Origin of the sequence: Nonomuraea harbinensis (assembly GCF_019396385.1) — a bacterium.
GTDB classification, from domain to species: Bacteria; Actinomycetota; Actinomycetes; order Streptosporangiales; family Streptosporangiaceae; genus Nonomuraea; species Nonomuraea ferruginea.
In genome coordinates this window covers 1-57,671 of record NZ_JAHKRN010000046.1, presented here as the reverse complement: position 1 = coordinate 57,671, position 57,671 = coordinate 1, and the positions used below count along the sequence as shown (strand labels likewise).

Below are 57,671 nucleotides of genomic sequence, written 5' to 3'. Positions count from 1 at the left end.
GCGGCACCACCCAGTATCCGGTGACGGCCAAGGAGGTGCGCGAGGTGAAGTTCGGCACCGTCGTGCTGCGGCCCGGCTACCTGATCGCCGACGTCGACGCGTTCCTGGCGGGCATCGCCGACGTGCTGGAACAGCGCGCCTGACCGTACGCGTCAGGCGTTCACAGACGCAGCCCCGACTCCAGGTGGGCCAGCGCCCTGTCGATCTCTTCGGGACCGTCCATGGCGGGGGTGTGCGCCCACTGCGTCCACACCATCGCCACCACCCCGAAGACGGCGCCGACGGCGTTGCGGACCCCGGGGTCGTCGGCGGCGCGGCCGGCCCGGTCGGCCACGGCCGCGCAGACCTCGCGGATCAGCCCCGGGCTCCTGCGCAGGTTGGCCACCACCAGTTCGGGCACGGTGGCCGCGAACACCTCCCGGGCGTGACCGGCGGCGATCTCCTCTTCGGACAGGGCGGCGAACGCCGCGCGGAACGCGCCGCGCAGCACGGGGACCGGCTGGCCGGGCGGCTGGACCGCCAGCGCCTCGACGAGCGGCGGGAACCGGTCGAGCGTGACCAGGTCCTCCTTCGACGGGAAGTAGCGGAAGAAGGTGGCGGGGGAGATCTCGGCCGCCTCGGCGATCTGCTCGACGGTGGTGGCGTGGTAGCCGCGCTCGCGGAAGAGCCGGAACGCCTCCCGCAGGATCGCCTCCCGGGTCTTCGCCTTCTTGCGCTCGCGCAGTCCGCCGTCAGCCATGCGAAAAATCTTACCGTACGCGCAAATGATGGTTTACTCTCAACTGAGAGGCTACTTTCATATTTGTCCGGGAGGCGTCATGGGTGATGACATCAACGGCCTGCACCACGTCGGCCACATCGTGCGGGACCTGGGCGAGGCGATGGAGAGATACCGGCAGCTCGGCTTCGCCGTAGGAACGCCCGCCTACCCCGTCCTCCAGGGTCTTTCCGGCGGTGCGGCAGAGCCGGTCGGCGTGGCCAACGCGCACGTGTACTTCCCCGGTGACTTCGTCGAGCTCGTGGCCGTCGTCGACGCCGGCCGGATGCCGGGAGCGGCCCGGCCGATCCCGCTGCGGGTGCCCGACGACAAGCTGGCGGGACTGGCGGCCGCCGTCCGCGCCACCGCCGCGAACATCGTGACCTTCCTCGACCGGTTCCAGGGCGTCCACATCGTGATCGCGGACACCTCCGACATCGACGGCCTCGCGGCGCGGTTGACCGCCGCCGGCGTCGGTCACGGCGGCGTCCACGCCATCCAGCGTCCCGTCGAGACCCCCACGGGGATCACGATGGAGCCCGCGCGCTACGTCGAGATCTCCGCCCCCGGCCTGCCGGGCAGCGTGCCGGAGGGGCGCATCGGCTTCGCCCAGAACGCGCCGGTCGCCGTCCCCGACCGGCATCCCGCCCACCCCAACGGCGCGACCGGGCTGATCGGATGCGTCCTGTGCGTCGACGACCAGGCACTCCCCGACCTGACACACCGCTACAGCACCTACTTCGGCCGGCCCTGGGATGACTTCAGGCAAACGGCGGGTGCCCCCGGCGGGACGCGCGGCGACCTCGGGCCAGTGGTGGGTGACCTCGGCGGGGCGCGTGATGACCTCGGCCGAGCGGCGGGTGGCCTGGTGGTGCGGTTCCGTCGGGCGGGTGTGACGGTTGTGGGGGCGTCGGCGCTGGATGGGCTGCTGCCGGGCGAGCGGCCGGCCGGGCTGCCCGGGTTCGTCGCCTACGCGGTGTCCGTGCGAGACCTCGACGCCACGGAAAGGCTTCTGCGCGGCAACGGCGTTCCCGTGGTCGGGAGCGGGCCCGGGGAGGTGTTCGTGCCCGCCGACGCCGCGCTGGGCGTCGCGGTCGTCTTCCGTCAGGACGGCTGACGAATGTCAGACCCGGGCCCGGCCCTCGCTGAAGTCCTCCCGGTTCAGGAGGGCCACGATCACCGAGGCCACCGGTGAGGCCAGGAAGGCGCCGGCGATGCCGAAGAGCAGGCTGCCGACCGCGATCGCGATGAGGATCACCGCCCCTGGCAGGTCCAGCGCCTTGCCGTAGATCTGGGGCGCCAGCACGTGCCCCTCGATCTGCTGCACCAGCACCGTGACCCCGACCACGATGAGCGCGATCAGCCAGCCCTTGGCCACGAACGCCACCACCGCCGCCAGCAGCCCGGCCGTGAACGCCCCGACGATCGGCAGGAACGCGCCCACCCAGGTCAGCACCGCCAGCGGCACCGCGATCGGCACCCCGAGTATCCACAGCGCGGTCCCGATGAAGAGCGCGTCCACCGCCCCCACGATGGCGACCCCGCGGATGTAACGGCCGATGACGCCGAACGCCACCGGCCCGGCCTCGCGCAGCCGCTGCCTGGCCCGGGCCGGGAACAGGCCGGTCAGCCAGTGGAACAGCCGGTCGCCGCCGTGCACGAAGTAGATGCCCAGGATGACCGCCAGCACGGCCCCCACGATGATCTCGGTCGCGGTGCGCACCCCGGCCACCGCGCCGGTGGTGATCTGCTGCTGGCGCTGCTCCACCCACCGCCTGCCCTGGGCGACGAGGTCCCCGAAGTCCAGGCCGAAGTTGGCGGCCAGCGCGTGCAACTGCTCCAGGACCGTGCCCACGCTGGCGCGCAGCTCGGCCAGGCCGCTGACGGTGGTCGGCACCAGCAGCGCGAACAGCCCTCCCGCCAGCAGCAGGCCGCCCACGAACGTGATCACGGTGGCGAGCGACCTGCCCAGGCCACGCCGCATCAGCCAGCGCGCGGGCGGCGCCAGCAGCGCGGCGACGAACAGTCCCACGATGATCGACAGGACCACCGTGCCCACGTGGGTCAGGCAGTAGAGCACCACGGCGGCGATGCCCACCCAGCCCAGTGCGCGCCAAGGGTCCATCGTCGCCTCCCCCGAGATCAGGCCCGGACAGTGGCCTTCCCTCGGGGCGGTGGCGGCAACCCTGCTGGTCAGCCCGCTGGCGGGGTCAGCCGGCGGTGCTGGTCGCGCTTCGCGGTCTCGTACGCGGTCCTGGCCTCGCGGCCCGTGCCGGTGCTGGAGACCTCCGCGACCGGGACGTCCCACCAGGCCTCGGACGACGGGCTGTCGATCGCCGGGTCGGCGCGCACGTACACGACGGTCACGCCGCGGGACGCGCGGGCCGTGTCGAGCGCCTTGCGCAGCTCGGCCAGGGAGCTTGGGCGCAGCACGGTCGCGCCCAGGCTGGCCGCGTTCGCCGCGAGGTCGACCGGGAGCGGCCCGCCGTCGTAGCGGCCCTCGCCCCGGTAGCGGTACGCGGTGCCGAGCCGTTCGGCGCCGACGCTCTCCGAGAGGCGGCCGATGGAGGCGAAGCCGGAGTTGTCGACCAGCACCACGGTCAGCTTGACGCCCTCCGCGACGGCCGTGACCAGCTCCTGGGCCATCATCAGGTACGAGCCGTCGCCGACCATGACGAAGACCTCGCGCTCCGGGGCGGCCAGCTTGACCCCGAGCCCGCCGGCGATCTCGTAGCCCATGCACGAGTAGCCGTACTCGACGTGGTAGCTCCCCGGCCCGCTGGGCCGCCAGAGCTTGTGCAGGTCGCCGGGCATGGACCCGGCCGCGCAGATGACCACGCCGTCGTCGCCCGCCGCCGCGTTCACCGCGCCGATGATGGCGGGCTGCGGCAGCGGGTCGCCGTCGAGCGCGTACGCCGCGTCGACGGCGGAGTCCCAGGCCCGCGACAGGCCGGCGGCGCGGGACCGGTAGTCCTCGCCGGTGGCCCAGCCCGAGCACGCCGCCGCCAGGTCCGCGAGCCCTTCGCGGGCGTCGGCGACGAGTTGCAGCCCGGACATCTTGGCGGCGTCGAAGCCGGTGACGTTCAGGTTGACGAACCGGGCCTCCGGCGCGAACAGCGAGTGGGAGGCCGTGGTGAAGTCGCTGTAGCGGGTGCCGACGCCGATGATCAGGTCGGCCTCGCGGGCCAGCGCGTTGGCGGCCGTGGTGCCGGTCGCGCCGATCGCGCCCATCGCCATCGGGTGGCCGTGCGGCAGCGCGCCCTTGCCCGCCTGGGTCTCGGCGACCGGGACGCCGAACGTCTCGGCGAAGGCCCGCAGCTCGCCGGTGGCCTCGCTGTAGATCACGCCGCCGCCGGCCACGATCAGCGGCCGGGACGCGGCCTTGACCAGCTCGGCGGCCCCGGCCAGCGCGGACCGTTCGGGGCGCGGCCTGGGGATGTGCCAGACGCGCCGGGCGAACAGCTCCTCCGGCCAGTCGGCGGCCTCCGCCTGCACGTCCTGCGGCAGCGACAGCGTCACCGCGCCCGTCTCGGCCGGGTCGGCGAGCACCCGCATGGCCGCCAGCAGCGCCGCCGGGAGCTGCTCCGGCCGGTTGACCCGGTCCCAGAAGCGGGAGACCGGCTTGAAGCAGTCGTTGACGGAGACGTCGTAGGAGCGCGGGTCCTCCAGCTCCTGCAGCACCGGGCTCGCCACCCGGGTGGCGAAGATGTCGCCGGGCAGCAGCAGCACGGGCAGCCGGTTGATGGTCGCGGCGGCCGCGCCGGTGACCATGTTGGTCGCGCCGGGGCCGATCGAGGTGGTGCAGGCCAGCGTCGACAGCCGGTTGGCGGCCCGCGCGTACGCGGCGGCGGTGTGCACCATGGCCTGCTCGTTGCGGCTCAGATAGTAGGGCAGGCCGGGGCCGGAGGTGGCCAGCGCCTGGCCGATGCCGGCCACGTTGCCGTGGCCGAAGATGCCGAAGACGCCGCCGAACATCCGGTGCTCGACGCCGTCGCGCTCGGTGTGCTGGGCGGCGAGGAAGCGCACCACCGCCTGGGCCACCGTCAATGTCACCGGCAGCTTCACGAGGTCCTCCCGAAGGGCAGCCGGGGGTCGATGTCCTGGCCGTCCCAGGTGGCGCGGATCCAGGCGTGGCGGGGGTCGTCGCAGAACGCCATGGACCGCTCACCGGCGGGGCCGGCCAGCACGTTCAGGTAGTAGAGGTCGTAGCCGGGCGCGGCCATGGACGGGCCGTGGTAGCCGTACGGCACCAGCACCACGTCGCCGGAGCCCACCTCGGCCAGGGTGTCGATCTGCCCCCGCTCGGAGGAGTAGACGCGCTGGTAGCCGAGCCCCTGATCGGCCACCTCGAAGTAGTAGATCTCCTCCAGCACGGCCTCGCCGGGGTTCGCCGTGTCGTGCTTGTGCGGCGGGTAGGACGACCAGTTGCCGCCGGGGGTGAGCACCTCGACGGCGACGAGCTTGTCGCAGGCGAGGACGCCGGGCGCGGCGAAGTTGTTCACCTGGCGGCTGGCCTGGCCGGCGCCGCGCAGCTCCACCGGCACCGCCGAGGCGGGCACGTGGCGCGGCTCCAGGCGGCGGGTGGCACGCGCGGACGGCAGCGCGATCCGGCCCGTACCGGCCAGCGTCACATGCTCAGAAATCGGGATATAGGCGAAATCGGAGGGCCCGGCGAACACCGAAGGCCGCCCGGCCAGCTCGAAGACCCGCGAGCCGTCCGCCCCGACCGTCACCGTGCAGGAGCCCGACAGCGGCAGGACGATCATCTCCTCCTCGCCGGTGTCGAACGACACGGGAGCCCCGGCCAGGTCCACCACCCGCAGGCCCGAATAGTCCCAACCGGCCAGCGACGGCGTGATCTCCACGGCCCAGGGCCCGTTCGCGGCCTTGCCGTACGGAAGAAATGTCATGATCCAGCCTCTCGAACCAGTGCGGCGGCGCCGTCCACGGCGGTGGCGACGTCATCGTCCGGAGGGTAGAGCAGGGCGCGGCCGACGACGAGCCCCCGCACGCCCGGCAGGCGCAGCGCGCGCCCCCAGTCCGCGAAGGCGGCCGCCGCGTCCGGCGGGTCGCCGCCGAGCAGCAGCGCCGGCAGCGTGGTGGCGGCCATGACCCGCTCCATCTCGGCCACCGCCGGGATCTTCAGCCAGGTGTAGGCGGAGGTGACGCCGAGCGCCTGGGCCACGCTGATGGCGCGGATCACCGCGTCGGGGGACAGGTCGTTGCGGACCGCCCCGGTCTCGGTGCGCGTCGTCCAGAACGGCTCCACCATCGCCACGAGCCGCCTCCTGGCCAGATCGGTGACGGCGCGGGCGCACGACTCCAGGGTGGTGACGCTGGCGGGGTCGGACGGGTCGATGCGGCACAGCATCTTGCCGCCGTCGAGCCGCATCTCGTCGATGGCGGCGGCGTCGTAGCCGGTGAACCGGTCGTCCAGCTCGAACACCGAGCCCTGCAGGCCGCCCCTGTTCATCGAGCCGAAGGCCAGCTTGCCCTCCAGCGCGCCGAGCAGCAGCAGGTCCTCCAGCACGTCGGGGGAGGCCAGGATGCCGTCGACGCCGGGCCGGGCCAGCGCCACCCGCAGCCGGTCGAGCAGGTCGGTCCGGCTGGCCATGGCCAGCGGCCGGTCGCGCACGGCCAGCGCGCCGCGCGCCGGGTGGTCGGCCGCGACGATCAGCAGCCGCCCGCCCTCGCCCGGCAGCTCACGCCGCTGACGGCGGGCCGCGGCCTGCGCGATCGCCCCGGGCCTGGTGGCGCGGATGTGGGTGAGCTCCTCGTACCGCGTCGTTCTGGGCAGCGTGACGTCGCTCAAGGACGCACCTCGCTCTGCGGGCCGGGAGCGGCCTCTCCGGCGGTGGTCGCGGGCCGGCCCTCCAGCAGGGCCAGCACCTCGCCGGTGGTCGGCATGGCCTCCGCGCAGGCCAGCCGCGCCGCCACGTGGGCGCCCGCCGCGTTGGCGAAGCGCACCGTACGCTCCAGCGACCAGCCGCGCACCAGCCCGAGGCAGACCGCGCCGCCGAAGGCGTCGCCCGCGCCCAGTCCGTTGACCACCTCGACCTGGACCGGCTCGGCCACCACGTGCTCTTTCCCGCTGCGGGCCAGCACCCCGTCGGGGCCCATCTTCACGATCGCCACCTCCATCCCGGCGTCGAGCAGCGCCTGCGCCGCAGCCTCCGGGTCGCGGGTGCCGACGGCGATCTCGACCTCGTCGAGGTTGCCCACGGCCACGTTCGCGTGCGGGAGCGCGCGCCGGTATTCGCGCTCGGCCGCCTCGCGCGACTCCCACAGCATCGGGCGGTAGTCCAGGTCGAACACGGTCCACCCGGACGGCGCGGTCCGGGCCGCCAGCGCGGCGGCGTGCGCCGAGCGGCTGGGCTCCTGGCTCAGCCCGGTCCCGGTGAACCAGAAGACTGGCGTCCGGCGGATCGCGTCCAGGTCGAGCGACTCGGGGGTGATCCGCAGGTCAGGCGGATGCTCGCCCCGGTAGAAGTAGATCGGGAAGTGGTCGGGCGGGAAGATCTCGCAGAACGTGACCGGCGTGGGCGGCCCCTCGACCGTCCCCACGAAGACGTCGTCGACACCGAATCCGCGGATCGCCTGCCGTACCCACTCCCCGAAGGGGTCGGCGCCCACGGCGGTCACCACGGCGGGGCGCAGGCCGTGACGCGCCGCGGCGACCGCGACGTTCGTCGGGCTGCCGCCGAGGAACTTGCCGAAGGACTCGACGTGAACCAAGCTCACGCCGGTCTGCAGCGGATAGATGTCGACGCCGCAGCGTCCCATCGTGATCAGGTCGAACAACGCACCTCCAGAGCTGGAGCTTCCGGCAGACACTATGGCATATTGTCATGACATACGGATGTCCGCTATGTTTCTCAACTGTGCCCCGTGCCGAATTCCGAAGGGCCCCGTGGGCACGCTCCCCGGAATCAGCCAGGACTTTTACGTCATATGCACGTCATGACATATTGGCCCTGACTTCCTCCCTTATGGACGTGTCGGAGGGTTTGCAGAATGGTGCGGAACAGGTCGATGGGTGTGGTCGCGGTGCTCGCCGCGTCCGCGCTGGGACTGGCCGCGTGCGGCCAGTCGTCCGGTGATGGCGGCGAAGGCGGCGCCATCGAGTTGACGATCGCCCAGAACGCCATCGCCGGAGGCAAGAACGCGGCGGCGGCCGACCACATCGCCAGCTGGGTGATCCCCAAGTTCGAGGAGGCCCAGAAGGCCAAGGGCAAGGACGTCACGGTCAAGTTCGTTCCCAGCGGCGTCGACGACGAGCAGTACAAGACCAAGCTCTCCCTCGACCTGAAGTCAGGCAAGGGCGCCGACGTGATCGACATCGACGGCATCTGGGCCGGGGAGTTCGCCGAGGCGGGCTACATCAAGCCGCTGGCGGAGGTCGCCGGGCCGGAGGCCGAGAGCTGGGAGGGCTGGCAGCAGATCCCGGAGGCCGTCCAGGGCCTGGCCACCTACAACGGCAAGAAGTACGCCCTGCCCGTCGGCACCGACGGCCGCGTGCTCTACTTCAACAAGACGCTCTTCCAGAAGGCCGGGCTGCCCGCCGACTGGCAGCCGGTGAGCTGGCAGGAGGTCCTCGACGCGGGCGAGAAGCTCAAGTCGTCCGGCGTCCCGGTGCCGATCCAGATCAACGCCGGCACCGCCATGGGCGAGGCCACCACGATGCAGGGCGTGCTCCCGCTGCTGGCGGGCGCCGGCGGCGAGGTGCAGGTGGACGGCAAGTGGACCGGCGCGGCGCAGCCGCTGAAGGACGTGCTCGGCCTCTACCAGAAGGTCTACGGCGGCAGCGGCCTCGGTGACCCGAAGCTCCAGCAGGAGGCCAAGGGCCGCGACAAGTCGTTCCAGCAGTTCGCCGAGGGCAAGGTCGGCATCCTCCTGGAGGGCGACTACTTCTGGCGCGGCGTGGTCAACCCCAAGACCGGCGTCGCCCCGATGGCCGACCGCGAGGAGGTCGTCGGCTACGCCAAGATCCCGGCGATCGAGCCCGGCAAGGGCATCCGCGGCCAGGACTTCGTGAGCATGTCCGGCGGCGCGCTGCGGACGCTCAACCCGAACAGCAAGCACCCGAAGGAAGCCTTCGAGCTGCTGGCCTTCACGCTGTCGGCGGACGCGCTGAAGGAGGAGACCAAGGACGGCAACGTGCGCATCACCCCGCGCACCGACGTCAACAAGGAGATCCTGGCCGGCGAGCCGCTGCTGACCTACATCTCCGACGAGGTGCTCCCGCTGACGGCCTACCGGCCGCCGGTGGCCGTCTACCCGCAGGTGTCGGTCGCGCTCCAGGAGGCCACGCCCGCCGTCGCCGGCGGCACGGCCGCCGACCAGGCGCCCGCCGACTACCAGAAGAAGCTCGAAGGAATCGTCGGTGGCGCAGCAAACGTCGCCTCCTGACACGAAGGCCCTCGACGAGTCGCCCGCCCGCGGCTACAGCTCCGACGCCGCGGGCCTGGGCAGGCTGCGGGCGGGGGCCTTCGTGGCGCCCGCCCTGGCGCTCATCGCGGTCTTCCTGGTCTTCCCGGCGCTCTGGGTCATCTACCTGGGGCTGATGAACTACCGGCTGACCGGGATCGCCGCGGCCGAGCCGCAGTTCGTCGGCCTGGACAACTACCTCAAGGCGCTGTCGGACCCGGGGTTCTGGAACTCCACCGTGCTGACCTTCCAGTTCGTGCTGGGGTCGGCCGTCATCGGGCAGGTGGTGCTCGGCTTCACCCTGGCCTGGCTGATGCGCAACCGCCGCGGCACGCTGAAGAGCGTCGTCGAGGGCGTGGTCATCCTGGCCTGGATCCTGCCGAGCGCGGTCGTGGCGTTCCTGTGGGTGGCGCTGCTCGACCGTGACAGCGGCACGCTCAACGCGCTGCTCGGCATCCCGGGCTTCGCCTGGCTGCTCGACTATCCGATGCTGTCGATCATCCTCTTCAACACCTGGCGCGGCACCGCGTTCTCGATGATGCTCTACGGCGCCGCGCTAGGGAACGTGCCGCCCTCCCACCTGGAGAGCGCCAGGCTGGCCGGGGCGTCCGGCTGGCAGCAGCTGCGTGACGTGGTCTTCCCGCACATCCGCGGGCACATCCTGACCAACCTGCTGCTGATCAGCCTGTGGACGTTCAACGACTTCGGGCCCTTCCTGCTCACCGCGGGCGGCCCGGAGAACAAGACGGAGATCCTGGCCGTGTACGTCTACAAGACCGCGCTCCAGGCCGGTGACCTGGGCTACGGCGCCGCGATCTCCACGATCATCCTGCTGATCAACCTGGTCGTGGCGATCTTCTACCTGCGGCTGCTCAGGAGGAAGGGATGACGCGGTTCGTCGCCGGCCGGATCGGCTTCTACACGCTGGTCGCGTTACTGCTGGCCTTCTTCACGATCCCCCTCCTGTGGCTCGCCTCGGCGCCGTTCACCTCGAACCCCACGTACGAGGTCCGGGTGCCGGACTTCACCTGGGAGAACTTCCAGATCATCCTGGATCACCCGTACGCGCTCGGCTCGCTGGTCAACTCGCTGATCCTGGCCATCGGCACGGCGGTCCTGGTGGTGGTGATGTCGGCGCTGGCCGCCTACGCGCTCAGCCGGGTGCGGCTGCCGGGCCGCGACGCGCTGCTCTACGCGCTGCTGCTGCTCTCGTCGATCATCACCGGCACGGCCGCGATGGTGCCGCTGTTCCAGCTCGCCATCGAGCTCGGCCTGATCGACTCGCACACGGGCCTGATCCTGATCATGACCGGGGGTCTGCTGCCCGCCGCGATCTTCATGATCAAGGACTTCATGGACACCACGCCGAAGTCGTACGAGGAGTCCGCGCGGGTCTTCGGCGCCTCGCCGCTGCAGATCGTCCGCCACGTGGTCGTCCCCGTCGTCCGGCCCGGCCTGGCCACGATCGCCGTGTGGACGATCGCGAACGTGTGGGGCAACTTCCTCATGCCGTACCTGCTGCTCAGCGACGTCGAGAAGCAGCCCGCCGCGGTGATCATGTACACCCTCTACACCGAGGGCGGCCAGGCCAACCTCAAGGTGCTGTCCACGTTCGGCCTGCTCTACTCGGTCCCCGTGGTGCTCATGTACCTGTTCGTCAGCAAGAAGTACGGCTTCCGCTTCCACGGAGGGATCAAGCGCTGAAATGGCCGCAATCGAACTTCGGGGCCTGACCAAGGTCTATCCCGGTGGAGTGAAGGCGCTCGACTCGCTGGACCTGACCATCCCCGACGGCGAGTTCTTCGCCCTGCTCGGCCCCTCGGGCTGCGGGAAGACGACGCTGCTGCGTACCATCGCCGGTCTGGAGACCGCGACCGGCGGCGCGGTCGTCATCGGCGGCCGCGACGTGACCAGGGTGCAGCCCGGCGGCCGCGACGTCGCCATGGTCTTCCAGGACTACGCGCTGTTCCCGCACATGGACGTCACCGACAACATCGCCTACCCACTGCGGATCAAGAAGGTCGCCAAGGGAGAGCGCCGGGCCAAGGCGGAGGAGGTGGCCGCCCGGCTGGGCCTGGAGAAGCTGATGGACCGGCGGCCCGGCCAGCTCTCCGGCGGCCAGCAGCAGCGCGTCGCGCTGGCGCGGGTGATGGCCACGCAGGCGCAGGCGTTCCTGTTCGACGAGCCGCTGTCCAACCTGGACGCCAGGCTCCGCCTGGAGGCCCGCACGTTCCTCAAGAAGCTCCAGCGCGAGCTGGGCGTCACCACCGTGTTCGTCACCCACGACCAGGCCGAGGCGCTGGCCATGGCCGACCGGATGGCGATCATGGAGGCGGGGCTCATCCGCCAGATCGGCACCCCTTCCGAGGTGTTCCAGCGGCCCGCCAACACCTTCGTCGCCGGATTCATCGGCTCGACTCCGATGAACCTGCTGGACGCCGTCGCCCGGGGTGACACCCTTGAGGTGGCCGGGTGCAAGGTGCCCGTCCCCGCCTCGGCGGAAGGACTCGTGGTCGACGGGGAGAAGCTCGTGTACGGCGTGCGCCCTGAATACATGACCTACCAGGCCGGAACCGTCGAGGGCGGCCTGAGCGGCAGCGTGGTCATCCTGGAGAACCTCGGCGCGTCCCACCTGGTGACCCTGGACGTCGGCGGCGTCACGGTGCAGGGCGTGGTGGCCGAGGGTGAGGAGCCCGCGCTGGGCGAGCAGGGCGCCGTGGTGCCCAGGAGCGACCGCGCGCTGGTCTACCGCGACGGTGAGCTGGTGGCCGCATGACCGTCATCAGGGGCCGCTGGAGCCTGGACGACCGGCTGGAGCGCATCCTGCGCGAGGTGCCGTTCGAGGTGCCGCCGGGCACCGCCGCCGTCACCGTCCGGCTGTCGTACGACCGTTCCCAGGGCGTGCTCGACCTGGGCTGCGCCGGGCCGGGCGGCTTCCGCGGCTGGTCCGGCGGGGCCCGCGACGAGTACACGATCACGCCAGGCTGGGCCACGCCCGGCTACCTGCCCGGCGAGCCCGAGACCGGCGAGTGGCAGGTGTGGCTGCGCCTGCACCGGATCCCGCCGCAGGGTCTCGACTACACGCTGGAGATCCGTACCGCGACCACGCCGCCGCCGCCGGAGGAGGAGGCCGAGCCGGCGCACGGCGAGCGGCCGCCGCGGCGCGACGTCCCCGACCTCGACGGCCTGCGCTGGTTCGCCGGCGACTTCCACGCCCACACCGTCCACAGCGACGGCCAGCTCACCATCGCCGAGCTGGCCGAGCTGGCCCACGGGCGCGGCCTGGACTTCCTGGTCGTCACCGACCACAACACGGTCAGCCACCACCCCGGGCTGGCCAAGACCGACCGGGGCATCGCGCTGCTGCCCGGCCAGGAGGTCACCACCGACCGCGGGCACGCCAACGTGTTCGGCGACGTCGGCTGGGTCGACTTCCGCGATCCGGCCGACTCCTGGGTGGCGCACGCCGAGCGCGCGGGCGGGCTCATCTCCATCAACCACCCGCTCGGCGGCGACTGCGCCTGGCTGCAGCCGCTCACCCGGCGGCCCAGGATCGCGGAGGTCTGGCACTCCGGCTGGTGGGACCGGCGCTGGGGCGCCCCCCTGGCCTGGGCCGACGCCTGGCATCCCGACCTGGTGGCGATCGGCGCCAGCGACTTCCACCGGCCCGGGGCCGACGGCCTGCCCGGCTCGCCCACCACCTGGGTGCTCGCCGAGGACACCGGCGCGGTGTTCGCCGCCGTCGCCGAGGGCCGGACCGCCATATCCGCGGGGCCCGACGCCCCCCTGCTGCTGCGCCTGGGCGACGAGCTGCTCGCCCTGGACGCCGACGGCCTCATCCTGGTACGCCCCGGCGGCGAGCGCCTGGTCATCCGCGGCGACAGGGTGCTGCTGCCCGCCGCGGAAGGACGGCACCGCCTGGAAACCTACGAGAACGAGGTGATGGCGCTATGCGCCTGATCAGTGTCGCCAACGCCCCCGTGAGCTTCGGCGTGTTCGAGCTGAGCGACGCGCCGCCGCCCCTGACCTCCGCCGAGATGGTCTCGGCCATCGCCGGCGCGGGCTACGAGGGCATCGACCTCGGCCCCCTCGGCTATCTGGGCACCAAGGACGACCTGGCCGAGCGGCTGGACGGGCTGCTGCTCGCCGGCGGCTGGGCCGACCTGCGCTACGGCGACGCCGGCGAGTTCGGCAAGGGGCTGGACGCCCTGGACGCCACCCTGGAGGTGTTCGCCGCAGCCCCGCCCGCCCCGGACCATCTCAAACCCCGGCCGACGCTCGGCTGCTCCGGCTCGCCCGCACGCTTCGCCCGCCCCGGCGGGAACGCTCCAGGGCTGGAGCCGGGGGAGTGGGCCGGATACGCCTCGCGCGTCCAGGAGGCGGTCCGGCGCTGCCGCGACGCCGGCTTCGAGCCCGCCTTCCACCACCACCTCGGCACCTACGTCGAGACCCCCGAGGACGTGGAGCGGCTGCTGGAGCTGACCGACGTGCAGCTCTGCCTCGACACCGGCCACCTGCTGCTGGCCGGGGGAGACCCGGTGACCGCGCTGCGCGACTGGTCGGGCCGGATCGGCCACGTGCACGTCAAGGACGGTGACCGGGCGATCCTGGCCCGCGCCCTGGACGACGGCGTGGACCTGCGCGAGCTGATGGGCCGGGGCGGCTTCGCCCCGCTCGGCGAGGGCGAGCTGGACCTGCCCGGCGTGGTGCGGGCGCTGGAGGAGACCGGTTACACCGGCTGGGTGATCATCGAGCAGGACACCCTGCCCGGCAGGCGGTCAGTTGCCCAGAACATCACCGATCAAGCCGCCAACCGCGAGAAGCTACGGGAACTCGGACTTTGACGTCACGCTGGAGGATCCAGTCTTGAAGATCGCCCTTGTCGGGTGCGGCGCCGTCACGCAGGCGGTGTACGCGCCGCTGCTGTCGCGCCGTCGCGACCTGTTCGAGGTGACGGCCGTCTGCGACCTGTCGCGGACGCTCGCCGACGCCGCCGGTGACCGGCTGGGCGCGCCCGGCCGGTACACCTCTCTGGACGCGATGCTGGAGGCGGGCGGCTTCGAGGCCGTGCTCGTGCTCGCCTCCGGCTCCCACGGCGACACCGTGCGCCGGGCGCTCGCGGCGGGTCACGCGGTGCTCTGCGAGAAGCCGCTGGCGCTGACCCGCGCCGAGGTGGCCGAGCTGCCGGAGGGCCGGCTCATGGTCGGCTACATGAAGCAGTACGACCCGGCCGTGCGCCGGGCCGGGAAGCTGCTGGCCGGGCTGGGCGGGCCGGACGCCATCAGGTCTGTCGAAGTGACCGTGCTGCACCCCAGCGGGGATTCGCAGCTCGCCTTCGCCAACCTCACCCAGGCCCGCGACGTGCCCGCCGACCTGCTCGCCACGCTGCGCGCCCGCGAGGAGGCGCTCGTGTCGCGGGCGCTCGGCGAGGAGGCGCCCGCGCCGGTCCGCGACCTGTACGCGATCGCGCTCGGCTCCGTCTGCCACGACCTGTCGCTGCTGCGCGGCTTCACCGGCTCGCCCGCGGAGATCGGGCACGTCGAGACGTGGGGGGACGCGCCGGGGTCCGTGGAGATCTCCGGGCGGCTCCCGGCCGCCGGGCGGTTCTCCATCCGGTGGCACTACCTGGAGGACTATCCCGCGTACCGGGAGACCGTGGTCATCCACCACGACGCCGGCTCGCTGGAGCTGGTCTTCCCGTCGCCCTACCTGATGAACGCGCCCACCGTTCTCACCGAGGTGTCCGGCGGCGAGAGCCGCGCCGAGTGGCGCGAGGTGACCGAGGCGTTCGAGGTCCAGCTGGCCGCCTTCCACGCCTTCGTCACCGACGGCACGCCGCCGCTCACCGACCGGGCCGGCGCGCTGGAGGACATCGTCACCGCCCAGCGCATCGCGGCCCGCTACGCCGTACAGCATGACCTGCCGATCGGAGGGGAAGCAGCGTGACCGCAGAGTTCGCCGGGGAGATCGTCGTCGTCCCGCACACCCACTGGGACCGGGAGTGGTACGAGCCGTTCCAGCGTTTCCGGCTCCGGCTGGTCGCGCTGATGGACGAGGTGCTCGACACCATGGAGCGCGAGCCCGGCTACCACTTCACCCTCGACGGGCAGCTCGCCTGCGTGGACGACTACCTGGAGGTGCGGCCGGAGAACCGCGACCGGGTGGCCGCCCTGGTCGAGTCCGGCCGGCTCGCGGTCGGGCCGTGGCAGATCCTGCTCGACGAGTTCCTCTGCTCGGGCGAGAACATCGTGCGCAACCTGGAGCTGGGCATGGCCAGGGCCGACAAGCTCGGCGGCGCCATGCCGGTCGGCTACCTGCCCGACATGTTCGGCCACACCGCGCAGATGCCGCAGATCCTGAGGCGGGCCGGGCTTCCCTACGCCTGCGTGTACCGGGGCGTGCCGTCGTCGGTGACCACCGACGCGTTCGCCTGGGTCGCCCCCGACGGCACCGCGATCCGCACCCAGTACCTCCCCGCGGGCGGCTACGGCAACGGCGCCCACCTGTTCGAGGACCCCGATCGGCTCGTCGAGCGCGGCGCGGCCTTCGTCGGGACCATGCGCCGCTGGCACGGGCCCGACGGGCCGCTGCTGGCCATGTACGGCACCGACCACTCGGCCCCGGTGCGCGGCCTGCCCCAGATGGTGGCCGGGCTCGGCGCCCGCATGGACACCCTGTCCGGCTACGTCACCGCGCACCCGGCCGACGTGGAAGGGCTGCCCCGGGTGGCGGGTGAGCTGCGCTCGCACGCGCGGGCCAACATCCTGCCCGGTGTCATCTCCGTGCGCGCGCACGTGAAGCAGGCCATGGGCCGCGCCGAGCGGATGGTCGAACGGTACGCCGAGCCGCTGGCCGCGCTCTGGGGCGCCGAGTGGCCCGGCCGGTTCCTCGACATGGCCTGGTGGCGGCTGGTCGACGCCAGCGGCCACGACTCGGTGACCGGCTGCGGCGTCGACGAGACCGCCCAGCAGGTGGCCGCCCGCATCGCCGAGGCCGAGCACCTCGGCCAGGCCGTGCGCGACATGGTCACCGCCCGGCTGTCCGCGTCCGTGCCGTCCGGCGGCATGCTCGTCGTCAACCCCACGCCCGCCGCCCGGCGCGGCGTGGTGCTGCTCGACCTGGCGGGCGAGGACCCGGTCGTCGACCCGGCCGGCGCCAGGGTGCCGATCCAGCCGCTGGAGTACGCTCCGACGCTGCTGCTCGACGAGGAGATGGACCCCGTCACGGCGCTCACCTTCGTCCACGGCACCGAGCTGTACGGGCAGCAGATCACCGGCTGGTCCGCAGAGGACGGCGTGCTGACGTTCACCGTCGCCCGCGAGTCGCGGCTGCCGTTCGACGTCGGCCAGGTGCGCGGCGCGCTCGCCGGGATCACCCGGGTGCGCATCCTCGCCGAGCCGCGCCGCACCGTGGCCGCGCTCGTCGAGGCGCCGCCCCTGGGCCACACGAGCGTGCGGCCGGAGCGCGGCGGCGGCCACGCCAGCGACCTGCCCGCGTCGACCCTGCCGGTCGGGGCCGACGAGCGGGTGCTCGACAACGGGCTGCTCCGCGTCGAGGTGGACCGCGACGGCACCCTGACCCTGACCGGCGCCGGCGGCGTCACGCTCAGCGGCGCCGGGCGCATCGTCGACGGCGGCGACGTGGGCGACAGCTACAACTACGCGCCTCCGGCCGAGGACCGGTTCGTCTTCGAGCCGGAGTCGGTGCACGTGGAGATGGTGTGCGCCGGTCCGCTGGTGGCCGCGTACGACGTGTGGCGCACCTACCGGTGGCCCGCCGCCGGCGACGGGATCGAGGGCACGCCGGAGATCCCCGCGCGGTCCCGCACCGAGGCGACCGAGGAGATCGCCGTCCGCATCCGCGTCGAGCTGCGCGCGGGCGAGCCGTTCGTCCGGCTCAGCGTCGACTTCGACAACCGGTGCGCCGACCACCGGGTGCGGCTGCACGTGCCGCTGCCCGAGCGGGCCGCCGAGTCGCACGCGGAAGGACAGTTCGCGGTCGTCACCCGCGGCCTCAGAGCCGAGGCCGGCTGCGGCGAGGAGCCGCTGCCCACCTACCCGGCCTCCTCGTGGGTGGCCGCCGGGGGAGTGGCGGCGCTGCTGGAGCACGTCACCGAGTACGAACTGGTGGAGGACGGCGGGGAGCTGGCGCTCACGCTGCTGCGCTCCGTCGGCTACCTGTCACGCAACCGGCACGCGCTCCGCCCCGAGCCCGCGGGCCCCCAGCTGCCGACCCCGGCGGCGCAGTCGCGGGGGCTGCGGTCGGTGAGCCTCGCGCTCATGCCCTACAGCGGGACGTGGTCGGCGGTGCCCGGCGCGGCCGAGGTGTTCAGGCACGACCTGCTGACCGTGGCCGGATCGGGCGACCCGTCCCTGCCGCTGCCCGCTCCCGCCGCGGGGCTCTCGGTCACGGGCGACGGCGTGGTCATGACCTCGCTGCGGGCCCGTGAGGAGTGGAAGGAGCTCCGCGTGGTGGCCCTGTCGGACGAGCCCGCGGAGGCTCTGGTCACGGGTGACTTCACCCGCGCCCGCCGTGCCGACCTGCGCGGCCGCCCGGGTGACGAGCTGGAGGTCACGGACGGCACGCTCCGCCTTCCGCTGGGCGCCTGGGAGATCGCCACCGTGCAACTGTCCTAGGACCGGTCGTCCCGGTCGGTCAGGCCGAGCTGGCCGGCGGCCTGGAGGGCCAGCCAGACCTCGGTGAAGGCGGTCGTCGAGGTGAGGTCGCGCCCCGTCAGCGACGCGAAGCGGCGCAGCCGGTACGCCAGCGTGTTGGGGTGGATGTGCAGGAGCGCCGCCGTGTCCTCGGCCCGGCGGTCGTGCTCCATCCAGGTGCGGACCGTGGCCAGGAGCTGTGAGCCGTGCGCGGCGTCGTACGCGATCACCTCGCCCAGGACGTGGTCCACCAGGGCGGCCAGGGTGGCGGCGTCGTCCGGCAGCCAGCGCCCGGTCGGGTCCCTGCCGTAGACGACCAGCGGCTGCCCGGACTCGGCCGCCCGGGTGGCCGCCCACTCGGCCTCGCGCCGAGCCACCCTGGTGGAGGCACCGGGCGGGAACGGCCGGCTCATGCCCGCCCGGACGGCCGGCAAGCCGGTGACCGGCCCGGCCAGTGAGGGCGGGCCGAGCACGTACAGGTCGTCGCCCCGCCGCAGCATGAGGTGCGGGTGGTCGGCCAGCGCCCGCCGCAGGCCGACGTCATCGGCGCCGCGCACCACGACGAGCACCGCGTCGGTGTCGGTGGGCAGCCCCAGCCGGGCCAGGCGGCGGCGCGCGGTGGCCGGGTCGAGCAGGTCCTGCAGCAGCTCCGACAGCGTCTCGGCGCCCTCGCGGCGCAGCGTCTCCCGCTCGTGCCTGGCCATGGCCACCTGGAGCGCGGCCACGGTGGCGATGTGCTGGACCACGGCCAGCCCGGCCGGCCGGGCGCCCTCGCGCTCGAACGCCACCAGGAACCCCGCGGGCCCGCCGGGCGCCGGCACCGGCAGCACGAAACCGCCGGGGACGGTCGGCGGCGCCTCCGGCTCCGAAGGCAGCACGTCCAGCGACGGTGGCACCGGCACGCCGGGCAGCAGCGGACGCCCTTGCGGCGTGCACAGGAACACCTGATAGCCGGAGAGTCGCTCCAGCCGCTTGAACAGCGTCGCCGTGTCGAGATCCTCGGACGCCAGCCAGCGCAGCGCCCCGAACACCTGGAGCTGCGCGCCCAGCCGGTGGCGGGCGTCCTCCTGCACCGCCGCGGCCACCTCCTGGGCGACGGCGATGAACGGCACCGCCAGCGGCACCTCCAGCACCGGCATGCCGCGCCGCTCCGCCGCCTCGAAGAACGCCCGGTGCAGCGGCGGCACGTGCAGCTGCGCCGACAGGGCCAGCGCCGACACGCCCGCGTCGTCCAGCCGCTCCAGGTATGCCCGCTGATCGGCGGCGGAACGGGGCACGCCGATGCCGGTCGTCATGATCACCTCGGCGCCGAGCAGCCACGGCGTCGGGTCGGCCAGCTCGCTCACGTGCGCCCACGACACCGACCGGCCGAGCCCCGCCTCGCCCGCGAGCAGCCGCAGCTGCAGGGCGGGGGAGCGCAACAGGTCGAGCACCGTCACCTTGTGGTCCGCCACAACACCCACTGTAGGACTTCGTGACGCGGCCAATTGTCGCAGGTCAGAAGCGTGACATTGACTGTGCCCATGAATAAAGGCCCCGTCGACTCAGCCAGGGTCCCGCGTTTCGCCGGGCCCGCCACCTTCGCCCGGCTGCCTCGCCTCGACGAGGTCGGACGCGCGGACGTGGCGGTCGTGGGCGTGCCGTTCGACAGCGGCGTCTCGTACCGGCCCGGAGCGAGGTTCGGCCCCGCCGCGGTCCGCGAGGCGTCGCGGCTGCTGCGGCCCTACCACCCCGCGCTGGACGTCTCCCCGTTCGAACGCGCCCAGGTGGTGGACGCGGGAGACATCGTCGCCAGCCCGTACCACATCGAGGAGGCGATCGAGAGCGTCGAGGCGGGCGCCGCCGCCCTGGACGCCCGGCTGGTGACGATCGGCGGCGACCACACGATCGCGCTGCCGCTGCTCCGCGACGCCGCCCGGCGCCACGGGCCGGTCGCTCTGCTGCACTTCGACGCCCACCTGGACACCTGGGACACCTACTTCGGCGCCGAGTACACGCACGGCACCCCGTTCCGGCGGGCCGTCGAGGAAGGGCTGCTCGACACCGAGGCGCTCAGCCACGTCGGCATCCGCGGCCCCCTGTACGGCAAGAAGGACCTCGACGAGGACCGGCGCCTCGGCTTCGGCATCGTCACCGCGGCCGACGTGCTGCGGCGCGGCGTCGACGAGGTGGTCGACGCGCTGCGCCAGCGCATCGGCGACCGCCCCCTGTACGTGTCGGTCGACATCGACGTGCTCGACCCGGCACACGCCCCCGGCACCGGCACCCCGGAGGCGGGCGGGCTCACCAGCCGCGAACTGCTGGAGATCCTGCGCGGCCTGGCCGGAGGGAACCTCATCGGCGCCGACGTGGTCGAGGTGGCGCCCGCCTACGACCACGCCGAGATCACCTCGGTGGCCGCCTCCCACGTCGCCTACGACCTCGTCAGCCTGCTGGCCCTCCAGGAGTACAAGTGAGCACCCCCATCACCGAGATCGAGACCCGCGGTGTCGACCGCATCCCCGACGCCGAACGCACCGCCCGCCCGCTGGACCTGTTCAGGGTCTCCTTCGGCGGCGCGAACACGTTCGCCACCTGCGTGCTCGGCGCCTTCCCCATCCTGTTCGGCCTGTCGTTCTGGCAGGGGTTCGCCGCGACCGTGCTCGGCCTGCTCGTCGGCGCGCTCATCCTGGCGCCGCTGTCGCTGTTCGGGCCGCTCAACGGCACCAACAACGCCGTCTCCTCCTCCGCCCATCTGGGCGTGCACGGCCGGATCGTCGGCTCGTTCCTGTCACTGCTGACGGCGATCGCGTTCTTCTCGATCTCCGTGTGGTCCTCGGGCGACGCGCTCGTGGGCGGCGCGCACCGGCTCGTCGGCCTGCCGCAGAACGACTTCATGTACGGGATCGCGTACGCGATCTTCGCGGGCCTGGTGCTCGTGGTGTGCGTGTACGGGTTCCGGTTCATGCTGTTCGTCAACAAGATCGCGGTCGTGGCGGCGTCGGCGCTGTTCGTGCTCGGCGTGTTCGCGTTCGCCGGCGACTTCGACCCGTCGTACGCGGGCATGCTGGCCCCTGGGGACCCGCTGTTCTGGCCGTCGTTCATCGGCGCGGCGCTGATCGTGCTGTCGAACCCGGTCTCGTTCGGCGCCTTCCTCGGCGACTGGTCGCGCTACATCCCGGCGGACACGCCGCGGCGGCGGGTGATGGCGGCCGCCTTCCTGGCGCAGGCGTCCACCATCCTGCCGTTCTTCTTCGGCCTGGCCACCGCGTCGATCATCGCCGCCAAGGCCGCCGAGTACATGGACCCGGCCGCGCCCAACTACGTCGGCGGCCTGCTGGCCATCGCGCCGACGTGGTACTTCGTGCCCGTCTGCCTGATCGCGCTGATCGGCGGCATGTCCACCGGCACCACCTCGATGTACGGCACGGGGCTGGACTTCGCCAGCGTGTTCGCCCGCTTCTCGCGGGTGCGGGCGACGCTGTTCATCGGCTCGCTGTCGATCGTGTTCGTCTTCGTCGGCCGCTTCGCGGCCAACCTCACGCAGAGCATCTCCACGTTCGCCACGCTGATCATCACGTGCACGGCGCCGTGGATGGTGATCATGATGCTCGGGTACGTGACGCGCCGCGGCTGGTACGACCCCGAGGCGCTGCAGGTGTTCACCCGGCGGCAGCGGGGCGGGCGCTACTGGTTCAACCACGGCTGGAACTGGCGCGGCATCACCGCCTGGCTCGCCTCGGCGCTGCTGGCGCTGGCCTTCGTCAACCTGCCCGGCCAGTTCGTCGGGCCGCTCGGCGACCTGGCCGGCGGGGTGGACGTGTCGCTGCCGCTGGGCCTGGGCACGGCCGCGGTGCTCTACCTGGCGCTGCTGTGGGCCTTCCCCGAGCCGCGCGAGGTGTACGGCCCGCTCGGCCCGCGCTGGGTGCGGGCGGCCGACACGCCCGTGCCGCCGATCGTGCCCATCGCCGCCCCGGCGCCCCAGCCCCAGAGGCTCACCGGCGTGTGAGGATGGCCGTCATGGAGCTGGTCGACCTGTCGGTGCCGATCGTCACCGGGATGCCCGTCTACCCGGGCGACCCCGAGGTGACGATCGAGCCGGCGCTCACCGCCGGCCGCGACGGGGTCAACGTCCTGGCCGTGCACCTGGGCTCGCAGTCCGGTACCCACGTGGACGCGCCGTTCCACCTGGACGACGCCCTGCCCGACCTGGACGAGCTGCCGCTGGAGAGGTTCGTGGGGCCCGCCGTGACGGTCGACGCCCGGGGGCTCGCCCCGGGCGCGGCGATCGGGCCCGGCCTCTTCAGGGGCGAGCTGGGCCGGATCGTGCTCGTCGCCACCGGGTGGTCGGCCCACTGGGGGACTCCCGCGTACCTCGACCATCCGCACCTGACCGAGGAGGCGGCGCGGCTGCTCGTGGAGCGGGGCGTGCGGACCGTGGGGATCGACGCGCTGAGCGTCGATCCCACCCCGGCGGAGGACTTTCCCGCGCACCGGGTGCTGTGCGGGGCGCACGCGGTGATCGCCGAGAACCTCACCGGGCTCGGACGGCTGCTGGACGCGCAGGCGGCCGGACGGGCCGTCGAGGTGTCGATGCTGCCGATCCGGCTCGCGGGCGCCGACGGGGCGCCGGTCAGGGCCGTGGCCCGGCTATCGGGTGCCCCATGAGTAGGTCTGCTTGCGCAGCTTCAGATAGACGAACGACTCCGTGGCCCGCACCGCCGGTATGGCACGGATCTTGCTGAGGATCTCCAGCAGGTGACGGTCGCCCTCGCACACCACCTCGACGATGACGTCGAAGGAGCCGGCGGTGAGCACCACGTAGTCGATCTCCTCTATCGCCGCCAGCTCGTCGGCCACGGACTCCAGGTCGCCCTCGCACGTGACGCCGATCATGGCCTGGCGCGGGAAGCCGAGCGTGAGCGGGTCGGTCACCGCGACGATCTGCATGACGCCCGCGTCCTGCAGGCGCTGGACGCGCTGGCGGACCGCCGCCTCCGACAGGCCGACGGCCTTGCCGATCGCGGCGTACGGTTTGCGCCCGTCGGACTGGAGCTGCTCGATGATCTGTTTGGACAGCTCGTCCAGCACGACCGGTCCGGATGCCGCGTCCTTGCTGCGGCGTACGCGCGGCGGCGTCGTCATGTCGAGGGATCCTCCAAGCGGTCCGGCATGTTACGGGGGCGTTCCCGCCGGGTTGCCGTCCTGGTGCGACATGCTTTCAGTTCTCGGCGGTCTGTCAAGCGAATTCGTAGCAATTTGATATCTTCACCACGAAATCCCTTGTTCAGATGCGGTTACTCTGTAAGAGTCGCGGCATCTCGCCACCTGCGACACCAGTAAGCCATCTCACCAGGAGGTCATCCCTTGACCGTCCGTCTCCAGAACTTCGTCAACGGTGAGTTCGTGGACGCCAAGAGCGGCCGATTCTCCGACGTCATCGATCCTTGCACCGGCGAGGCCTACCTCCAGGCCCCGATCTCCGGCCCCGAGGACGTGGACGCCGCCTACGCGGCGGCCGCCGCCGCGTTCGAGTCGTGGGGCGCCACCACGCCGGGAGAGCGGTCGAACCTGCTGCTCAAGGTCGCCGACGCCATCGAGGCGCGGGCCGACGAGATCAACGAGGCGGAGTGCCGCAACACCGGCAAGCCGCGCGCCCGCATGGCCGAGGACGAGACGCCGGTGGCGGCCGACCACTTCCGCTTCTTCGCGGGCGCCGCGCGCACGCTCGAGGGCCCGACGGCCGGGGAGTTCCTCGCCGACCACACCAGCGTCATCAGGCACGAGCCGATCGGCGTGATCGGCCAGGTCACGCCGTGGAACTATCCGGTGATGATGGCGGTGTGGAAGATCGCCCCCGCGCTCGCGGCCGGCAACACCGTGGTGCTCAAGCCGTCCGACACCACCCCGGTCGCCACGCTCAAGCTCGCCGAGATCGTCGGCAGCGTGCTCCCGCCCGGCGTCTTCAACGTCATCACCGGCGACCGCGAGACCGGCGCCACCGTGGTGAGCCACCCGACCGCCGCGATGGTGGCGATCACCGGGTCGGTCGGCGCGGGCATGTCGGTGGCCAGGAGCGCCGCCGACGACCTGAAGCGGGTCCACCTGGAGCTCGGCGGCAAGGCCCCTGTCGTGATCTTCGAGGACGTGAAGGACCTGCGCAAGGCGGCCGAGGACATCGCCGTGGCCGGCTTCTACAACGCGGGCCAGGACTGCACCGCCGCCTGCCGGGTGCTCGTCCACGAGAGCGTGCACGACGAGTTCGTGGCCGCGCTGGCCGAGGCCGCCGCCGCCACGGTGACCGGCGACCTGTCCAACGAGGACGCGCTGTACGGCCCGCTCAACAACGAGACCCAGCTCGCCCGGGTGCAGGGCTTCATCGACCGCGTCCCCGCGCACGCCAAGGTGCTCACCGGCGGGCAGCGGGTCGGCGACCGGGGCTACTTCTTCGCCCCCACCGTCGTCGACGGCCTCAAGCAGGACGACGAGATGGTGCAGAACGAGGTGTTCGGCCCGGTCATCACCGTCCAGACGTTCACCGACGAGGCCGACGCGCTGGCCAAGGCCAACGACGTCAGGTACGGCCTCAGCAGCTCCGTGTGGACCTCCGACCACGGCCGCGCGATGCGGATGTCGAACAAGCTCGACTTCGGCGTGGTCTGGGTCAACACCCACATCCCGTTCGTCTCGGAGATGCCGCACGGCGGCTTCAAGCACTCCGGGTACGGCAAGGACCTGTCAGTGTTCGGCCTGCATGACTACACCAGGGTGAAGCACGTCATGCACTTCATCGGCGAATAGCCCAAAAAATCACGATAAAGCACGCACAAAGGGAATCCCCCCGACATGGCCGATCAGAGTCCGATCGACACTCCAACTGACCGTGCGATCGAGCTGGAGGACGTCCTCAAGGAGTACGTCTCGCATGGCGAGGTCGTCCAGGCGGTCAAAGGCGTGACGCTGGACATCGCCGAGGGGGAGTTCTTCTCCCTCCTCGGCCCGTCCGGTTGCGGCAAGACCACCACCATGCGCATGATCGCCGGGTTCGAGGAGCCGTCGAAGGGCGTGATCCGGCTGCACGGCCGGGACGTCACCGACGTCCCGCCGAACAAGCGCGACGTGAACATGGTCTTCCAGTCCTACGCCCTGTTCCCGCACATGAGCGTGTGGGACAACGTGGCCTTCGGGCTGAAGCAGAAGAAGACGTCGCGCGAGGAGATCAAGCGGCGGGTCGGCGAGATGCTGGAGATCGTCGACCTGACCGGCCGCGAGAAGCGCCGCCCGCGCGAGATGTCCGGCGGCCAGCAGCAGCGCGTCGCGCTGGCCCGCGCGCTGGTCAACCGGCCGCGCGCGCTCCTGCTCGACGAGCCGCTCGGCGCGCTCGACCTCAAGCTCAGGCAGGCCATGCAGCTGGAGCTCAAGCGCATCCAGCGCGAGGTCGGCATCACGTTCGTGTACGTGACGCACGACCAGAACGAGGCGCTGACCATGAGCGACAGGATCGCCGTCATGAAGGACGGGCTCATCGAGCAGCTCGCCGGGCCGCGCGAGATCTACGAGCGGCCGGCGACCACCTTCGTGGCCGGCTTCATCGGCACCTCCAACCTGCTGACGGGCACCGCCACCGGCGGCGTGCTGAAGGTCGGCGAGGGCCGGGTGCTGGTGCCCGGCAAGGAGGGCGAGGTGTCGGTGACCGTACGGCCCGAGAAGATCACCCTCGCCAAGCAGGAGCCCTCGGGTGACGTGAGCGCCCTGCCCGGAACCGTCTCCGAGGTCGTCTACCTCGGGACCTACAACAGCTACGCCGTGCGGCTCGCCGACGGGGACGAGATCACGGTGTTCGAGCAGAACGCGCACGACGCGACGGTCACGGCGGAGCGGGGCGACTCCGTCTGGCTGTCGTGGCAGGCGCAGCACTCATATGTGATGGGAAGTTGATAGCACGTCATGAACCGCCTGCATTCCCCCGCCCTGTACCGGGGCATGACCCAGCCCCGCACCCGCCGTGACGTCTTCCGGCTGGCCGGCCTGTCCGCCGCCGGGCTGGCCCTGGCCGCCTGTGGCGTCCAGGGGCAGAAGGCCGCTCCGCCGAAGGCCGACGCCGTCGCCGACTACTGGGCGGGCCAGAAGAAGAACGGCAAGGTCGTCTTCGCCAACTGGCCCGAGTACATGCCCGAGGACCACGGCCCGCTGAAGAAGTTCCAGCAGGAAACCGGGATCTCCTACGAGTACAAGGAGGTCATCAACGAGAACACGGAGTTCTTCGGCAAGGCCGACCCCGTGCTCCGCGCCGGTCAGCCGCTCGGCTACGACATCGTCGTCATGACCAACGGCATCCAGCTCCAGCACATGTTCGAGCTGGGCTACGCGGTCACGCTGGACCAGTCGAAGATGACGAACTTCCAGGCCAACGCCGCCGAGGCGTACAAGAACCGCGCCTACGACCCGGGCAACAAGTACACGATGCCGTTCGCCTCCGGGTTCACCGGGATCGCGTACAACACCAAGTACGTCAAGGACGACATCACGAGCATCCAGGCGATGTTCGACGCCAAGTACGAGGGCCGGGTCGGCATGATGGCCGACGCCCAGGAGATCGCCAACTTCGGCATGATCGCCCTCGGCGTCGACCCGGAGAAGTCGACCGAGGACGACTGGAAGAAGGCCGGGGAGAAGCTCCAGGCGCAGCGTGACGCCGGGATCGTGCGCAAGTACTACAACCAGGACTACATCGACGCCCTGTCGCGCGGTGACATCTGGGTGTCGATGGCCTGGTCCGGCGACGTCTTCCAGCGGCAGCTCGCGGGCGAGCCGGTCAAGTTCTTGATCCCCGAAGAGGGCGGCACGATCTGGACCGACAACATGCTCATCCCGAAGGGCGCGGCCAACCCGGTCGACGCCATGATGCTGATGGACTTCCTCTACAAGCCGGAGATCGCCGCCGAGCTGGACGAGTTCATCCAGTTCGTCACCCCGGTGCCGGCCGTCCAGGAGCTGCTGCGCGAGAAGGCCGCGAGCGCGTCGGGCGACGACAAGAAGGCCCTGCTCGACATGGCCGAGAGCCCGCTGATGTTCCCGACCGAGGCCGACTACGCCAAGCTCCACAGCTACACGCCGCTCACCACGGCCCAGGAGCAGGTGTTCAACCCGATCTTCCAGTCCGTCACCCAGGCGTAGGCCATGAGGCGTCTCACCCCCTACCTGCTCGCGCTGCCGAGCTGGATGTGGCTGGCGATCTTCCTGGTGGTGCCGCTGGCGGCGATGGCGTCGGTGTCGCTGCAGACCGGGAACGTGATCGACGGCTTCGTCATGACGTTCAGCTTCGGCAACTACGGCGACGCCCTCGGCACCTACAGCACCCAGCTGGTCCGCTCGCTGGGCTACGGCGCGACGGCGACGGCGGCCATGCTGGTGATCGGCTATCCGGTCGCCTACTGGATCGCCTTCAAGGGCGGCAGCCGCAAGTCGGTCTACCTGTTCCTGCTGCTGCTGCCGTTCTTCGTGTCGTTCGTGCTGCGGACGATCTCGTGGGGCTTCCTGCTGGCCGACGACGGCATCGTGCTCGGCACGCTGAAGAGCTGGGGGGTGCTGTCCGCCGACTTCCACGTGCTGGCCACCTCGTTCGCGGTGATCGCGGGCCTGACGTACAACTGGCTGCCGTTCATGATCCTGCCGATCTACGTGTCGCTGGAGCGGGTGGACCCGCGCCTGGTGGAGGCCGCGCAGGACCTGTACGCGACGCGCGGCACCGCCTTCCGCAAGGTGGTGCTGCCGCTGTCGCTGCCGGGCGTGTTCGCCGGGGTGCTGATGACGTTCGTGCCGGCCACGGCCGACCCGGTCAACGCCCAGGTGCTCGGCGGCACGGGCAACACCATGATCGGCAACATCATCCAGACCGAGTATCTGGTCAACAACGACTACCCGACGGCCTCGGCGCTGTCGTTCACGCTGATGGCGGTGCTGCTCGTGGGCATCTTCGTGTACGCCAGGGTGCTCGGCACCGAGAACGTCCTAGAGGCGGCGGCCCGATGAGGGGGGTCCGCGGGAGATTCGGCGACCGGCTGCTGCACGCCTACACCTGGCTGATCATCCTGTGGCTGGTCGCGCCGATCGCCGTCATGATCGCGTTCGGCTTCAACGACAAGCAGAGCAAGTCGAACGCGACCTGGCAGGGCTTCACGCTCAAGTGGTACGGGGAGCTCTTCGCGATCCCCGACCTGAGCGACGCGCTGGTCAACTCGCTGCTCATCGCGGTGGCCAGCACGATCGTCACCGTGGTCATCGGCACCATGCTCGGGCTGGCCCTGGGCCGCCACCGGTTCCGCGGCCAGGGCACGACGAACTTCCTGGTCTTCGCCGCGATCTCCACGCCCGAGCTGGTCATGGGCGCCTCGCTGCTGTCGCTGTTCGTCTCGGCGAACGTGCCGAGGAACCAGATCACGATCACCATCGCGCACGTGCTGTTCTCGCTGGCGTTCGTGACCGTGACCGTGCGGGCCCGGGTGGTGAGCCTCGACCCGTCGCTCGAAGAGGCGGCCAAGGACCTCGGGGCGGGGCCGTGGGCCACGTTCCGGCAGGTCACGCTGCCGTCCATCATGCCCGGCGTGCTGGCCGGGGCGATGCTGGCCTTCGCGCTGTCCATCGACGACTATGTGGTGACGAGCTTCGTCAACGGCTCCGAGCTCACCTTCCCGCTGTGGATCATCGCCTCGGTGAAGACGGGCATCCCGCCGCAGGTGAACGTCATGGGTACGCTGATCTTCGGCGTGGGCGTACTGATCGCGATCGTCAACGCGGTCGCGGCCCGGCGCCGTACCTGAAAGACCTCAGCCCCCCGCGGACCGCGCGGGGGGTTTCGACGCTGCCGGCAAAGAACAGGGAGGCGAGATCGGATTCCGGCGGGGGGAACCCGCGCGTGATCACCGTTTTGGTCCCGCAATTTTCGACTTTTGACATACACCGTAGGGAAGTGGGATTTGTGGATCCGCTGAAGGCGCTGGCTGACGCGGAGCGCAAGCCGTACTGGCTGGACAGCCCGGCCAGACCCGAGCCGCGACCGCGGCTCTCCGGACACACCACCGCCGGCCTGGTCGTCGTCGGCGGCGGTTTCTCGGGCCTGTGGACGGCCCTGATGGCCAAGGAACGCGACCCCTCGCTGGACGTGGTGCTGCTGGAGGGGCGCAGGATCGGCTGGGCGGCCTCCGGCCGCAACGGCGGGTTCTGCCTGGCGACCCTCACGCACGGACTGCCCAACGGGCTGGAGCGCTGGCCGGACGAGATCGAGCGGCTGGAACGCATGGGCGTGGAGAACCTCGACGAGATCGAGGCGACGCTGCGGCGCCACGACATCGACTGCTCCTTCGAGCGCACCGGCGAGCTGAACGTCGCCACCGAGCAGTGGCAGCTCGACGCCCTGTACGAGCACCTCGACCTGATCGAGGAGCTCCGGCTGGACTACGTGCCGCTGGACCGGGAGCAGATCCGCGCCGAGATCGACTCGCCCACCTACCTGGGCGGGCTCTGGGACCGCAGCGGCTGCGCCATGCTCGACCCCGCCCGGCTGGCGTGGGGGCTGCGCGAGGCGTGCGTGCGGCTCGGGGTGCGGGTGCACGAACGCAGCCCGGTGCGCTCACTGGACGACGACGGCGCCTCGATCACCCTGCGCACCCCGCACGGCTCGGTCACCGCCGGCAGGGTCGCGCTCGGCACCGGGGTGTTCTCGCCGCTGCTGCGCCGGCTCAAGCACTTCGTGGTGCCGGTGTACGACTACGCGCTGATGACCGAGCCGCTCAGCGACGCCCAGCTCGGCGAGATCGGGTGGCGCAACCGGCAGGGCGTGGGCGACGGCGCCAACCAGTTCCACTACTACCGGCTCACCGACGACAACCGCATCCTGTGGGGCGGCTACGACGCCGTCTACTACAACGGCGGCCTGGTCAAGCCGGAGTACGAGCAGCGCGACGAGACCTTCGTCAAGCTGGCAGGCCACTTCTACGACACCTTCCCGCAGCTGTCCGACGTGCGCTTCACCCACCGGTGGGGCGGCGTGATCGACACCTGCAGCAGGTTCAGCGCGTTCTACGGGCAGGCGCACGGCGGGCGCCTGGCCTACGCGGTCGGCTACACCGGCATGGGCGTCGGCGCCACCCGGTTCGGCGCGAACGTCATGCTGGACCTGCTGTCGGGGCAGCGCACCGAGCGCACCGAGCTGCGCATGGTACGGGAGAAGCCGATGCCGTTCCCGCCCGAGCCGGTCCGCTCGGGCGTCATCCAGTTCACCCGCTGGTCGATCGCCAAGGCCGACGAGCACCAGGGCAAGCGCAACCTGTGGCTGCGCACGCTGGACCGGATGGGGCTGGGCTTCGACTCCTAGCGGCACGGGCCCGCGGCCGGCCCGGCCGCGGGCCCTTCCCGCCACACTGGAGAGATGAGAATCGAATTCGCCGCCGACGGCGTGCCGCTGGTGGGAGAGCTGCGGGTGCCCGACAGTACGGAGCCGTGTCCGGCCCTGGTCCTGACCGGCCCGTTCACCGGCGTGCGCGACCAGGTGACCGGGCTGTACGCGGAGCGGCTGGCCGCCCGAGGGTTCGTCACCCTGGCCTTCGACCACCGCAACTGGGGCGAGTCGGGCGGCGAGCCGCGCTGCCACGAGGACCCGCAGGGCAAGCTGCACGACCTGCGCGCGGCGGTGTCGTTCCTGCGCTCGCGGCCGGAGGCCGACGGGGAGCGGATCGGCGCCGTCGGCATCTGCCTGGGCGGCGGCTACGCGCTCAAGTTCGCCGCGTTCGACCCCCGGGTGAAGGCGTTCGCCGGGATCGCGGGCGCGTACAACAACCCGTACACGATGCGCGCGGGCATGGACTACCAGGCGGCCCTGGCCTCCTTCACCGCCGTGCTGGAGCGGCAGGACCAGGGCGGGCCGGTGGCGTACATCCCGGCGGTGGCCGAGGAGGGGGAGGCCGCCATGCCCGGCGCGGAGCCGTACGCCTACTACGGCACCGCCCGCTCGGCCTCCGCCCACTGGGCCAACCGGGTGACCAGCGCGAGCGTGCGCGAACTGATCACGATGGACAACATGATGGGCGCCGACTTCCTGTCGCCCAAACCGGCGCTCATCGTGCACGGCGTGGCCGACCGGTTCTGCTCGCCCGAGGGCGCCGAGGAGGCGTTCAAGCGGCTGGACGAGCCGAAGAAGCTGGTCTGGCTGGACGCCAGGGAGCACATCGACCTGTACGACCGCGAGCCGTACGTGACGCAGGCCGTCGAGGCGACGGCGGAGTTCCTGCACGCGCATCTGTAGTCGAGCCCGGCGTCCGGGGGCTCAGTGCGCGCGTACGAGATCCTCCTCCGGGATGACCTTGGGCACGCCGCGGAGCCCCACCAGCGCGAGCGCCGCCACGACGACCAGCATCGCCGACGTGGCGAGCGCGGTGACGTTCACCGCCTGCACGAACGCCTCCCGCGCCGCCAGCACGAGCTGACCCGCCTGCGCGGCGGGCAGCGACTCGGCCGTGGCCAGCGCCCCGGCGATCGACTCGCGCGCAGCCTCGCCCGGTACGCCGGCGGGCACCTCCAGGCGGCCGGCATAGGTGCTGTTGAGCACCGTGCCCAGGATCGCGATGCCGAGCGCGCCGCCCAGCTCGAACGAGGTCTCCGAGACCGCCGCCGCGGCGCCCGCCCGCTCCCTCGGCGCGGTGGCCAGCACGTTGTCGTTGTTGACCGTGAACGCCAGCCCGATGCCCATGCCGCCCACCACCATGGCGCACGCCATGACCGGGTAGCTGACCTCCAGGCCGATCGTGGAGTAGTAGAAGAACGCCACCGCGTTCAACAGCAGGCCGAGCGCCACCACCCCGTTCCTGCCGATGCGGTTCACCAGCGGGGCGGCCACCACGCCGCCGATCGCGCCGCTCAGCCCGCCGGGCAGGCCCGCGAGCCCCGCCTGCAGCGGCGACCAGCCCAGCACGAGCTGGAAGTACCAGGCGAAGAACAGCGACATGGCCATCATCGTGAAGATCGCCAGCAGGTTGGTGCCGATCGACGCGGAGAACGCGCGCCGCCTGAACAGCCGCACGTCGATCAGCGGCTCGGCCAGCTTCGTCTGCCGCCAGACGAACACCAGCAGCCCGGCCACCCCGAGCACCCCGGTGACCTGCACGTCCACGTGCGCCAGGCCCTTGTCGGCCGCTTCCTTGACCGCGTAGACGACGGCCACGATGCCGGCGAACGACAGCGCCACGCTGATCAGGTCGAGGCGCCCCGGCTCCGGGTTGCGCGACTCGGGCAGCACCCGCACGCCGACGACGACGATCAACGCCATGATCGGCAGGTTGATCAGGAACACCGAACCCCACCAGAAGTGGTCCAGCAGCAGCCCGCCGATCACCGGGCCGAGCGCGAACCCGGCCGCGCTCATCCCGCTCCAGACGCCGATGGCCGTGGTGCGCTCGGCCGGGTCGGTGAACACGTTCCTGATGATCGAGAGCGTGGACGGCATGATCGTCGCGCCCGCCACGCCCAGCAGGGCCCGCGCCACGATGAGCAGCTCGGGGTTCGGCGCGTACGCGGTCACGGCGGAGGCCGCGGCGAACGCGACCGCGCCGATCAGCAGCAGACGCTTGCGGCCGATCCGGTCGCCCACGTTGCCCATCGTGATGAGCAGGCCCGCCAGCGCGAACCCGTAGATGTCGCCGATCCACAGCAGCTGCGTGGAGGAGGCGCCGAGGTCGGCGACCAGCCGTGGCAGGGCGAGGTGCAGGACCGTGAGGTCCACGGACAGGAGGAGGGTGGCCAGGCAGCAGATCGCGAGTCCGGCCCATTTCTTCGTCATGCGGACCACGGTCGCGCCCGGCGCTGACCGCGTGCCTACCGTCCGCTGACCGCCGCCAGCGCGGCGGCGATCCGCTCCCTCAGGTCGTTCACGCTGTACCAGCCCGCCGGGCACTCCTCGCGGGCCCGCTCCAGCCACGTGCGGGCGGCGGCCAGGTCGCCCACCGCCAGCGCCACCTCGCCCAGCCCGCAGTGCGCCCTGGCCAGGATGTCGGTCGAGCCGACGCGGCGGGACAGCTCCGCCGCCCTCTCGTAGTCGGTACGCGCCCGCTCCGGATCGCCGGTACGGGCCAGCGCGTCGGCGCACCGGCACAGGCTCTCCGCGACGTCGGCCAGCGCGCCCAGTTGCCGCGCGACCTCCATCGCCTCCTTCGCCCTGGCCAGCGTGGTCACGTGGTCCTCCTGCTCGGCGGCCAGGTCGGCGAGGCCGGACAGCGCCAGCATGGTGCCCCAGCGCTCACCCATGGCGCGGAAGGCGGCCAGCGACCGCTCGAACTCCGCTCCGGCCCTTTCCGGCTCGCCCGACTCCTGCAGCATGAACCCGTACCCGCACCCGGTGAGCGCGGTCGACCACGGCGACATCGGCACCGCCGCGGTCAGCGCGCGCAGTTGCGAAGGCGTGGCCACCCCTTCCGGCGGGCCGGTGAACATGGCCAGCAGCAAAGTCAGGAACTCCAGCTTCGCCGGCATGTAGTCCGTCGGCAGGGAAGGACGCAGCCCTTCGAGCCGCTCGGCCAGCCAGTCATCGCCCACGCCGGTCCAGGCCGCGACGAGCACGCACATGGCGTACTCCTCCTTCAGGCCATCCGGCGCGGCGTCGCCGACGCGTTCCAGCAGCTCCGCGGCGAGGGTCGTGCTGACCGTCCGGTGGCCGCGCATCCACCAGTAGCAGGCGCAGTAGGCCAGCAGCCGCAGCGCCGTCTCCAGCCTGCCCGACTCGGTCGCCCAGCGCACGGCGGCGTTGAGGTCGTCGCTCTCCGCGTCCAGGCGGGCCAGCCACTCCAGCTGCTCGGCGCGGCGCAGGTGGTTGTCGGCGGTGATCGCGAGATCCAGGTAGTGGGCGGCGTGCGCCTCCCGCATCGTCTCGGCCTCGCCCGCCTCCGCCAGCCGCTCGGCGCAGAACGCGCGGATGGTCTCCAGCATCCGGTAGCGGCCGTCGACGGCCTCCACCAGCGACTTCTCCGCCAGCGAGAACAGCACCTCCTCGGGCAGCCCGCACACCCGCTCGGCCGCCTCCGCCGTCGCGCCGCCCGCGAACACCGTCAGCCGTCCGGCCATCCGCTGCTCGTCCTCGTCCAGCAGGTCCCAGCTCCACGCCACCACCGCGCGCAGGGTCTGGTGGCGCGGCAGCGCCGTCCTGCTGCCGCGCGCCAGCAGCCGGAACCGGTCGTCCAGCCGCGCCGCCACCTCCGCCACCGACAGCGTACGCAGCCGGGCCGCCGCCAGCTCGATCGCCAGCGGCAGGCCGTCCAGGGCGTGGCAGATGCGGACCACCTGCTCGACGTTCTCGGGGGTGACCGCGAACGCGGGCCGCACCGCCGCCGCCCGGTCGGCGAACAGCCGCACCGCCGGGTAGCCGAGCGGGTCCCGCGCGTCGGGCGGCGGCAGCCGCAGCGGCGACACCGGCACCAGCGACTCGCCGGTGATGCCCAGCGCCTCCCTGCTCGTGGCCAGCACCCGCAGCCCCGGGCAGGACCCGAGCAGCGTGTCGGCCAGCCTCGCGGCCGCCTCGACCACGTGCTCGCTGTTGTCCAGGATGAGCAGCAGCTCCCGGCCGGCGAGCGCGGTCACCAGCCGCTCCACGGGGTCCGGCAGCTCCGGCCCGTGCCGGTCCCGGATCCCCAGCGCGGCCAGCACCGCCGGGGCCACCTCGGCATCCGCGGTCACCGGGGCAAGCTGAACCAGGCACACGTCCCCGTCGGCCCGCTCCGCCACCTCCAGCGCCAGCCTCGTCTTCCCCGCCCCACCGGCCCCCACCAACGTCACCAACCTGGACGCCCCCAGCTCCCTGCTGACCTGCCGCAGCTCCTCCCCCCTCCCCACAAAACTGCTCAGCTGCGCCCGCACCCCCACCTTGACCCCAGCCCCACCCGACCAGACCCCCCGCGAGACGCCCCCACCCACGTCAGCGGCCCCACCACCCGGACCGCCCCAGACCCGGCCACCATCGGAGCCCTCCACGCTCTCCCACGGGCCGCCCCCACCGCGCCCGGCTCCGCCCCCACCGCGCCCGGCTCCGCCCCCACCGCGCCCGGCTCCGCCCCCACCGCGCCCGGCTCCGCCCGCACCGCGCTCGGCTCCGCGCCCGTCCAGCTGGGTGAAGCGGACGTCGTCTCCCCGGTCGGCTGCGGGACGCGCCGTATCGGGCCGGTGCTCGCGGTGAGTGCCACCGCTTCGGTCGTGCTGGGCGTCGGTGTGGGAGGTCTCCCACGGGCCGCTTCCGGCGTGCTGGGCTCCCCGCGCGTCCGCCGTATCGTGATCGCCGCCGGTCTGGGGCCCGCGTGTGTCCGGTTGGGTGTCGTGTGAACGGGGGGTGATGGTTTGCGGACTTGTGGGGGTGAGGGGCGGTAGGGGGAGGGTGGCGAGGCCGAGGGCGGGGTCGGCGCGGAGGACCGCCAGGTGGGCCGCCGCGAGCTCGGGCCCCGGCTGGATGCCCAGCTGGTCGTCCAGGATGCGCCGGCCCTCGGCGTACGCGGTCAGGGCCTCCGCCTGACGGCCGCTCCCGTACAGGGCACGCATGAGCTGGGCGCGCAGCCGCTCGCGGAGTGGATGGTCGGCGACGAGCCGGCGCAGCTCGGCGGCCAGCTCGCGATGCCGGCCCAGCTCCAGATCCGCCTGCGTCCGATCCTCGATCGCCGTGAGGCGCAGCTCGGACAGCCGGGCCGCCGACGCGCCGGCGTGCGGCGCGTCGGCCAGGGGCGCGCCCCGCCACAGCTCCAGCCCTTCGCGCAGCAGCGCCGACGCCCGCCCCGCGTCGCCGGACCCCAGCGCCCGCCGCCCCTCGGCGGCCAGCCACTCGAACCGGCTCGCGTCCACGTCCATCGGATCGGCCACCAGCCGGTAGCCCGCCGGATGGAACTCGACCCGGTCCCGCCCCAGCGCCCTGCGCAGCCGTGACACCTGCGACTGCAGCGCGTTCGCCACCCCCTCGGGCGGCTCCTCCCCGTACAGCCCGTCGACGAGCTGGTCGGCCCCGACCACCCGCCCGGGCTCCAGCGCGAGCAGTGCGAGCAGCGCACGCACCCGGGGACCGCCGACCGGGATCCCGGTCCCGTCGTCACCCAGCACCTCGGTGGGGCCGAGGATCTCGAAGCGCATGCCTCTGATTATCGCGGTCCCGGCAGCATGGCGGTGATGTCCCCATAGCTGGGCATAACGGTCTCCTCCCGCGAACCTGACGGACGCACGGCGGCGAGCGTGGACAGGGCGCCCCACAGGCTCGCCCGGTACAGCAGCGACCCCGTGCTGACCCGCGCCACCCCGGCCCGCGCCAGCTCGTCCAGGCCCGGCCCGCCCGGCTGGTACAGGATGTTGACCGGCAGAGGAGTCAGCTCCACCAGCTCGGCGATGGCGCCCAGGTCGCTCAGCCCCGGCACGAAGATCCCGTCAGCGTGTCCGTACGCCCGCACCCGCTCCGACGGGTCGCCCGTCTTGAGCCAGCACGTGTCGGTACGGGCGTTCACGAAGACCCCGTGGCCCTTCGCCGCCTCGATGATCTCCTGGTGCAGGCGGACCGGCCGCAGCGTGCCGTCGGCCCGGCCGTCCTCCAGGTTGACCCCCACGACCCCGGCCGCGGCGAGCCCGGCGACCAGTTCCGCCACCTCGGCGGGGTCGTCGCTGAACCCGCCTTCCACGTCCACGCTGACCATCACCCCGAGGCCGGTGATCGCCCCGGCCAGCGCCACGGTCTCCGCCTTAGTTGCCCCGGCGGCGTCGGGCCTGCCGTGCACGGCGGACACGCCGAGGCTCGTGGTGCCGATCGCGGCGAACCCCTCCCGGGCCAGCAGCGCCGCGGACCCGTAGTCCCACGCGTTGGGCAGCAGCAGCGGCTCGCCGCGCCGGTGCAGCGCCCGGAACTCCTCGCTCATCGTCCCAGCACCCCCGCCACGACTCCTTCGGCCAGCGCCATCGCGTGCCGCCGGGCGGGACAGGGGCGCACCCCCGCGCCGAACGTGAGGTGGGCTCCGGCGTCCCGGTTGACCTGGACCAGATCGATCCGCACCTCTGCCCCGGTCTCCCGGTCCATCCGCCGCGTCACCTTGAGCGGCGGGTCGAGCCTGAGCGTGCGCTCCAGCACCCGCGCCACGGCATCGCCGGGCCCGGCCTGACGCAACGCGTTCCGTACCAGCCCCTCGGTCGCGTCGTGCGCCTGCAGCAGCAACGTGATCAGCGCAACCGACGATCGGACGAGGCCGGCGTCGGCGGCGAGGGTGATCAGGTCGCGGACGGCCGCGTCGGCCTCCGGGGTCTCCTCGCCGGACAGATAGCCGGGGGCGGCGGCGCGCACGGCTTCCACCAGCCGGCCGGTGTCCCGGACGCCGAGGGCGTGGCCGAGCACTGTCACGGGGACGCCCTCCCAGCGGCCGTCCCGCTCCAGCGTCAGCTTCCTGGCGGCGTCCCGGAGCGCGTCCGGGTCGAGGGCGTCGAGCGACTCCTCCAGCAGCCGCCGGCGCCGCGCGTGCACCTCCCCGGTGCTGAACCGGGAGGCGTGGGAGCGCAGCCAGGCGAGCGTGCCCTCCGGCGCGTCCTGCCTGACGGGAGGCGGGATGTAGCGGGTGTCGGCGAGCACCGCGAGGGCCTCGGCACGGTGGGTGATGACCATGCGTCCACGCTAGATCGGGAACGTTTCGGCCCCGGTCGAAGTGTCGTCAGGCGGCCAGGCGCTCCTGGGGTTCCCCGACGGTCTCGCGGGCGGGGACGGCCACCGCCGCGGGGCGCGCGCCGGCGGCCGCCATGACCACCAGGAGCGCCATGTCCGCGACCACCAGGGCGCGCTCCAGCAGCCCGTAGTAGCCCTCACCGCCGATCCAGCCGGAGGTGAACGAGGCCGGATGCGCCGCCAGGTACACGGCCAGCACCAGCCCGGCGGTCACCGCCAGCGCCCGGACCGCGCTCCACCGGGCGGCCCGTGCCCGCCCGCGCGCGAGCGTCCAGCCCGCCACCGGCAGGGTGGTGAAGACCACGGCCGCCGCCCACCGGTGGATCTCCCCTGTCAGAGACTTGATCTCGCCCGGGTCGGTCGGGAAGACCGCGCTGAGCATCAGCCCGGCGGCCGCGGCCAGCAGCAGCACGCGGGTCGCCGCGGTGCGGCGAGGGTCGGACGTGGCGAGCCCGTACGCCAGGCTCAGGCACGCCGCCGCCAGCGCGAGCATCCCCAGTAACGTCGGCGCCATCCCGCCAGGCACCAGGGCGTAGTCGCTGAGCAGCGGCTGGGCGGGCAGCGTCAGCTCGGCGTAGCCGAGGGCGCCGGCGGACGCCAGCGCCGCCGTGACGGTGGCGGCGGTCGCGGCACGTGAGGTCATCGCGTCACCTCGTCATAGATCTGCTCGAACCGGGCGAGAGAGGTCTGGTGGTCGTGGGTGAGCGCGAGCTCGCGGCTGGCCAGGCCGAGCCGGTCGCGCAGGTCGCCGTCGGTCAGGACGGAGGTCAGGTGGCGGGCCAGAGCCAGCACGTCCCCGGGCGGGAAAAGGTAGCCGTTGTCGCCGTTCACCAGGTGCGGCAGCGCCATCGCGTCGGCGACCACCACGGGCAGGCCGGTCGCCATCGCCTCCAGGGTGGCGATGCTCTGCAGCTCGGCCACGCTCGGCATGGCGAACACGTCGGCGGCCGCGTACGCCTGCGGCATGTTCTCGTCGGCCACGAACCCGAGGAACGACACGCGCTCCGCCACCCCGATCCGGGCGGCGAGCGTCTCCAGCGTCTCGCGCTGGTTGCCGCTCCCGACGAGCGCGAGCTGGGCGTCGGTCTCGTTGAGCACGTACGGCATCGCCCGGATGAGGTCGGAGAGCCGCTTCTCCTCGTCCAGCCGGCCGACGAACAGCACGGTCGGCCGGTCCGGCAGGCCGAACAGCTTGCGCGCCCACTCCTTCGGCTCGGCGTGCGGGTGGAAACGGGTCAGGTCGATGCCGCAGGAGACGGCCTCGACGTCGCGATCGAAGCCCTGCTCGGCCAGGAGCGCGGCGGCCAGCGGGGTGGGCGTGGTGACGTGGTCGGCCTTGCCGAACACCCGGCCGAAGTCGCGCCAGGCCAGCCGGCTCGCGCCCGCCCGCAGCCGGGCGGGGACGTGGCCGAACTGGAAAAGGTTGTCGGGCATGAAGTGGTTGGTGGCCACGACGGGGACGCCGCGGCGGCGGGCGGCGGCCAGGGCGGCCCTGCCGACCACGAAGTGGCCCTGGGTGTGCAGCACGTCGGGGTCGACGGCGGCCATCAGCCGGTCCAGCCGCGCGGGAACCGCGACCCGCATCGTCGGGTGGACGAGCAGCGGCGCCGAACGCTGCCGGTGCACGATCACGCCGTCGATCACGTCGGCGCCGGCCGGGCCGAGGTCCGACTGGCACACCACGTGTACCTCGTTGCCGCGCGCGGCCAGGCCGGTGGCCAGCCGGTGGGCGAAGTAGGCTGTGCCGTTCACGTCCGGCGGGTACGTGTCGGTCGAGATCATGATCCGCCGGGGGCGTTCGGGGGCGGGGGAGAGGCCGGCGTCCCGGTGGGTCCGGTGCAGGGGCATCGCCATGGTGGGTGACTCCTCAGGGTTTCTTCTAGGTGGGGGTTCCGGCCCGGGGAGGCCGGCTTTCCAGCGGGGTCGTACGGGCGAGGGCGACGGTTCCGGCGGCGGCCAGCGCCGCGGCCGCCACGGGCGCGAGGCCGGTGGGGAGCGGCTCGCCGAGCAGCAGCGCGCCGAACGCCACCGCGGTGAGCGGGTCGGCGATCTGCAGGGCGGCGAAGGAGACGCCGAAGTGGCCGACGGAGTAGGCGCGCTGCAGCATCACCAGGGCCAGCAGCGCCGGGACCGGCAGGGCCAGCAGGTAGGCCCAGTTCCAGCCGCCGTCCACCAGCACCCGCACGAGCGTGGCCGTGGCGCCGTACAGCACCCCGGACGCGGTGGCCAGCAGCGCGGCCCGCCACGCGGGGGCGGCCGCCCGCGCGCCCGCCCACAGCAGCACCGCCGCCGCGCCGGAGACGCCGAGCAGGGTGAACAGCTCCCGCGGCTCCAACCGCACCGGCACGTCCGACTCGGGCACCAGCAGGACGAGGCCGACCAGCCCCGCCGCGACCACGGCCGCCGCGCCCAGCTCGGACGTGGACGGCCTGCGGCCGTGCAGGGTCGCCGCGATCGGCAACGCGAACAACAGGCTGGCCACCCCCATCGGCTGGACCACGGTGAGGGGGCCGAGGCCGAGCGCCACGATGTGCAGCCCGCCGCCGGCCAGGATGGCGGCCCCGCCCAGCAGCCAGCGTGGCCGCCGCAGCAGGGTCAGCATCCCGGGCTTGTCGGTGCCCACCGCCTCGAACTGCTGCAAAGCCGCTCCGAGTGCGAAGAACAGTGAGCCGATCAGGGCGATCACCGCGGCCGGCACCGTCATGCCCCACTCCTTTCAGCTGGATGGTCACCCGGCAGGGTCAAACCGACGTGTCCGAGGGAAGTCGCACGGGGGAAGCGTTGGTGGCGCGCCGCTTCCGCAGCCAGCGGACGGTCTCCACCACGGCCGTGACGGACACGGCGATGCCCAGCCCGAGCAGCAGCCCCTTGATCGGGTCGCGCTCGAACGCCATCCCGCCGAAGAACCCGATCAGCCCCGAGTACAGGCCCCACGAGGCCGCCGCGATCGCGTCGAAGATCGTGAACAGGCGAAGCGGATAGCGGACGGCGCCCATGGTGAGCGTGGTCGCGGTCCGCCCGCCGGGGATGTAACGGGCCACGACCAGCACCAGGCCGCCGCGCTCGGCGAGGGCGTCGCGCGCCCACACCATTGCCTTGCGCTTGCGCAGCCGTCCCCCGCCCTTGAGACCGAGCAGGTAGGAGATGTGGTCGCCGGCGAACGCGCCGAGCGCCGCCACCAGGATCACCAGCGCGAGGTTCGGCTCGCCCGTGGCCGCGAACACCCCGGCGGTGATCACGGAGGTCTCCGCGGGCACGATCGGGAAGAACCCGTCGAGCAGGGAGAGCGTGAACAGCGCGAGGTAGAGCCAGGGCGAGGACATCACCTGCTGGAGGAACTCCAGGACGGCGTGCGACATCAGCGTGAACTCCGATCGATTGGCGCGCACTCTCACCCTGGCGGCGAGAGGTGCCGGCGGACATCGGGGATCTCCCGGGGACGAACGCGGGCTCTTCCCCTACCGGGGTCAGGGCCCGTACGCTCCGAACCTAGGAATCCCGCAGGCCACCGCACATCGGACGATCGGTACGCGGTACCCCCGACTTTCGTCAGGGGCGGCGCTACGACCTCCGGTTGACACCCTTCGATCAAAGCGGCCGGACGGACCCGGCACATCAGTGCGGGCATCCGAGTTGATGGTGGTGCTAGCCCCACCGCCGGCGGGGGAGCGCGAGCCACCCGACTTTCGTCAGGGGCCGGCGCAGACCTTCGGGGGGAGCGGGTCCCGCCTGGTCGCGGATACCGTCGTGGGCGTGAACGGACTACGCCGCGACGACCGTCGCCAGGTGCTCAGAGACGTGGTCCTGTGGGTGCTGCTGGCGATCGTGATCAGCGCCATGGGGCCCGATCCGCTGAGAGACCTCGGCGCGTTCTGCGCGATCACGGTGCCGCGCCTGGCTTTTGGAGCGCTCGCCGTCCTCGTCGGCAGGCCGTGGCCGCTGGCGGCGGTGGTGCTGCTGCTGCCGCTCGGGCCGTGGGACTTCGCCGACAGCCTGGCCACCTCCGACATCACCTGGCTCATCCCCGGCGCCATCCAGGTCAAGATCTTCCCGTTCGCGCCGGTCTCGCCGTTCTCCATCTGGTACGCCTACCTCGCCGGACGTCGCCTGCCCCGGGCCCTGCCCTGGCCCATCCGGATACCGGGCGCCGGGCTGGTCGCCGTCCTGATCACCGCGATCGGCGTCGTCCTCGTCGTCGCCGGGGGCGGCGCGGCCGGTCTGTGGATCACCATGGTCACCGGCCTGATCGGCACCTACCTGGTCCCGTACCTCCTGGGCCTGCTCCGCAGGCGGCTCCTGCAGCAGCGGGACCAGGCGCGGCAGGCGGCCGAGGCGCAGGCACGGCTGCGCGAGCGGGCGCGCATCGCCCGCGACATGCACGACTCGCTCGGCCACGACCTGGCGCTCATCGCGGTACGCGCCGCCGGCCTCGAACTGTCCCCCACCCTCGAACCCGCCCACGCCAGAGCGGCGAGCGAACTGCGCGCTGCGGCCGCGGACGCCACCGAGCGGCTCCGCCAGATCATCGGCGTCCTCCGCGAAGACACCGACGCCGCCCCCCTCGCCCCCCTGCCCGAGGAACCCCCCACCGAAGCGGCGCGGGAAGCCGGCCCCGTCCCGGAGGGTGGCGAGGAGGTCGCGTCGCTCGCTACGGCGGACGGTGAGGCCGAGGTGTCGCCGATGGCCGGGGCGGGGGAGGACGTGGTCGCGCTGGTGGAGCGGGCCCGTGATTCCGGGATGGCGATCACGCTGCGGCTGGAGAGACCGATTCCCGGCCTGGCGCACCGGGTGGTGCAGGAAGGGCTGACGAACGTCGCCAAGCACGCGCCGGGCGCCGCGATCGAGGTCGCGGTCACCCCGCACCTGGTCGCCGTCCGCAACGGCCCGCCCGCCCGCGCCCCCCAGGTCACCGCCACCGGCGGCTTCGGCCTGCCCGGGCTGCGGGAGCGGGTGCGGCTGGCGGGCGGCACCCTCCGGGCCGGCCCAGCGGACGGCGGCTACGAACTGGCCGCGGAACTGCCGTGAGTCCCCCGTACCGAAGCTCAGACGTACGGAGCTGCTCTCCCCCGTACGGGGGAGGGGGATCCCCTGCCCGCGTGAGGCCCGCGAGCGGCCGGAAGAGCAGCCTGGGAGGCATGAACGAGACACCGAGAGCAGGCGTGGGCCGGATCACCGCGGCGATCGTGGCCATCGCCGCCATGCTTCCCTACCTCACGCTCAAGGTCCTCTGGCTGACGGGCAGCCCGGTCGGCGTCACCGACCCGGCGCTCATGGACGACTCGACGATGTACGGCATGAACGTGCTGACGTTCGGCATGGACGCCGTCGCGCTGGTCCTGGCGCTCGGGTTCACCATGCGGTGGGGGATGCGGCTGCCCGCCTGGCTGGTGCTGCTGCCGCTGTGGGTCGGCACCGGCCTGCTCGGCGTGATCGTGGTCACGACGCCGCTGGGGCTGCTGCTCGAAGGGGCGGCTCTGTTCGACGTGGGCGGCCCGATCGAGCCCTGGGTCTACGTCATGGTCTACGGCGGGTTCATCGGGCAGGGCGTCGGACTCATGGCCGCTTTCGTGCTCTACGCCCGGGACCGCTGGCCCGCCGTCTTCACCACCACCGCCGAGGCCCCGTACCAGTCGCTGACGAGACCGTTCCAGCGGGTGGTGGCGTGGGGCTCGCTGCTGGTGGCGGCCGTCATCGGGGGTGTCCGCTTCTCGTGGGCGTTCGGCGGCGACGCGGGGCTGCCGCCGGAGGCCGCCGCGGCGATGACCTCGGCCGGCGCGTTCCAGCAGGGGATCAAGGGCCTGCTGGCCGTGGCGGCGGGCGTGGCGCTGGTGGCCCTGGTCAGGGCGAACGCCCGCCGGCCGTTCTGGCAGCCGCTGGTCGTGGCCTGGCTGGGGTCGGGGTCGCTGTTCGGCTGGGGCCTCTACGCGATGATCATCACGGCCACGGCCGCGCCGCTCAGCGGCGGAGCCACCGGGCTGACCGACCTGCTGGAGCTGTTCGGCATGCTGACCGGGATGGCCATGGGGATGTGTGGAGCGTTCCTGCTGGCCGAACGGTCAGCCGTGCGCCACGTGCAGCCGGCGCAGCAGCCGCTTGAAGCCGAAGAGGGAGACGGTGATCGCCAGCCCGCTTATCACGGCCACCGCTGACGTGCGCAGCACGATGTACCCGCTGAGCGAGCCCGAGAGCGACTCGTATATCGCCAGCGCGATGCTCAGGCCCGAGTTCATCAGCAGGACGAACGCCCACAGCAGCGTGATCCTGGCGAAGAACCTGCGGACCCGCTCGTGCTTGAGCACCGCGTTCGGCAGGTGGATGTAGTCGAGCGTGAGCTTCTCCACGAGCGGCCTGTTCAGCCGCACGGACGCGAGGAAGGCGATGCCGATGCAGATGGTGCCCAGCTCGGGCTGGATGAAGTACCACATCCACGTGCCGGTCCACAGCCCGATCACCGTGCGCAGCGTGATCGCCGCGGCGGCCAGATACATCGTGGCCGGCACCCGGATCCTCCTGATCAGCCGCCATGCCACGCCCACGTAGACCCACGAGCAGGTCAGGATGAGCGCCCACTGGAGGCCGAGCAGCATCATCGCGGCATAGAACACCACCAGGGGAGCGACCACAGCTTCCAGCAACTGCGGGGCGGCCTGACGGGCCAGGGCGGTCAGACGAGGCAGGGTGACGGGAGGGTGGTTCAACGCTTGCTCCGCAGATTGGGCCGACGGGCTGGGACTACCCCGGCTTCGGGCCGGCAGGCTTGCCGGACGGACCGCTCGATGTCACCCAGCGGCCACCCTGGCATACTCCGACCTTCGCATCCGGGGGTTGCCGGGCGCTTTCCGGTGGCTTACCGTACCCGACCCCCTAAGGGGCGACTGCCTCTTTTGACACGTTGAGAATGGCCGCCCGGCGGCGATCAGCTCAGCGACGAGGCCGCGAGCGACGCCCCGAAAGCGACGAACACCGCACCGACACCCGAGGTCAGGCCCGCACTGAGCCGCCGCCGGGAACGGAACTGAGCGGCCAGGAAAGAGCCGCAGAAAATCAGCGCTGTGAGATAGAGCGCGCTGAACACCTGGATGATCGAGCCCAGGATGAGGAACGAGAGCGCGGGCGTGGCGTAACCCGGGTCGACGAACTGGACGAAGAACGACACGAAGAACAGGATCGCCTTGGGGTTGAGCAGGCTGATCGCCAGCGCCTTGCCGAACGGGCGCGGGGCACGCGACACCCGCTCGGGGCCGCTCGTCACGGCCGCGGCGACGTCCTTGTTGCGCCACGCGCGCCAGGCTCCCCGGATCATCTGGAGCCCCAACCAGGCCAGATAGACCGCGCCCGCGTACTTCACGATGGTGAACACCAACGGCGCGGAGCGCAGCAGCGAGGCGGCGCCCGCCGCGGACAGCAGCATCAGCACGGTGTCGCCGACGAACACCCCGCCCGCCGCCCGGTATCCCTGCCGCACGCCGTGCTGCGCGGCCTGGGCGAGCACGAACAGCGAGTTGGGCCCCGGCAGCAGGATGATCAGAAAAGCGCCGATGACGTACGTCCAGATATCTGTGATGCCGAAGAACATCCTGCCTCGCTCCAGGCCTGACACGGGGGTGACATTGCAGATTACCCCTACCGGGGAGGCGTAGATTGGGCCTTCCCCCGCACAGGGCGCCTCTTCACTCTCAGTTCAGGCGCGCGTCAACACCCGAGCCCGCGCGCTCTAGGAGGACGAGGTGCACCGCCGTTTGGTCATCCTGCTGGCCGCCCTGTCCCTGGTCTGCCTGACCGGCGCGACCGGGGCCGGGGCATCCGCCGAGCCACCCCCCAACAAGCAGTACCGCGTCCAGGGCCCGTCGAACGCGCAGGAACGCAGCGCGGTCGCGGCCACCGGCGCGGCCATCGACGAGGTGACGAAGGAGTCGGTCCTCATCACCGCCACGGAAGCCGAGGTCACCGCCATCAGGAACCTCGGTTACCGGGTCGCGGAGGTCCCGCGCCCGAGATCCACGTCCGATGCCGCGGCCGCTGACTTCCCGCCATCGGACTCCGCCTACCACAACTACGCCGAGATGATCGCGTACATCGACGACCTGGTCGCCGACCATCCGGGCATCGCGAGCAAGTTCTCGTACGGGACCTCGTACGAAGGCAGGCAGCTCGTCGGCGTCAAGATCAGCGACAACGTCGCGACGGACGAGGCGGAGACGGAGGTGCTGTTCACCGCCCACCAGCACGCCCGCGAGCACCTCACCGTCGAGATGGCGCTCTACATCATGGACCTGCTCACCGACGGGTACGGCAGCGACTCCAGGGTCACCTCCCTGGTGAACTCCCGCGAGATCTGGATCATGCCGGACCTCAACCCGGACGGCGGCGAGTACGACATCGCCACGGGCAGCTACCGGTCCTGGCGCAAGAACAGGCAGCCGAACAGCGGCACCTCCGCAGTCGGCACCGACCTCAACCGCAACTGGGGCTACCAGTGGGGCTGCTGCGGCGGCTCCTCCGGCTCGCCTTCCAGCGACACCTACCGGGGCCCGTCGGCCGAGTCGGCGCCCGAGGTCCGCGCCGTCGCGAACTGGGTACGCGGCCGCGTCGTCGGCGGCGTGCAGCAGATCAAGGCGCACATCGACTGGCACACCTACAGCGAGCTGATCCTGTGGCCCTACGGCTACACCTTCAACGACACCGCGCCAGGTCTGACGCTGGACGACAGGAACGCGCACGCCACCCTGGGCCAGAGCATGGCCTCGACGAACAGCTACACCCCCGAGCAGGCCAGCGACCTCTACATCACCGACGGCACCATCAACGACTGGCTGTGGGGCGTCTACAAGATCTTCAGCTACACGTTCGAGATGTACCCGACCGGCTCCAGCCCCGGCTTCTACCCACCCGACGAGCAGATCGTGCCGCAGACCACCCGCAACAAGGAGGCCACGCTGCGGTTCCTGGAGTACTCCGACTGCGTCTACCGGATCATCGGCAAGGAGTCCCAGTACTGCGGCACCGGCACTCCGCCGACGACCGTCTACTCGGACACCTTCGAGACCGCCACCGGCTGGACGGTCAACCCGAACGGCACCGACACGGCCACCCTCGGCCAGTGGGAGCGCGGTGACCCCGCCGCCACCTCCTCCTCGGGCCCCAAGCAGCTCGGCACCACGGTCAGCGGCAGCAACGACCTGGTGACCGGCCGCCTGGCCGGCAGCTCGGCGGGCGCGTACGACATCGACGGCGGCGTCACCTCGATCCAGTCGCCGCTGATCACGCTGCCCGCCGGCGGGACCACCAGCCTGTCGCTGTCCTGGTACCTGGCGCACGGGTCGAACGCGACCAGCGCCGACTACTTCCGGGTCAGGGTCGTGGGCAACACCACGGCGACCGTCTTCCAGCAGGCGGGCGCCGCGTCCGACCGGGACGCCGCGTGGAGCGTGGCCACCGCGGACATCAGCTCGTTCGCCGGGCAGACGGTGCGCATCCTCATCGAGGCCGCCGACCTGTCCACCGCCTCGCTCGTCGAGGCGGCGGTCGACGACGTCCGGATCACGCGGCAGAACTGAACCGTCCGTGCCCCCGCCACCCGGCGTGGCGGGGGCATCGGAGGCGGTGACGCATTGGGTCTTGTAAGCCCGGGGTGTCAAGGCTACGATCACGTCAACTCTTAGGAAACTTTCCTAACAGATCGGACCTCTTGACGGCTCGCGTCTGCCTCCGCGGGCCGTGCCGTGCGGCTTGCGCTCTCACCCCCCGGCGCAAGCCGCGCGGTACGCCACCGACAAGGACGACAATGTGAAAGCACGCGTGATCCTGGTCGTGCTCGCGACCCTCGCACTCGGACTCACCGCATCCCCCGCCCAGGCCGCCTCGGCGACCGCCGCCTTCACCAAGATGTCCGACTGGGGCACCGGTTTCGAAGGCAAAATCACCGTCACCAACGGCACCTCCAGCCCGATGAACGGCTGGAACGTCCAGTTCGACCTCCCGTCAGGCTTCTCGATCGCGTCCGCCTGGGACGCCACGCAGTCCAGGAACGGGCAGCACTACACCTTCACCAACCCCTCCTGGGCGCCCGCGCTCGCCCCCGGCGCGAGCGCGAGCTTCGGCTTCACCGGCAGCCCCGGCAACTTCCCCGGCATCACCGGCTGCACGCTCAACGGCGCGTCCTGCGACGGCGGCACCGTCCCGGGCGTCCCCGGCAGGCCCGGCGGTCTCACCGCGACGGGCGGCGCCGGCGCCATCACCCTGACCTGGACCCCCGCGAGCGGCGCCGTCGACGGCTACCGCGTCTACGAAGGCTCCGCTGTCAAGGCCGCTGTCAGCTCGGCCACCGCGACCATCACCGGCCTCGGCGCCTGCGAGACCCGCACCTACACCGTCCGGGCGCACAACGGCGCGGGCGAGTCGGCGCCCAGCGACCCCGCCACCGCCACCACCGCCGGCTGCGACCCCGGCGAGCCGGGGGAGGGGCTGCCCAAGCACTTCCTCACCGGCTACTGGCACAACTTCGTCAACCCCGCCACCGAACTGCGTCTGTCGGCCGTGCCCGACGAGTACGACCTGATCGCGATCGCGTTCGGCGAGGCCACCGCCACCCCCGGCGAGGTCGTCTTCGGCGTCGACCCGGGCCTGGCGAGCGCGCTCGGCGGCTACACCGACGCCCAGTTCAGGGCCGACGTCCGGGCGCTCAAGCAGCGCGGCAAGAAGGTCATCCTCTCCGTCGGCGGCGAGGCCGGGCGCGTGCAGGTCGCCAGTGCCGCCGCCGCGACCAGGTTCGCCGACTCCGTGTACGGGATCATGACGTCGTACGGGTTCGACGGCGTGGACATCGACCTGGAGAACGGGCTCAACGCCACCTACATGGCCCAGGCGCTCCGGGCGCTGCACGCCAAGGCCGGCTCCGGCCTGATCATCACGATGGCGCCGCAGACCATCGACATGCAGTCGACCGGGATGGAGTACTTCAAGCTCGCTCTGTCGATCAAGGACATCCTCACGGTCGTCCACATGCAGTACTACAACTCGGGCTCCATGCTCGGCTGCGACCAGGCGTGGGCGTACTCCCAGGGCTCGGTCGACTTCCTGACCGCGCTCGCCTGCATCCAGCTGGAGAACGGGCTGCGCCCCGACCAGGTGGCGCTGGGCCTGCCCGCCGGGCCGGGCGCCGCGGGCGGCGGCGTGGTCGCGCCCGCCGTCGTCAACCAGGCGCTCGACTGCCTGGCCACCCGCACCCGCTGCGGATCGTTCGTACCCCCGCGCGCCTACCCCGGGATCAGGGGCGCGATGACCTGGTCCATCAACTGGGACGCCACCCACAACTGGAACTTCTCGAAGACCGTCAAGCCGCACCTCCGAGGAATGTCATGAAATTTCGACGTATGTTCCTTGCGTTACTCGCCTCCCTCGCCATGACCCTCTCCGGCCTCGCCACCGTCGCCGCCCCCGCCGCGTACGGCGCGACGGCCGCCGCCTACGCGGCCTGGACGGCCTGGACCCCCTACACCGCCGGCACCCGCGTCACCCACAACGGCGTCGACTACGAGTGCCTCCAGAGCCACACCTCCCAGCCGGGCTGGGAGCCCAACGTCGTGCCCGCCCTGTGGAAGCAGGTCGGCGGCGGCAGCGGCGGGGACACCCAGGCGCCGTCCGTGCCGGGCAACCTGCGCTCGACCGGCGTCACCTCCAGCAGCGTCTCGCTCGCCTGGAACGCCTCCACCGACAACGTCGGCGTCACCGGCTACGACGTCTACCGGGGCGGCAGCCTGGTGACGACCGTCGGCGGCACCTCGTACACCGATACCGGCCGCGCGGCGAACACCAGCTACACCTATACCGTCAGGGCCCGCGACGCCGCCGGCAACCAGTCCGGCCACAGCAACTCCGTCACCGCACGGACCTCCACCGGCGGCCCTGACCCGGAACCGAACCCGAGCCGGATGCCCGGCGCCCCCTACCTCTGGATGGGCTGGGGCAACCCGCCCAACCCGGGCACCGTCATGGACGCGACCGGCGTCAAGTCGTTCACCATGGCGTTCATCCTGTCCAGCGGCGGCTGCAACCCGGCCTGGGACGGCCAGCGCCCCCTCACCGGCGGCGCCGACCAGCAGGCGATCAACACGATCAAGTCCAAGGGGGGCAGCGTCCAGATCTCCTTCGGCGGCTGGCAGGGCAACAAGCTCGGCCCGAACTGCGCCACCCCGCAGGCCTTCGCCGGCGCCGTGCAGCAGGTCATCAACGCGGTCGGCCCGGCCGTGGTCGACTTCGACATCGAGAACTACGACGAGTTCGAGAACTACACCGTGCAGGACCGCATCCTGAACGGCCTCAAGATCGTCAAGCAGAACAACCCGAACGTCAAGGTCGTCGTCACCTTCGGCACCAGCAGGACCGGCCCGAACGCCCACGGCGTCCGCCTGATCAACCAGGCCAGAGCGCTGAACGTGCCGATCGACAACTTCACGATCATGCCGTTCGACTTCGGCAGCTCCAACATCTACCAGGACACCGTCAACGCCTCGGAGGGCCTGAAGAACGCGCTCAAGAACGCCTACGGCTACACCGACGCGCAGGCATACGCCCGCATGGGCATCTCCGGCATGAACGGCCTGTCCGACCAGCAGGAACTGACCACCCCGCAGACGTGGACGCAGATCCGCGACTGGGCCAGGTCCAAGGGCCTGAACCGGCTCGCGTACTGGGGCGTCAACCGTGACCGCCCCTGCCCCGGCGGCGGGGTCGTCTCCAACTGCAGCGGCATCTCCCAGGCCGAGTGGGAGTTCACCCGCATCACCGCGGGCTTCTGACAAGACCCGAGCCCGGGGCGGCGGCCCCGCCCCGGGCTCACGGCAACCGCACGAGCTGGGTGGGCTTGAGCGGCACCCCCACCCCCGGCGGACGGTAGACCGGCAGCGCCTCCCCGTACTCGTACATCCAGGCGTGGTCCACCACCGTCCGCATCCCGGGCTCACCCGGCTCCGGCTCCTCCCGGGCCGGCTCCACCTGCCCGTCCGACAGCTTCGCCACCATGTCGGCGACCAGCCGCGAGTCCGGAGTGGCCAGATCGCACCGTTCGTCCGGCCCGATCAGCAGGTCCACCTGTGGCGGCAGCGGGTAGATCCACCGCGGCAGCGCCAGCACCCGCGGCGGCGGCGCCATCGGCAGCCCGCCGCGCACCGCGTCCAGCAGCACCGTCCGCGACGTCCGCCGGTCGAACATCCCGTCGGCCAGCGCCCAGCTCAACGCCCCCAGGTCCGCCCGGTCCTCGCCGCACGCGTGCAGCACCAGGTACGGCACGAGCGGCACGCCCGCCCCGCCCGACGCCTGCGCCCACCCCCGGCGGCAGCCGGTGAGCACGAGCAGCGCCAGCATCGCCCGGTAGGCGGTGTCGGCGTGCGGCGTGTCGAGCCAGCCGGGCACCACGATGCACCGCCCGCCCGTCTTCTCGGCCGTGACGCCCAGTTCCCTGGCCAGCTTCAGCGCCCGCGAGGCCGCCACCCCGGTGTGCGCCTCCTGCCAGCCGGGCGTGTACGGGGAGGTCTTGTCGTCGTAGCCGTCCGGCCAGCTGCCCGGCAGACCCGGCCGGGCCAGCCCGTACACCGCGAGCAGCAGGTCGAACACGGTCGTCACCAGGCCCTCGCCGTCGCGCACCGCCGGCACCCCGCGGCGCAGCACGCCCGGCCCCACGTCGAACCGCGGCAGCAGCACCTCCGTCGCCGCCGCCCCGTCGCCCCCGTACAGGCTGAGCCGCCCGGCGTCGCGGCCGAGCAGCCCGCCGGGCACCAGCCCGTCCTCCAGCTCGCGCAGCCGCACCAGGGCCGGCAGGTCGGTGCGCGCCATCGCGTGCGCGGCGAACGCCGGCCGGTCCAGGAAGAACTCCTTGAGCAGCACGTGCCCGACCGCCATGGCCAGCGCCCCGTCCGTGCCGGGCCGCACCACGAGCGTCTCGTCCGACAGCCGCGTCGGGTGCGGGCCGATGGCCACCACCTTCTGCCCCTTGTACCGGCCGGCGATCACCCACGGCGACCCGGGTGCGCGCACGTTCCTGTTGTTCTCACCCCAGAGAAGTACGTACGCGGCATTCGCCCAGTCCTCCGCCCGCGGCCCTTCGAAACGCGGGCCGAGCAGCTGCTCGGGCGCGCTCGACTGCTCGGTGAGCACCGCGCCGCCCATCCCGCGTACGAGCCCGGCCAGCGGCGAGGTCGCCAGCGCCGCCACCTGGTCGGCGCCGTGCTCGGACGCGGTGTGCACGATGGCCGCCGCGGCCAGCTCGGCGGCCGTCGCGTCGTCCAGGGAGACCCGGCGGCCACCCCGCGCCTGCCGGTAAACCTCAGAGTTCGCTGTGAGTTTCGCCCAGGCGGCGACCGGGTCATGCAGCCCTTCGCGCACCTCGAAATAGAGCCTGACCAGTGTCTGGTTGACTTCGGATCCCCCCATGCGAAAAGTTCAGCACAGACGGTCATGTTCTGACGCGTTACGACCCCGCATGTCGGAGATCCGGAAACAAAGCCGTGTGGCAGCGCGGAGGGGCGTAGGGCAGTCTAGGTCCCGCCATGGAAACTGCACTCCCTATCGCGATCATCCTCGTCACCGGCCTCGCGCTCGCCCTCGTCGCCCAGTGGCGCGACTGGCGACCGCCGCTCTGGGCCGCCCTGGCCGTCGGTGTGGTGGTCCGCGTCGTGCTGATGTTCTTCGCGGCGGGCGACGCCCATCAGCCGGTCGACTTCGTCAACAGCTTCAAACCGGCGGGCGAGGCCGTGCTCAACGGCCAGGACCCGGTCCTGGCCAGCAAGGGCGGCTGGCACTTCCTGCCGACGATCCCGTACGTGTACGGCATCCTGCTGTGGCTCGGCATCCCGTGGGAGTGGTCCGGCCGGATCGTCACCGTGGTGGCCGACATCGTGCTCATCCCGCTGGTGGCCAAGCTCGCCGGTGGGCCGAAGGCCTCGCTGCGCGCCTTCCAGTACGCGCTCAACCCGCTCGCGCTGATGGTCGCCTGCCTCCATGGCCAGGTAGAGCCGGTGGCGCTGGTGTTCGGGGTGGCCGCGTTCGTGGTCGCCCGCGGCCCCGGCGCCCCCACCCCACGGATGGACGTCATCGCCGTGACCAGGCGGGCGCTGGCCGACCACGGCTGGTCCGGTCTCCCCGGATGGGCGCTGCGCACGCTCGGGCAGGCGCTGAGGCCGGGCCCCGGTGACCGGGCGGGCCTCAAACGGGGCGCCTACGCCGGTCTGCTCATGGGCCTGGCGCTGTGCGCCAAGAGCTGGCCGATCTGGCTGGTCCCCGGCATGGTGCTGTTGCTGCCGCAGCTCCGGTCCCGGATCGTGGCGCTGTTCTGCACGGGCGCGGTGCCGCTCTTCTTCCTGGTGACGCTGCCCGTCTTCGCCGGCACCTCGATCAGCCAGATCCCCCAGGTCATCGACACCATCCGGGCCATCCGCCCGATCGTCGGCGAGTGGGGCTGGACCCCCCACTTCACCGGCGGCGACTGGGCGCTGCGCGCGGACCTGGCGACCTTCGGCACCTACCTGATCTACGCGTGCGTCGTGGCCGCGATCATCATCTGGTGGCGGGCCGACCCGATCGACATGACGCTGGCCATCCTGCTGATCTTCATGGTGGTCACGCCCAGGCTGGGCGCGCAGTACCTGCTCTGGTTCATGCCGTTCCTGGTCGCCCGGCCCACCCGGTTCGCCTGGCCGGCGATCATCGGGGTGTCGCTCTGGGCGGGCTACGGCTACCTCTACATGACCCAGTACAAGGACACCGCCTGGTGGCTCCTGCACCAGGACTGGTCGCGGGCGTCGATCGTGCTGCTGCCGGTCCTGCTGGCCGCGATGCCGTGGGGCCGGCGCAACCCGCCCGAGCACGAGACGGCCGGGCCCGCCGCTCCGACGGGCCCGGCACGCCTCACCTCACAGGTCTAGCCGGTCGTACACCGTGAGCCACTGGTCCGGGTGCACGTGGCCGACGACGGCGTCGCGGGCCACCCCGGCGGCGGCGAGGGCGGCGTCCACCCCGTCGTAGCGGGTCCTGAGCGAGGCGCGCAACGAACCGCCCACCCCGCTGAACCCCAGCTCCACCAGCCGCTGCCAGTCCCGCCCCGAGCCGACCAGCGGCGCCGGCCTGCGCTCGATCCGCAGGATCGCCGAGTCGACCGACGGGATCGGCCGGAAGCTCTCCCGGCCGATCCGGTCGCCCATCCGCCAGGAGAACCACGGCCACGACTCCACCGTGACCAGGCTCCACCGGCCGTAGCCGCCCGCCCGCTTGCGGGCGTACTCCAGCTGGGTGACCATCGTCGCCGAGGTCAGCGACCGGGCCCGCAGGCACCAGCCGACGATCCGCGACGTGGCCGAGTACGGGATGTTGCCCACCACCGCGAACGGCTCGCCCGGCGGGCGGGCCGCGGTGAAGTCGCCGCGCACCACCTCGACGCGCGGATCGTCGCGGGTGCGCGACCTGAGCCGGCCCGCCAGCCGCGGGTCGATCTCGTAGGCGACCACCCGCGCCCCCGCCGCGGCCAGCGCCAGGGTCAGCGCGCCCTCGCCCGCCCCCGGCTCCAGCACCAGGCCCTCGGGAGCGGCGGCCTTGACCACCAGCTCCAGGGCATGCCTGTCGGCCAGGAAGTTCTGGGAGAGCACGCGCCTCGCCCTGTCCCTGGGCGTGCGGCCGCCCGAGCTCCTGGCCTTCTTCTGCGTGTGTGAATGATTTCCGTGCGCGTAATCCTGCGCCACAGCTGCCCTTCCGGGTCCTCGAGTCGATGAATGGCTCGAAGGGCCCCGGGCGCGCCGCGGAACGCGCTCGACCGGTCGCGTCCGCTAGCGGGCCAGAGGCCGGCTGCGGCGAATGCGAACCGCGTAGAAGCAACCTGCGTGAAAGCAACACATGCGGCCGACCGTACGCAGGAGCGCTCGCCGACGGCAACCGAATAAGCCCGCGCGCCGCGTCCGATTCGTACAAGCGTCAGGCGGAACGGGGCGACTAGCGTGAACCGCATGGACGTTCTCCACCGTGCACACGGCTACCTGCTGACCCATGCCAGGCTCCTGGACCGGCTTCGCTTCGAGGCCCTGTTCGCGGGCGGCCCAAGGGATCGCGTCCTCGACACCCTGCGCTGCTACCAGAACCCCGACGGCGGCTTCGGCCACGCGCTCGAACCCGACCTGCGCGGCGCCGCCAGCCAGCCGGAGCCGGTCGAGATCGCGTTCTGGATCCTCGACGAGCTGGACGCCTTCGCCGACCCGATGGTCCGCTCCGCCTGCGACTACCTGCTGTCCGTCACCACCCCCGACGGCGGCGTGCCCTTCTGCCTCCCGACCGTCCGCGAGGCGCCGCGCGCGCCCTGGTGGGAGACCCCCGACGACCCGCCCGGCAACCTGATCCCCACCGCCTCGATCGCCGGCCTCCTGCACAAGCACGGCATCGACCACCCGTGGCGCGGACCGGCCACCGACTTCTGCTGGAGGAGCATCTCCGCCGTCGACAAGACCACCCCGTACGAGGCCCGCGCCATCGTCACCTTCCTCGACCTGGTGGACGACGAGGAGCGGGCGCGGTCGGAGTTCCAGCGGCTCAAGGACGCCATCCTGGCCACGGTCACCTTCGACCCCGAAGCTCCCGGCGACGCCCACTTCCCCCTGGACTTCGCCCCCAGCCCTCTACGGTTCCCCCTGTTCACCGAGGACGTGCTGGCCCGCCACCTGGACGCCCTGCTGGCGGCCCAGTCGGAGGAAGGCGGCTGGAACGGCAACTGGCCCATGTGGACCCCCGTGGTGGAGCACGAGTGGGGCGGCTACCTCACCATGGGACGTCTCAGGACTCTCCAGGCCTACGGCCGCCTCCCCACGTAGGGACAACCCCGCCCACGCGGGAATGTCGGTGAGCGGGCGTAGCGTGGAAGCATGTACGCCGAGTGGCCGCCGGAGCCCGCGCTCGCCGGGCGGATCGCCTGCCTGTGGCGGCAGGTGAGCGAGGACGACCGCACCCAGCTCGTCGTGCCCGACGCCTGCGTCGACCTCATCTGGGGCCCTTCCGGCCCGTTCGTGGCAGGCCCCGACACGGGCCCCGTGCCCACGTCGATGCGTGTGGGCGACATCTTCACCGGCATCCGCTTCAAACCCGGCGCGACGGGAGAGGTGTTCGGCGTCCCGCTGTCCGAGCTGCGCGACCAGCGCGTGCCGCTCGACGCGCTCGGCGCCCTCCCGCCCCTGGACGACGCCCCCGACCCCATGCCCGTCCTGCGCGCCGCGATCGCCGACCGCCTGCGCCGCACCCCGCCCTCCGATCCGGCCGCCCCCGCCGCCGCGGCCGCCCTCCGCCGGGGCGACAGCGTCCGCGAGGTCGCGTGGGAGCTGGGGCTGAGCGAGCGCCAGCTCCACCGCAGAAGCGTCGCCAGCTTCGGGTACGCGCCCAAGACCCTGCAGCGCATCGTCCGCTTCCAGCACGCCCTGCGTCTGGCCAGGTCCGGTGTCCCGCTCGCCGAGGTGGCCGCGGTCGCCGGCTACGCCGACCAGGCCCACCTGTCCCGCGACGTCAGGCGCCTGAGCGGCGTGACTTTGAGCCGGTTGGCCGCGTGACCGCCGGCGGCCTGTTGGAGATGAGCGCCCCCGCCCACGCCGCGGCCGGATCGCTGTCGATGAGCAGCGCCTTGGCCAGCAGGCTCAGCGGGATGGCGAGGATCGCGCCCAGCGGCCCGAGCACGAACGCCCAGATGATGAGCGAGAGAAACGTCATCGTCGTCGACAGCCCCACCGCGTCGCCGAGAAACTTCGGCAGGAGGAGCGACTGCGTCACCACGTTGAAGACCACGTACGCCGCGACGACCAGCAACATCTCACGCACCCCGGCGTCGAGCAGGGCCAGCGTGGCCGGCGGGACCAGCGCGATGACGAAACCGATGTTGGGGATGTAGTTCGCGATCAGCGCGAGCACCCCCCACAGGAGCGGCAGCGGCACCCCGATGAGATAGAGCGCGATCACGTCCAGGATGGCGTTGATCAGCCCGAACACGGTCGAGACGATCAGGTAGCGCCTGGTCTTGCGGGCGAACCGGCCGAGCGCCTCCACCAGCGCGACCTTCCTGCCCTCCCCGGAGTCGAGCACCCTGGCCGTGATGGGCGCGTCCAGGCACATCGCCAGCATCAGGACGACGATGAGGAACAGGGCGGAGAAGACGCCGATCACCCCGCCGAGGAGACTCTGCGCGATGCCGATCACCCGCGCCGGGTCGAAGCTGTCGATCGCCCGGTCGAGCTGCTCGCCGCTGATGCCCCTGGCGATGGCGAAGGCCCGTGCGTCGGTGAGGAGCTCCTCGAACCGCCTGGTGTACGCGGGCGCCAGCTCGCCGAGCTGCACCGCGGCCATCGTCAGCACCCCGGCCATGCCCAGCAGGACGAGCAGCATGATGAGGAACGGCACCGCGACCTGCAGCCACACGGACGCGCCGCGCCGGGCCAGCCACGAGCGCACCGGCGCCACGGCGATCACCAGCACCAGCGCCAGCACGAGCGGCCCGACGACGGACGACACCTCGCGCAGGCCGAACAGCACGATCAGCGCCCCGGCGATCCCCACCAGGATGATGAGCGCCCTCGGCGCGGACTGCTGGTTCACGCACGGTACGTACCCGTGTCGTCACGGTGACACCGAGGTGAACGCCGATTTGACGCCCAGGGGAGGCGTCCATACAGTTCTCCGTGTTCTGAACGGGCGAACCGGTCTCGTGCCGGCTCCCCGCCTCTGCTCTCCATCCTTTGATCAAGTGTCCGGTTGGACAAGGGTCGAAGTTCGGAGTAAGGTAGAGGGGTTGCCTCGGAGACGGGGCGGTTGCTGATATCTGCAGCTCGATGGGGTTCGCGTCAATTTGACACGAACTTGGGGGGCTGCGAAGATTGGTGACACAAAGACGAAATGAACGCCTCTTCGGCGGGGGCCGCTGGTCGGGTCTTGCCGGGGTGTACGCGTCCGTTTCTTGAGAACTCAACAGTGTGTTAAAAGCCAGTGCATGATGCACAACCCCGTCATGATTTTCTGTGACGGATTCCTTTTTGGTTGGGATTCAAATTCATTTTATGGAGAGTTTGATCCTGGCTCAGGACGAACGCTGGCGGCGTGCTTAACACATGCAAGTCGAGCGGAAAGGCCCTTCGGGGTA

General features: G+C 71.9%; 49 protein-coding genes and 1 rRNA gene (1 of these 50 running past the window's edge). 29 read left to right on the top strand and 21 right to left on the bottom strand.

Features of this window, described 5'->3' with window-relative positions:
- Positions 1-143: the end of a DivIVA domain-containing protein gene (locus KME79_RS34520; protein WP_261808790.1), read on the top strand. It extends 412 nt beyond the left edge of the window; 143 of the gene's 555 nt are visible here — the last part of the coding sequence; the start codon falls outside the window, past its left edge; its stop codon occupies positions 141-143.
- A gap of 17 nt (positions 144-160) precedes the next feature.
- On the opposite strand, the gene KME79_RS34515 is transcribed toward KME79_RS34520, so the two are convergent.
- Positions 161-739, bottom strand: coding sequence for a TetR family transcriptional regulator (locus tag KME79_RS34515; protein ID WP_219549323.1), 579 nt, complete (start codon positions 737-739; stop codon positions 161-163).
- Positions 740-818: 79 nt separating this feature from the next.
- Here KME79_RS34515 and KME79_RS34510 point away from each other — a divergent pair, with 79 nt between their 5' ends.
- Positions 819-1,874 (top strand): VOC family protein, encoded by a 1,056-nt coding sequence (locus tag KME79_RS34510; protein ID WP_219549321.1) that lies wholly within the window; start codon positions 819-821, stop codon positions 1,872-1,874.
- Positions 1,875-1,880: 6 nt separating this feature from the next.
- On the opposite strand, the gene KME79_RS34505 is transcribed toward KME79_RS34510, so the two are convergent.
- The 5 genes from KME79_RS34505 to iolC all read right to left on the bottom strand — a co-directional run bounded on the left by KME79_RS34505 (position 1,881) and on the right by iolC (position 7,558).
- Positions 1,881-2,882 carry an AI-2E family transporter gene (locus KME79_RS34505; protein WP_219549319.1) on the bottom strand — a complete coding sequence of 334 codons (1,002 nt, stop codon included), beginning with the start codon at positions 2,880-2,882 and terminating at the stop codon, positions 1,881-1,883.
- 68 nt (positions 2,883-2,950) lie between these two features.
- Positions 2,951-4,822 carry a 3D-(3,5/4)-trihydroxycyclohexane-1,2-dione acylhydrolase (decyclizing) gene (iolD, locus tag KME79_RS34500; RefSeq protein ID WP_308249163.1) on the bottom strand — a complete coding sequence of 624 codons (1,872 nt, stop codon included), beginning with the start codon at positions 4,820-4,822 and terminating at the stop codon, positions 2,951-2,953.
- Positions 4,819-5,667, bottom strand: coding sequence for a 5-deoxy-glucuronate isomerase (iolB, locus tag KME79_RS34495; RefSeq protein WP_219549317.1), 849 nt, complete (start codon positions 5,665-5,667; stop codon positions 4,819-4,821). The genes iolD and iolB overlap by 4 nt, the downstream gene beginning before the upstream one ends.
- On the bottom strand, positions 5,664-6,569 hold the full coding sequence (locus tag KME79_RS34490) for a Cgl0159 family (beta/alpha)8-fold protein (protein WP_372452508.1): 906 nt from the start codon (positions 6,567-6,569) through the stop codon (positions 5,664-5,666). Before KME79_RS34490 ends, iolB begins: the two co-directional genes overlap by 4 nt.
- On the bottom strand, positions 6,566-7,558 hold the full coding sequence (iolC, locus tag KME79_RS34485; protein ID WP_246640902.1) for a 5-dehydro-2-deoxygluconokinase: 993 nt from the start codon (positions 7,556-7,558) through the stop codon (positions 6,566-6,568). Before iolC ends, KME79_RS34490 begins: the two co-directional genes overlap by 4 nt.
- A 213-nt stretch (positions 7,559-7,771) precedes the next feature.
- Between iolC and KME79_RS34480 the strand changes: the two genes are divergently transcribed.
- Genes KME79_RS34480 through KME79_RS47220 form a run of 8 tightly spaced genes read left to right on the top strand, consistent with a single transcriptional unit; the run spans position 7,772 to position 17,820 of the window.
- Positions 7,772-9,166, top strand: coding sequence for an extracellular solute-binding protein (locus tag KME79_RS34480; protein ID WP_246640901.1), 1,395 nt, complete (start codon positions 7,772-7,774; stop codon positions 9,164-9,166).
- Complete coding sequence (locus KME79_RS34475; protein ID WP_148033750.1) at positions 9,141-10,073, top strand: carbohydrate ABC transporter permease; 933 nt, start codon at positions 9,141-9,143, stop codon at positions 10,071-10,073. The genes KME79_RS34480 and KME79_RS34475 overlap by 26 nt, the downstream gene beginning before the upstream one ends.
- Entirely contained in the window at positions 10,070-10,888 is an 819-nt protein-coding gene (locus tag KME79_RS34470) for a carbohydrate ABC transporter permease (RefSeq protein ID WP_148033749.1), read from the top strand. The genes KME79_RS34475 and KME79_RS34470 overlap by 4 nt, the downstream gene beginning before the upstream one ends.
- Before the next feature lies 1 nt (position 10,889).
- On the top strand, positions 10,890-11,960 hold the full coding sequence (locus KME79_RS34465; protein ID WP_219549315.1) for an ABC transporter ATP-binding protein: 1,071 nt from the start codon (positions 10,890-10,892) through the stop codon (positions 11,958-11,960).
- Entirely contained in the window at positions 11,957-13,144 is a 1,188-nt protein-coding gene (locus KME79_RS34460; RefSeq protein WP_246640900.1) for a CehA/McbA family metallohydrolase, read from the top strand. The genes KME79_RS34465 and KME79_RS34460 overlap by 4 nt, the downstream gene beginning before the upstream one ends.
- Entirely contained in the window at positions 13,135-14,028 is an 894-nt protein-coding gene (locus tag KME79_RS34455) for a TIM barrel protein (protein WP_246640899.1), read from the top strand. Before KME79_RS34460 ends, KME79_RS34455 begins: the two co-directional genes overlap by 10 nt.
- Positions 14,029-14,050: 22 nt before the next feature.
- The gene (locus tag KME79_RS34450; RefSeq protein ID WP_219549313.1) at positions 14,051-15,130 is read left to right on the top strand and encodes a Gfo/Idh/MocA family protein; all 1,080 of its coding nucleotides are present in this window, start codon (positions 14,051-14,053) and stop codon (positions 15,128-15,130) included.
- Positions 15,127-17,820, top strand: a complete 2,694-nt coding sequence (locus KME79_RS47220) for a glycoside hydrolase family 38 N-terminal domain-containing protein (protein ID WP_219549311.1) — start codon at positions 15,127-15,129, stop codon at positions 17,818-17,820. Before KME79_RS34450 ends, KME79_RS47220 begins: the two co-directional genes overlap by 4 nt.
- Here KME79_RS47220 and KME79_RS34440 read toward each other — a convergent pair.
- Entirely contained in the window at positions 17,817-19,292 is a 1,476-nt protein-coding gene (locus tag KME79_RS34440) for a PucR family transcriptional regulator (protein WP_308249162.1), read from the bottom strand. The two genes, KME79_RS47220 and KME79_RS34440, sit on opposite strands and share 4 nt — an antisense overlap.
- A gap of 69 nt (positions 19,293-19,361) precedes the next feature.
- On the opposite strand from KME79_RS34440, the gene speB reads away from it, so the two are divergent.
- From speB to KME79_RS34425, 3 genes are read left to right on the top strand one after another with little or no spacing between them, the layout of a single operon-like run.
- Positions 19,362-20,294, top strand: a complete 933-nt coding sequence (gene speB / locus KME79_RS34435; protein ID WP_219549307.1) for an agmatinase — start codon at positions 19,362-19,364, stop codon at positions 20,292-20,294.
- Positions 20,291-21,826 carry a purine-cytosine permease family protein gene (locus KME79_RS34430; protein WP_219549304.1) on the top strand — a complete coding sequence of 512 codons (1,536 nt, stop codon included), beginning with the start codon at positions 20,291-20,293 and terminating at the stop codon, positions 21,824-21,826. Before speB ends, KME79_RS34430 begins: the two co-directional genes overlap by 4 nt.
- Before the next feature lie 11 nt (positions 21,827-21,837).
- On the top strand, positions 21,838-22,485 hold the full coding sequence (locus KME79_RS34425; RefSeq protein ID WP_219549302.1) for a cyclase family protein: 648 nt from the start codon (positions 21,838-21,840) through the stop codon (positions 22,483-22,485).
- Here the strand turns inward: KME79_RS34425 and KME79_RS34420 are convergent.
- Positions 22,468-22,962, bottom strand: coding sequence for an Lrp/AsnC family transcriptional regulator (locus KME79_RS34420; RefSeq protein WP_148033742.1), 495 nt, complete (start codon positions 22,960-22,962; stop codon positions 22,468-22,470). The two genes, KME79_RS34425 and KME79_RS34420, sit on opposite strands and share 18 nt — an antisense overlap.
- Before the next feature lie 222 nt (positions 22,963-23,184).
- Here KME79_RS34420 and KME79_RS34415 point away from each other — a divergent pair, with 222 nt between their 5' ends.
- From KME79_RS34415 to KME79_RS34385, 7 genes are all read left to right on the top strand, one after another.
- The gene (locus KME79_RS34415) at positions 23,185-24,618 is read left to right on the top strand and encodes a gamma-aminobutyraldehyde dehydrogenase (protein WP_148033741.1); all 1,434 of its coding nucleotides are present in this window, start codon (positions 23,185-23,187) and stop codon (positions 24,616-24,618) included.
- A 45-nt stretch (positions 24,619-24,663) separates the two neighbouring features.
- Positions 24,664-25,755 carry an ABC transporter ATP-binding protein gene (locus tag KME79_RS34410; RefSeq protein WP_219549300.1) on the top strand — a complete coding sequence of 364 codons (1,092 nt, stop codon included), beginning with the start codon at positions 24,664-24,666 and terminating at the stop codon, positions 25,753-25,755.
- Positions 25,756-25,764: 9 nt separating this feature from the next.
- Positions 25,765-26,994 carry an ABC transporter substrate-binding protein gene (locus tag KME79_RS34405; RefSeq protein WP_219549298.1) on the top strand — a complete coding sequence of 410 codons (1,230 nt, stop codon included), beginning with the start codon at positions 25,765-25,767 and terminating at the stop codon, positions 26,992-26,994.
- 3 nt (positions 26,995-26,997) lie between these two features.
- A complete protein-coding gene (locus KME79_RS34400; protein ID WP_219549296.1) occupies positions 26,998-27,849 on the top strand; it encodes an ABC transporter permease in 852 nt (283 codons plus the stop codon).
- On the top strand, positions 27,846-28,637 hold the full coding sequence (locus KME79_RS34395; protein ID WP_148033737.1) for an ABC transporter permease: 792 nt from the start codon (positions 27,846-27,848) through the stop codon (positions 28,635-28,637). The genes KME79_RS34400 and KME79_RS34395 overlap by 4 nt, the downstream gene beginning before the upstream one ends.
- A 158-nt stretch (positions 28,638-28,795) precedes the next feature.
- A complete protein-coding gene (locus KME79_RS34390) occupies positions 28,796-30,190 on the top strand; it encodes an NAD(P)/FAD-dependent oxidoreductase (RefSeq protein ID WP_219549351.1) in 1,395 nt (464 codons plus the stop codon).
- A gap of 54 nt (positions 30,191-30,244) precedes the next feature.
- Positions 30,245-31,117: an alpha/beta hydrolase gene (locus tag KME79_RS34385; RefSeq protein ID WP_219549294.1), complete on the top strand. Its 873-nt coding sequence runs from the start codon at positions 30,245-30,247 to the stop codon at positions 31,115-31,117.
- A gap of 21 nt (positions 31,118-31,138) precedes the next feature.
- On the opposite strand, the gene KME79_RS34380 is transcribed toward KME79_RS34385, so the two are convergent.
- Genes KME79_RS34380 through KME79_RS34340 form a run of 8 tightly spaced genes read right to left on the bottom strand, consistent with a single transcriptional unit; the run spans position 31,139 to position 40,914 of the window.
- Positions 31,139-32,647, bottom strand: coding sequence for an MFS transporter (locus KME79_RS34380; protein ID WP_219549292.1), 1,509 nt, complete (start codon positions 32,645-32,647; stop codon positions 31,139-31,141).
- 35 nt (positions 32,648-32,682) lie between these two features.
- Positions 32,683-35,964, bottom strand: a complete 3,282-nt coding sequence (locus KME79_RS46610; protein WP_281429583.1) for an AfsR/SARP family transcriptional regulator — start codon at positions 35,962-35,964, stop codon at positions 32,683-32,685.
- A gap of 8 nt (positions 35,965-35,972) precedes the next feature.
- Positions 35,973-36,734, bottom strand: a complete 762-nt coding sequence (locus KME79_RS34365) for an isocitrate lyase/PEP mutase family protein (protein ID WP_219549290.1) — start codon at positions 36,732-36,734, stop codon at positions 35,973-35,975.
- Positions 36,731-37,468, bottom strand: a complete 738-nt coding sequence (locus KME79_RS34360; RefSeq protein ID WP_219549288.1) for a cytochrome P450 family protein — start codon at positions 37,466-37,468, stop codon at positions 36,731-36,733. Before KME79_RS34360 ends, KME79_RS34365 begins: the two co-directional genes overlap by 4 nt.
- A 46-nt stretch (positions 37,469-37,514) precedes the next feature.
- Positions 37,515-38,168: a DUF998 domain-containing protein gene (locus KME79_RS34355; protein ID WP_219549286.1), complete on the bottom strand. Its 654-nt coding sequence runs from the start codon at positions 38,166-38,168 to the stop codon at positions 37,515-37,517.
- Positions 38,165-39,379 carry a glycosyltransferase gene (locus KME79_RS34350; RefSeq protein ID WP_465263314.1) on the bottom strand — a complete coding sequence of 405 codons (1,215 nt, stop codon included), beginning with the start codon at positions 39,377-39,379 and terminating at the stop codon, positions 38,165-38,167. The genes KME79_RS34355 and KME79_RS34350 overlap by 4 nt, the downstream gene beginning before the upstream one ends.
- Before the next feature lie 25 nt (positions 39,380-39,404).
- Positions 39,405-40,229, bottom strand: a complete 825-nt coding sequence (locus KME79_RS34345; RefSeq protein WP_187281338.1) for a DMT family transporter — start codon at positions 40,227-40,229, stop codon at positions 39,405-39,407.
- A 37-nt stretch (positions 40,230-40,266) separates the two neighbouring features.
- Positions 40,267-40,914, bottom strand: a complete 648-nt coding sequence (locus tag KME79_RS34340) for a DedA family protein (RefSeq protein WP_261808784.1) — start codon at positions 40,912-40,914, stop codon at positions 40,267-40,269.
- 364 nt (positions 40,915-41,278) lie between these two features.
- Between KME79_RS34340 and KME79_RS47215 the strand changes: the two genes are divergently transcribed.
- Both KME79_RS47215 and KME79_RS34330 read left to right on the top strand, forming a co-directional pair.
- The gene (locus KME79_RS47215; protein ID WP_219549284.1) at positions 41,279-42,550 is read left to right on the top strand and encodes a sensor histidine kinase; all 1,272 of its coding nucleotides are present in this window, start codon (positions 41,279-41,281) and stop codon (positions 42,548-42,550) included.
- Positions 42,551-42,660: 110 nt separating this feature from the next.
- The gene (locus tag KME79_RS34330) at positions 42,661-43,674 is read left to right on the top strand and encodes a hypothetical protein (protein WP_219549282.1); all 1,014 of its coding nucleotides are present in this window, start codon (positions 42,661-42,663) and stop codon (positions 43,672-43,674) included.
- Here the strand turns inward: KME79_RS34330 and KME79_RS34325 are convergent.
- Together KME79_RS34325 and leuE are read right to left on the bottom strand one after the other, a co-directional pair.
- Positions 43,582-44,223 (bottom strand): VC0807 family protein, encoded by a 642-nt coding sequence (locus tag KME79_RS34325; protein ID WP_219549280.1) that lies wholly within the window; start codon positions 44,221-44,223, stop codon positions 43,582-43,584. The genes KME79_RS34330 and KME79_RS34325 overlap by 93 nt on opposite strands.
- A gap of 218 nt (positions 44,224-44,441) precedes the next feature.
- Positions 44,442-45,101 (bottom strand): leucine efflux protein LeuE, encoded by a 660-nt coding sequence (gene leuE / locus KME79_RS34320; protein WP_219549279.1) that lies wholly within the window; start codon positions 45,099-45,101, stop codon positions 44,442-44,444.
- Between the two features lie 151 nt (positions 45,102-45,252).
- On the opposite strand from leuE, the gene KME79_RS34315 reads away from it, so the two are divergent.
- The 3 genes from KME79_RS34315 to KME79_RS34305 all read left to right on the top strand — a co-directional run bounded on the left by KME79_RS34315 (position 45,253) and on the right by KME79_RS34305 (position 50,322).
- The gene (locus KME79_RS34315) at positions 45,253-47,082 is read left to right on the top strand and encodes a M14 family metallopeptidase (RefSeq protein ID WP_219549278.1); all 1,830 of its coding nucleotides are present in this window, start codon (positions 45,253-45,255) and stop codon (positions 47,080-47,082) included.
- Positions 47,083-47,311: 229 nt separating this feature from the next.
- The gene (locus KME79_RS34310; protein WP_219549277.1) at positions 47,312-48,886 is read left to right on the top strand and encodes a chitinase; all 1,575 of its coding nucleotides are present in this window, start codon (positions 47,312-47,314) and stop codon (positions 48,884-48,886) included.
- 11 nt (positions 48,887-48,897) lie between these two features.
- A complete protein-coding gene (locus tag KME79_RS34305) occupies positions 48,898-50,322 on the top strand; it encodes a carbohydrate-binding protein (RefSeq protein ID WP_246640898.1) in 1,425 nt (474 codons plus the stop codon).
- A 37-nt stretch (positions 50,323-50,359) separates the two neighbouring features.
- Here KME79_RS34305 and KME79_RS34300 read toward each other — a convergent pair whose 3' ends face one another.
- Positions 50,360-51,952, bottom strand: coding sequence for a molybdopterin-dependent oxidoreductase (locus KME79_RS34300; RefSeq protein WP_219549275.1), 1,593 nt, complete (start codon positions 51,950-51,952; stop codon positions 50,360-50,362).
- 116 nt (positions 51,953-52,068) lie between these two features.
- On the opposite strand from KME79_RS34300, the gene KME79_RS34295 reads away from it, so the two are divergent.
- Positions 52,069-53,442 carry a hypothetical protein gene (locus KME79_RS34295; RefSeq protein ID WP_219549274.1) on the top strand — a complete coding sequence of 458 codons (1,374 nt, stop codon included), beginning with the start codon at positions 52,069-52,071 and terminating at the stop codon, positions 53,440-53,442.
- Here KME79_RS34295 and erm read toward each other — a convergent pair.
- Positions 53,431-54,252 (bottom strand): ErmE/ErmH/ErmO/ErmR family 23S rRNA (adenine(2058)-N(6))-methyltransferase, encoded by an 822-nt coding sequence (gene erm, locus KME79_RS34290; RefSeq protein ID WP_148033723.1) that lies wholly within the window; start codon positions 54,250-54,252, stop codon positions 53,431-53,433. The genes KME79_RS34295 and erm overlap by 12 nt on opposite strands.
- Before the next feature lie 261 nt (positions 54,253-54,513).
- On the opposite strand from erm, the gene KME79_RS34285 reads away from it, so the two are divergent.
- Together KME79_RS34285 and KME79_RS34280 are read left to right on the top strand one after the other, a co-directional pair.
- A complete protein-coding gene (locus tag KME79_RS34285) occupies positions 54,514-55,368 on the top strand; it encodes a prenyltransferase/squalene oxidase repeat-containing protein (RefSeq protein ID WP_219549272.1) in 855 nt (284 codons plus the stop codon).
- A gap of 51 nt (positions 55,369-55,419) precedes the next feature.
- On the top strand, positions 55,420-56,094 hold the full coding sequence (locus KME79_RS34280) for a helix-turn-helix transcriptional regulator (protein ID WP_219549270.1): 675 nt from the start codon (positions 55,420-55,422) through the stop codon (positions 56,092-56,094).
- Here KME79_RS34280 and KME79_RS34275 read toward each other — a convergent pair.
- Entirely contained in the window at positions 56,051-57,130 is a 1,080-nt protein-coding gene (locus tag KME79_RS34275; RefSeq protein ID WP_261808782.1) for an AI-2E family transporter, read from the bottom strand. The genes KME79_RS34280 and KME79_RS34275 overlap by 44 nt on opposite strands.
- Positions 57,131-57,585: 455 nt before the next feature.
- On the opposite strand from KME79_RS34275, the gene KME79_RS34270 reads away from it, so the two are divergent.
- A 16S ribosomal RNA gene (locus KME79_RS34270) occupies positions 57,586-57,671 on the top strand; the annotation flags it as partial.

Bases quoted from the DNA above. Each gene is read 5' to 3' on its own strand.
- KME79_RS34515 (WP_219549323.1), bottom strand. From the start codon at position 739: ATGGCTGACGGCGGACTGCGCGAGCGCAAGAAGGCGAAGACCCGGGAG.
- KME79_RS34510 (WP_219549321.1), top strand. From the start codon at position 819: ATGGGTGATGACATCAACGGCCTGCACCACGTCGGCCACATCGTGCGG.
- KME79_RS34505 (WP_219549319.1), bottom strand. From the start codon at position 2,882: ATGGACCCTTGGCGCGCACTGGGCTGGGTGGGCATCGCCGCCGTGGTG.
- iolB (WP_219549317.1), bottom strand. From the start codon at position 5,667: ATGACATTTCTTCCGTACGGCAAGGCCGCGAACGGGCCCTGGGCCGTG.
- KME79_RS34480 (WP_246640901.1), top strand. From the start codon at position 7,772: ATGGTGCGGAACAGGTCGATGGGTGTGGTCGCGGTGCTCGCCGCGTCC.
- KME79_RS34470 (WP_148033749.1), top strand. From the start codon at position 10,070: ATGACGCGGTTCGTCGCCGGCCGGATCGGCTTCTACACGCTGGTCGCG.
- KME79_RS34465 (WP_219549315.1), top strand. From the start codon at position 10,890: ATGGCCGCAATCGAACTTCGGGGCCTGACCAAGGTCTATCCCGGTGGA.
- KME79_RS34460 (WP_246640900.1), top strand. From the start codon at position 11,957: ATGACCGTCATCAGGGGCCGCTGGAGCCTGGACGACCGGCTGGAGCGC.
- KME79_RS34455 (WP_246640899.1), top strand. From the start codon at position 13,135: ATGCGCCTGATCAGTGTCGCCAACGCCCCCGTGAGCTTCGGCGTGTTC.
- speB (WP_219549307.1), top strand. From the start codon at position 19,362: ATGAATAAAGGCCCCGTCGACTCAGCCAGGGTCCCGCGTTTCGCCGGG.
- KME79_RS34425 (WP_219549302.1), top strand. From the start codon at position 21,838: ATGGAGCTGGTCGACCTGTCGGTGCCGATCGTCACCGGGATGCCCGTC.
- KME79_RS34420 (WP_148033742.1), bottom strand. From the start codon at position 22,962: ATGACGACGCCGCCGCGCGTACGCCGCAGCAAGGACGCGGCATCCGGA.
- KME79_RS34410 (WP_219549300.1), top strand. From the start codon at position 24,664: ATGGCCGATCAGAGTCCGATCGACACTCCAACTGACCGTGCGATCGAG.
- KME79_RS34405 (WP_219549298.1), top strand. From the start codon at position 25,765: ATGAACCGCCTGCATTCCCCCGCCCTGTACCGGGGCATGACCCAGCCC.
- KME79_RS34400 (WP_219549296.1), top strand. From the start codon at position 26,998: ATGAGGCGTCTCACCCCCTACCTGCTCGCGCTGCCGAGCTGGATGTGG.
- KME79_RS34395 (WP_148033737.1), top strand. From the start codon at position 27,846: ATGAGGGGGGTCCGCGGGAGATTCGGCGACCGGCTGCTGCACGCCTAC.
- KME79_RS34385 (WP_219549294.1), top strand. From the start codon at position 30,245: ATGAGAATCGAATTCGCCGCCGACGGCGTGCCGCTGGTGGGAGAGCTG.
- KME79_RS34380 (WP_219549292.1), bottom strand. From the start codon at position 32,647: ATGACGAAGAAATGGGCCGGACTCGCGATCTGCTGCCTGGCCACCCTC.
- KME79_RS46610 (WP_281429583.1), bottom strand. From the start codon at position 35,964: ATGCGCTTCGAGATCCTCGGCCCCACCGAGGTGCTGGGTGACGACGGG.
- KME79_RS34365 (WP_219549290.1), bottom strand. From the start codon at position 36,734: ATGAGCGAGGAGTTCCGGGCGCTGCACCGGCGCGGCGAGCCGCTGCTG.
- KME79_RS34360 (WP_219549288.1), bottom strand. From the start codon at position 37,468: ATGGTCATCACCCACCGTGCCGAGGCCCTCGCGGTGCTCGCCGACACC.
- KME79_RS34355 (WP_219549286.1), bottom strand. From the start codon at position 38,168: ATGACCTCACGTGCCGCGACCGCCGCCACCGTCACGGCGGCGCTGGCG.
- KME79_RS34350 (WP_465263314.1), bottom strand. From the start codon at position 39,379: ATGGCGATGCCCCTGCACCGGACCCACCGGGACGCCGGCCTCTCCCCC.
- KME79_RS34345 (WP_187281338.1), bottom strand. From the start codon at position 40,229: ATGACGGTGCCGGCCGCGGTGATCGCCCTGATCGGCTCACTGTTCTTC.
- KME79_RS34330 (WP_219549282.1), top strand. From the start codon at position 42,661: ATGAACGAGACACCGAGAGCAGGCGTGGGCCGGATCACCGCGGCGATC.
- leuE (WP_219549279.1), bottom strand. From the start codon at position 45,101: ATGTTCTTCGGCATCACAGATATCTGGACGTACGTCATCGGCGCTTTT.
- KME79_RS34305 (WP_246640898.1), top strand. From the start codon at position 48,898: ATGTTCCTTGCGTTACTCGCCTCCCTCGCCATGACCCTCTCCGGCCTC.
- KME79_RS34300 (WP_219549275.1), bottom strand. From the start codon at position 51,952: ATGGGGGGATCCGAAGTCAACCAGACACTGGTCAGGCTCTATTTCGAG.
- KME79_RS34295 (WP_219549274.1), top strand. From the start codon at position 52,069: ATGGAAACTGCACTCCCTATCGCGATCATCCTCGTCACCGGCCTCGCG.
- KME79_RS34285 (WP_219549272.1), top strand. From the start codon at position 54,514: ATGGACGTTCTCCACCGTGCACACGGCTACCTGCTGACCCATGCCAGG.
- KME79_RS34280 (WP_219549270.1), top strand. From the start codon at position 55,420: ATGTACGCCGAGTGGCCGCCGGAGCCCGCGCTCGCCGGGCGGATCGCC.